Below are 54,320 nucleotides of genomic sequence, written 5' to 3' on the forward strand. Positions count from 1 at the left end.
TTCGTGTGGGGGATCGGACCCGAGCGGGACCGTCGCAGCCGAGTCAAGCGGAGAACGCACGTTCTCGCAACCGGCTCACGGCGAAGACGCAGGCTTCTCGGTTTTGGGCGACAGGTGTCGTGTTCAACGACAGGTGTAGCCTGAATGGCGTTCAAAGGAGACCCACCATGCGCGCCGTCGTGTTCGAGCAGTACCAGACCTTCCCGTCCCTGACGGAGGTCCCGAAGCCCACCCCTGGTCCGGGGGAGGTGCTCCTCAAGGTCGCAGGTGCCGGTGCGTGCCACTCGGACGTCGCGGTGTACCGCGAGTTCGCCGCCGGTGCTCCGGGGTCGCAGCAGCCCCCGTTCGTGCTCGGGCACGAGAACTCCGGCTGGGTCGAGTCCGTCGGTGACGGCGTGACCGGGTTCACCGAGGGCGACGCCTACCTGGTCTACGGGCCGGTCGGCTGCGGGCACTGCTCGTACTGCTCGAAGGGGCAGGACACCTACTGCGAGAACGCCGCGACGAACCCCTACATGGGCATCGGCCTCGGGCGCGACGGCGGCATGGCGGAGTACGTCAGCGTCCCCGCTCGCAACCTCGTGCCGCTCGGCGATGCCGATCCGATCGCTGCCGCACCGCTCAGCGACGCCGCACTCACGCCGTACCACGCGATCAAGAACGCGCTGCCGAACCTGGCAGGCGGGGGCAAGTACGCGCTGGTCGTCGGGCTGGGCGGCCTCGGGCAGATCGCCGTGCAGATCCTCACCGCGCTCACCGGCGCCACGGTGATCGCGACCGACATGAAGCAGGACGCCATGGATCGCGCTGCCGCCCGTGGCGCGATCACGGTGCCCGGCGGGCCGGACCAGGCCGCCGCGATCCGCGAGATCACCGGCGGCCGCGGGGTCGACGCTGCGTTCGACTTCGTCGGTGCCACCCCCACGATCAAGGTCGCGCAGGCCTCGATGGCGGTCGGTGGCCGGTTCACCGTCGTCGGGATCGCCGGCGGTACCACCGAGTGGAACTTCTTCGCGACGCCGTACGAGTCGACGATCACGAACACCTACTGGGGCACGATCGAGGACCTGCACGAGGTCGTCGCGATGTACCGCGCCGGGCAGATCGTCCCCGACGTGGAGCGGTACGCGCTGTCGGACGCGCTCGAGGCCTACCGGAAGCTCGAGGCCGGCGAGCTGTCGGGTCGCGCGGTCGTCGTCCCGACGCTCTGACGCGGGGCGCCTCGCGGCGTAGCTGGTCGAATCGGGCGTACCTGGTCGGAAGTTCTGACCAGGTACGCCCGATTCCGCTTTCCAGCGCGGGTGTTCTGGGAAAGAACGACGGCGGGTCAGCGGCCGGCGGCGTAGCCCTGGGCGCCGCGGGGGTTCGCCGCGGCGCCGAGTACGCCCGTCGCCGGGTCCCGCGTCACGCACGTCAGCCGTCCGAGGCTCCAGTCGCCGGCGCGGGTGACGACGTGACCGCGTGCCTCGAGTTCCGCGATGACGTCGTCGCCGAGCCGGTCCTCGCCCACGAGCCCCGCCGGCTCCCACGTGCGCGGCCAGAACGACCCCGGGAACGACGTCGTGTGCAGCGCCGGGGCGTCGATCGCCTGCTGCGGGGTGTACCCGCCGACGATCCACCGCAGCAGGAACAGCAGCTGCCACTGGTCCTGCTGGTCGCCGCCGGGTGAACCGACCGCGGCCACGGGGACGCCGTCACGCAGCACCAGGGTCGGCGTCAGGGTCGTTCGCGGGCGCTCGCCGGGGCGGAGCGTCGACGCCGTGCCCGGTTCGAGCCAGGTCATCTGCAGCCGGGTGCCCAGGCAGAACCCGAGCTCCGGGATCGTCGGCGACGACTGCAGCCAGCCGCCGGACGGTGTCGCGCTGACGATGTTGCCCCAGCGGTCCACGACGTCGATGTGGCAGGTGTCGCCCCGGGTCTCGCCGTCCGGGGCCACGAACGGCTCGCCGCGGTCCTCGCCCGGAGCGACCGGAGCGACCGGAACGACCGGAGCGACCGGCGCGCGCTCGGTGTCCCGCGCGACCTGCACGGTCGGCTCGCCGAGACCAGCGCCGTCGCCAGCGGAGTACGACGTCCGGGCCGGCGGCATCGCCCGCTCGGTGCCCGCGATCGTGCCCGGTCGCAGCTCGGCCGAGGCCCGCTCGCCGATCAGCGCACGCCGCTCGTCCGTGTACGCGTCGGAGAGCAGCACGTCGAGCGGGGCGTCGCCGTCGCCGTAGAACGCCTCGCGGTCGGCCATGGCGAGCTTCTGCGCCTCGACGATGGTGTGTGCGCCGACCGACGTCGACGGGTCGAGCAGTGCGTCGTCGAGCGGTTCGAGCAGCCGCAGGGTCTGCAGGAGTGCCGGACCCTGGCCCCACGGCCCGGTCTTCGCGATCGTGCAGCCGCGGAACTCCGCCGTCGCCGCGGGCTCGTACGACGCCCGGAACGCCGCCAGGTCCGACGCTCGGACGACCCCGGCGTGGTCGGTGCCCGACGCGTGTCGGTGCGGCTCCCGCACGAAGCGGTCGATGGCCTCGGCGACGAAGCCCTCGGCCCACTCGCTCCGCGCGGCGTCGATGCGGGCGGTCCGGCTGCCGGAGCCGTCACCGGCGTCGAGGAGCCGGTCGAGCACTGCGGCCAGCGCCTCGTTGCGCACCAGGTCCCCGGGGACCGGCACCGTGCCTCCTGGCAGCCACTGCGTGGCGGACGTGGGCCAGTGGTCACGGAACAGGCCCTGCACGGCGGTGATCGTCCGGACCACCCCGGCTGCGACCGGGTGGCCGTCACGGGCGTATCCGATCGCCGGCGCGAGGACGTCCGCGAGCTCCCACGTGCCGTGGTCGCGGAGCAGCAGCAGCCACGCGTCGACGGCACCCGGGACGGTGGCGGCGAGTGCGCCGGAGCCGGGGACGAGGTCGAGTCCCTCGGCGCGGTAGTGCTCGGGTGTCGCACCGGCCGGCGCCGGACCCTGGCCGACGAGCACGACCGGGGTCGGGTTCGATGCCGTCGCGAACACCGCCGTCAGGTCGCCGCCCGGGCCGTTCAGGTGCGGTTCGACCACGTGCAGGACGAACGCGCCCGCGACGGCTGCGTCGAAGGCGTTGCCGCCGCGTTCGAGCACCGACTGCGCGGTGGCGGTCGCGATCCAGTGTGTCGCGGCCGCCATGCCGAACGTGCCCTGCAGGTCCGGGCGCGAGGTCTGCGTGGCGGGCGGGACGAAGGCGGGGTTCGGCGTCGGCATGCACCCATCCTGTCCCCGGGGTTCCCTGCTCAGCCCAGGGCCACGACGATCCCCGCTGCGACGAGCAGTGCGACGTACCCCCAGGCGTGCACGACCTCGGGCAGGTGCGGCGGGCGACGTCGGAGCAGCACGATGACCGGCATCGCGCCGACCAGCAGGGCCACGGCTGCCCGGACGTCGACGGCGCCGACGAGTCCGGCGGCGTGCGGGACGACCGCTGGCAGCAGCATGGTCACCGCGGCTGCGGGCAGCGTGATCGCCAGCGTGAGGGGGTTCGCCAGCGTGGTCGCCGCCGTCATGGTGGCACCGGACCGGCGCAGCATCGGGACCGTCACCACGCTGCCGCCGACGCCGAGGAACGCCGCGACCGCACCGATCGGGAGGCCCGTGGCGGTCGGTACGCCGGTACGGGTCGGTCCGTGGTCGCGTCCACGGCCGCGGGTCGCGACCGCGCGATCCGTCGCCGAGCTGCGCAGGAAGCCCGGGCGCAGGAGCAGGTCGGCGACCGTGACCCCGAGGTAGACGACGAAGCCCCAGCGCAGGAGCGCGTCCGGTGCCTCTCGTGCGGCGAGCACCCCGACCGTGCCGCCGACCCCGAGCAGGACGAACAGCGACGAACGGCCCCGGAGCGGCGCGAGTGCGCCGCGCCGGGCCGAGGCGGTGGCCACGGCGGCGTTCACCAGCATCACGAGGGCCGAGGTCGCCGTGGCCACCCGGACGGCGTCGCCACCGAGGGCTGCGTCGGCGACGGTGATGATCGGCACGGTGACGAACCCACCGCCGAACCCGAACAGGACGGTGGTGACCCCGACCAGGACCCCGATGACCACGAGCACGATGAACGACATGCCTCCATCCCAGCGGGGATCACCACGGCGGACGATCGGGTGTGCGGCAGGTTCCTTCGAGACCTAGCCTCGTCGTGTGCGCAACGTCCCGGTCTCCGAGTTCGACCACCAGCCGTTCGACGTCCTGCCGATCGGCACCGACTACCCGCCGGACCACCTGCTCGCCCGGCACGAGCACCGACGGGCGCAGCTGCTCTACGGAGCGAGCGGCGTCATGCTCGTCGAGACCGACGACGGCTCGTGGACCGTGCCGACCGACCGGGCCGTGCTCATCCCGCCCGGGGTGCCCCACGAGGTCCGGATGCTCGACGTCAGCACCTGGAGCCTGTACGTCGAGCCGGACGCCGTGCCCTGGTGGCCGACACGGTGCACCGTCGTCGAGGTCGGGCCCCTGCTGCGCGAGGTGCTGCGCGCCGCCAACGCGCTCGACGTGCCGTACGACGACGGCGGCCGGGACGGCACCCTCGTCCGGCTCGCCCTGCACGAGCTGCAGCGCGTCGCACCGATCCCGCTGAGCGTCTCGCTGCCGCCACGGGGTGTCCTGCGCGACCTGTGTCGGGCGTACCTGGCCGAGCCCGACGTCCACGTGACGAACGCCGACTGGGCGCGTGCGGCGGCCGTCTCGGAACGCACCCTCGACCGCCACTTCCGTGCGGCCACGGGGGTGGGGTCCGCGAGCTGGCGGGTGCGTGCGCGACTGTTGTCGAGCCTCCCGGCCCTGCGACGCGGCACCGTGACGGAGGTGGCGGGCCGACTCGGCTACGCGACCCCCGCGGCGTTCACCGCCGCCTTCTCGAAGGCGTTCGGGGCCCCGCCGTCCCGGTTCCGGTGAGGCCTTGCGCCCCCGCGGAAGGGCGCGCATACTGAACGCATCGGTTAATTAACCGGTTGGTTCACCGAGGAGGCGACGATGGAACCCGACCACACCGACGTCGTCCTGTCGGCGCTCGCCGACCCGATCCGACGGCGCATCGTCGAACGGCTCGGCAAGGGTGAGGCGACCGTCTCCGAGTTGTCGGAGCCGTTCGACGTCAGCGCCCCGGCGATCTCGCGGCACCTCGGCGTCCTCGAACGCGCCGGCCTCATCACGCGCGAGCGGCACGGCACGTGGCGCACGTGTCGTCTCCGGCCCGAGGCCGTCGACGAGCTCGGCGCCTGGCTGGGCCGGTTGCGTCCCGACTGGGACCGCCGGTTCGACCGCCTGGAGGCCCTGCTCGCCGCCCAGCGCACGCCTGCCCCGGTGGGCAGCCCGTCCACCGCCCCACCCGCCAGTTCCGCCAGTTCCGCCAGTTCCGCCAGTTCCGCCTTCACCGTCGATCCGCAGGAGCAGTCATGACCGAACAGTTCACCGCCCACGCCACCCACCGCTTCGCCCACCCCGTCGCCGACGTCTACCGAGCGTTCGTCGACCCGGCCCTGCTCGCGCTCTGGTTCGGGCCCCTCGGCTTCCACGTCCCCGTCGCCACCGTCGAGGTCGACGCGCGAGTCGGTGGCGCCTGGAACCTCACGATGGTCAGCAACGACAACGCCGAGTGGTCGTCGCCCGTCACCTCGACCCTCGAGCAGATCGAGGAGAACCGGATCATCGTCGGCACCTCCACCGCGCACGGCATCCCGGGGGTCGAGGACGGCACCGCGCTGTCCCTGACGCTCGAGTTCGCCGAGGACGGCGACGGCACGATCGTCACCCTGACGCAGGGACCCTTCCCCGAGTTCATGCGCGACATGAACATCGCCGGCTGGACGCAGTCGTTCCACAAGCTCGAAGCACTGCTGGCGACACCGAAGGAGTTCTTCCAGCAGCCGTAGCCGCACCCCCCTGTCAAGGGGTTGTGCGCCCCGCGCAGAAAAGCGAACATCGTTCGGTGACTCGTACAGGGCGAGCGCCGAACGACCGCGCAGGGGCGTGGTCGGTTCCGAGTCAGGGGATCCATGACCACCACTCCGTCGACCGTCGCACGTGCGCGCCGACTCCCACGCTTCGCCGGCGCGCTCACGGTGCTGGCCCTGGCCGCCGGTGCCCTCGTCGCGACCGCTGAACCCGCCGCAGCATCGGCGGTGTGGGTCGGATCGGCACCCGCCGGCACCAAGATCAACCCCGGCGACCAGGTGACGTCGCCGAACGGCCAGTTCAAGCTCATCATGCAGGGCGACGGCAACCTGGTCGAGTACGGCATCGGGAACCGCGTGCTGTGGGCCTCGAACACCGCCGGTTCCCCCGGTGCGATCGCGGTCGTCGGCAAGAACCGTGCCCTCGACATCACCAAGAACGGCAAGCGACTGGCGCGCTGGGCCTCGGCCGGCACCGTGAACTCGACGGCGCTGAAGATCCGCGCCGACGGCACCATGGCGCTGCTCGCCGGCAAGTCCGTCGTCGTGAACTGGACCACCTACCAGGACCGGGTCGCCTCGGGGAACACGCTCCTCGGCGGCACCGTGCTGCGCTCCGACACCACGAACACACGCATCCTCAACATGCGCACCGACGGCAACCTGGTGCAGAAGGTCAGCGGCCGAGTCGTCTGGCAGTCTCGGACCGGCGGGCACCCTGGCGCCTGGGCCGAACTGCAGTCCAAGGGCAACTTCGTCATCTGGACCCGTGACGCATCGCGCAAGAAGGTCGCGCTCTGGACCTCGCGCACCGGCACGGCCGGCTCCGGCAACCTGCTCGTGCAGGTCGACGGCAACGTCGTGCTCTACGGGGCCAAGGACACCCGCGTCTGGTCGAGCCGACCCGTCACCGGACTGGCATGGCCCGTCAACGGGACGAAGATCACCGGCAAGTACGGCGACGACCGTGGCGCCGGACACGTCCCGCGCTACCACCAGGGCACCGACGCGCCCGTGCCCGTCGGCACCCCGGTGTACGGCTCCGGCACCGGCGAGGTGACCAAGACCGTGGCGAACGACGCCTCGTACGGCAACTACATCGTCGTGACCTACGGCATGACCGCGGTGCTCACCGCCCACCTCAGCAAGATCGAGGTGAAGAAGGGCCAGATCGTGAAGCTCGGTACCGAGATCGCGAAGTCCGGCAACACCGGGCAGTCGACCGGCCCGCACGTGCACGTCGAGACGCGGCGCAACGGCACGCTCGTCGACCCGTTGAAGAACATGCACTTCCGCTGATCCGGGAGCGCTGGCGGCGTACCGCTTCGTGAGCAGGAATGGTCGGGTCGCCTTCGGGCACCCGACCATTGCTGCTCACGAAGTGCGGGCGCCCCGCACCCGGCGAACGCTCACTCCATCGAGTGGAACATCACATGACAGACTGTCCCGATGGGTGTGGAAGAGGTCGGCCGCAAACCGCGGGCTGCTGTGTACATCGACGGCTTCAATCTCTACCGCCGCGCCCTGGAACACCGGCCGGATTGCCGGTGGCTGGACGTCCTCAAGCTGAGCGAGACGCTCCTCCCGGATTTCGAGGTCGTCCTCGTGCGGTACTTCACTGCGCGCGTGCGTTTCGTCGAAGGGGAAGATCCGGCGGCGCCCTCCAGGCAGAGCGCTTACCTGCGCGCCCTCGCGACACTCCCCGCGGTCACCACGCACTTCGGCACGTTCCGTTCCGATCGGCGATGGATGGCGAAGAGTCCGCTCGAACTGGACGACGACGGTTCCCCGCGCACTGTGCGGGTCCGGAAGATCGAGGAGAAGGGGTCGGACGTGAGTCTGGCTGCGCACTTGGTCTGCGATGCGATGGACGGGTTGGTAGACGCGGCCTTCGTCCTGTCGAACGACTCCGACTTCGTCGACGCACTGCGAATCGTCCGCGAAAGGGGTGGCGTCGAGATCGGGCTCATGTGCCCGAGCCCTTCCCCTGCGCGGAGTCTCCTCGCACTGGAGCCCGACCATGTACGTCACGTTCGGGCGGCCGTCATGCGCGACTCGCAGCTGCCCGACAGGATCGCGGACGTTCACGGTGTCATCACGCGACCGAAGAGTTGGCGTGCCAGAAGTACAGAAGCCCCGCCAGAGGCGGGGCTTCGCGCCCGGTAGTCGAGACATCCGGGGGTGTACGGCCAATGTACTGCGTATCACCACGGGGTGCAACCGGGCTGCGCAGGACCTGCTCCCCGCCACGAAACGAGGACCCATGACCACGACGTTCACATCGCACGCGCATCGAGAGGGGAGGTGGTGGGTCGTCCAGAACGATCAGGTGCCAGGAGCGATCTCGCAGGTCAGTCGAATCGAGCTGGCCGCCGGAGCGCAGCGGGAAGCGATCGCCTTCGTCGCCGAGGCCGTCGTCGACGATGTCGCGGTGGTGATCCGGATGGAGCGACCTTCGTGAGCAGGAATGGTCGGGTCGCCTTCGGGCACCCGACCATTGCTGCTCACGAAGTGCGGGCAGGGCGGCGCGGATACCCTTGACCGGATGACATCGCGCGGCGGGACCGGGGCTGGGAACGGGGCCGACGCGGAGGCCGTGCTCGTCGCCTTCGCGCGCACCAGCGGGGACGTGGCGGCGGCACGCCGGGTCGCACGGCGGTTCGAAGGCCTCGACGACGGCGAGCGCTCCGCGCTGCTGTGGAGCGACGACGACGGCGCGAAGCTCATCGCCGTGCTGCTCCTGGTGCAGGCGATGCGCGAGCGCCCCGATCCGGAGCTGACCGACGAGTACCTGTCGGCAGCGAAGGCCGAGCGCTTCGACGACCCGGCGCTGGTCGACCTGGCAGCCGAAGAGCTCGTCGGTGCGCCGCTCGTGGGCGGCTCGACTGGCCCGCTGTTCGCGCTCGTGAAGTCCGACGTGGCGATGGTGCGCCGGATCGCGGTCGTGGCGACCCTGGCGTTCGCGAAGCAGGGCGACGCCGAGGTGCCACTCGGGATCGCTGGACGCCTGGTGCGGGAGCGGAGCGACACCGTGCAGTCGGCGCTGGGGTGGGTCCTGCGCGAGACGGGCAAGCGCGCCTCGGAGGCGGCGCTCGTGGCGTTCCTCGAGAAGAGCGGACGGTTCCTGACGCCTGCGGCGCGCCACACGGCGACCGAGCACCTGCCGCCGGCAGAACGCGACCGCCTGCGGGGCTGAGCGCGAACGACGCTGGCAGCCAACTGTGCAGTCGGCAATACCGACCATGTGGTCGGTTAGAGTCTCCGGGTGACCGAAACCACCCCGAGCACCAGCACCGCCCCGATCCACCGCGCCTCCGTCCGTGAATGGGCGTCGCTCGGCGTCCTCACCCTGGCCGTGGTGCTGCTCGCGATCGACGGCACCGTGCTGGCCCTCGCCGTCCCGTCGCTGACCGCCGACCTCGACCCGACCGCGACGCAGGTGCTCTGGATCGGCGACGTCTACTCGTTCGCGCTCGCTGGGCTGCTCGTGACGATGGGCAACGTCGCCGACCGGATCGGCCGGAAGCGCCTGCTGCTCATCGGCGCGGTCGCGTTCGGCCTGGCCTCGGCCGCCGCAGCGTTCGCGCAGACGCCCGAGCTCCTCATCGCCGCGCGGGCACTGCTCGGCATCGCCGGAGCGACCCTGATGCCGTCGACCCTGTCGCTGGTGCGCACGATCTTCCGCGACGCCCGGCAGCGCACCACCGCGATTGCCGTGTGGTCGGCGGGTGCGACGGGTGGTGCCGCCGCCGGACCGCTCGTCGGCGGTGCGCTGCTCGAGCACTTCTGGTGGGGCTCGGTCTTCCTCATCAACATCCCCGTCATCGTCGTGATCGTCATCGCCGGAGCCATCCTGCTGCCCGAGTCGAAGGGCGGCTCGCGCACCCCGATCGACCTGCTCTCCGCCGTCCTCTCGGTGCTGGCGATCGTGCCGCTCGTGTACGCCGTGAAGCACGTCGCCGGGCACGGGTTCGACTGGACGGTGCCCCTGACGGCACTCCTCGGCATCGGCGCCGGCTGGTGGTTCGTCCGCCGCCAGAAGCGCCTCACAACGCCGCTCATCGACCTGCAGCTCTTCCGGATCCCGGCGTTCTCGGGCGCCGTCGTCGCGAACTCGCTGTCGGTCTTCGCGCTGAGCGGGCTGCTGTTCTTCTTCTCGCAGTACCTGCAGCTGGTCCGTGGGTTCACGCCGCTGCTCGCCGGAGCGGCCGAGCTGCCGGCGACCCTGGCCTCGATCGCGGTGATCGCGATCATCGGGCTGCTGTCCCGGCGGGTCGGACCCGGCCGGTCGATCGGTCTCGGCCTGGCGGTCGCCGCCGTGGGCATGGCCGGTCTCGCGTTCGCCGAGGGGCTGCCGACGTACTGGGGGATCGCGATCGCCCTCGCCGTGGTCGGCCTGGGCGTCGGGGTCTCGATGACCCTGGCCACCGACGCAGTCGTCGCCGCGGCACCGCGGGAGCGTGCTGGTGCGGCCTCGGCCATCTCGGAGACCGGGTACGAACTGGGCGTCGCGCTCGGCATCGCAGTGCTCGGCTCGCTGCAGACCGCCTTCTACCGGTCGAACCTCGACGTCACGAGCGGCGCGGTCAGCGGCGGTGTCGGCGACCGGATCCGCGAGTCCCTGGCGTCGGCGTCCCAGGTCCTGCAGGACGGTGACCCGATCCTCGAGCACGCGCGGCACGCCTTCACCGGCGGCATGCAGCTCGCCTCGATCTGCGCGGCCGTGGCGCTCGCCGTCGCCGCCGCGGTCGCACTCCGGGTGATCCCGAACCGGCAGGATGGACCGCATGAGCACTGAAGGTCGTCATGAGCGCTGAGGGTCGTCATGAGCACTGACGGCACCCGCGATCGTGAGCGCACCCGCCAGGCGGTCCTCGAGGCCGCCGAGCGGCTGCTCGCCGAGCGCGGCACCCGGGTGAGCGTCGCCGAGATCGCGGCGGACGCCGGCGTCTCCAAGAGCGGCCTGCTCCACCACTTCCCGTCGAAGGACGAGCTGCTCCTCGCCGTCGCCGCGCACGGTCTCGCGACGTTCAAGGACGAGGTGCTGCGGCACGTCGACCTGGCCGAGAATCGCCCCGGCAAGGTCCTCCGCGCCTACGTGCGGACCCTGTGCGGCGGCAGCCAACGCGCCATGGAGGTCTTCTCGCCGACGGCGCACTGGACCGGCCTGATGGCGGTGCCGGGGGTCGAGGCGGTCGTCGCCGCGGACGCCGAGGACTGGCGCGCGGTGTTCGCGCGCGACGGCCTGCCCGAGGACCGCACGTTGGTCGTCCGGCACGCGGCCGAGGGGCTCGCAGCAGCTGTCGCCATGCCGCCGTACCTGGACGCACGCGAGCTGGCGGTCACCCGTGACGCGCTGCTCGCCCTGGCAGAACCCGCCTGACGACCCGGCCAGGAGGCCCGGTGCCGGCCCGCCCCGCCGGTCACCAGGGCAGGCGGCCGGCCCGACCCCCGTGGTCCGGTCGGCGGTGTCGGCCTACCCTGGGGCCATGCACACCGAAGTGCCCCGGATCGACGCCGCACTCGTGGAACGACTCGTCGCGACGCAGTTCCCCGAGTGGAACGGCCTGCCCGTGCGCGAGGTCGACCACCAGGGGTGGGACAACCGCACGTACCGACTCGGCGACGCGCTGTCCGTCCGGCTCCCGAGTGCTGCCGGCTACGTGCCCGGGGTCGAGAAGGAGCAGGATGTCCTGCCGTACCTGGCACGCCGGTTGGACGTCGCGGTCCCCGAGCCGGTCGGCCTCGGCGAACCGGGCGAGGGGTACCCGTTCCCGTGGTCGGTCCGGCGGTGGCTCGACGGGACGGTGGCCGCGCGTGCGGTCGACCTCGACCACGAGCGCTTCGCCGCTGACGTCGGCGCGGTGCTCCGGCAGCTCCGGGGCCTCCCCGCCACCGGGGGCCCGACCGCCGGCGTGCACTCGTTCCACCGTGGCGAGCACCCCTCGGTGTACGGCGCCGAGGTCGTCGCGGCGCTCGACACCCTGGGCGCGCAGGTCGACCGTGCCGCGTGCGAACGCATCTGGGACGACGCGGTCGCCTCGACCTGGGACCGTCCGGGGGTCTGGTTCCACGGGGACGTGGCGCCGGGCAACCTGCTCGTGGACGACGCGGGACGCCTCGCCGCCCTGATCGACTTCGGCACGTGCGGGGTCGGCGACCCGGCCTGCGACCTCGTGCTCGCGTGGACGTTCCTCGAGCCGGCGGCGCGCCCGGTGTTCCACGAGGCCGTGGGGCTCGACGCCGATGCGTGGGCGCGGGCGCGTGGCTGGGCGCTGTGGAAGGCGCTCATCATGCTCGCGGGCAGCGCCGGCCCGGGCGACCGCGCGGAGCACGAGCGCGTGCTCGCCACGGTGCTCGAGGATCCGGTCGTCTGACCGGGCGACGGAGCCCCGAACCCAGGCGGGGCTGTGAACGCACCACGGGGCGGGCGCGTACCGAGGAGGGAGAAGCGAGCCGCGCCTCCCGGCCGGCCCGAAGCGACCACGAGAGGAACGCGACGTGCGCGCACTGACCTGGCAGGGCACCGAGAAGGTGTCCGTCGAGACCGTCCCCGACCCGACCATCCAGGAACCGACCGACGCGATCGTGCGGATCACGTCCACGGCGATCTGCGGCTCCGACCTGCACCTGTACCGGGTCCTCGGCCCGTACATCGACAAGGGTGACGTCCTCGGCCACGAGCCCATGGGCGTCGTGGAGGAGGTCGGCAGCGCCGTCACGAACCTCAAGGTCGGCGACCGCGTCGTCGTCCCCTTCAACATCTCGTGCGGCCACTGCTGGATGTGCAAGAACGGCCTGCAGTCGCAGTGCGAGACCACCCAGGTCACCGAGTACGGCTCGGGAGCGGCGCTCTTCGGCTACACGAAGATGTACGGCCAGGTCCCCGGCGGCCAGGCCGAGTACCTCCGAGTCCCGCACGCGGACTACGGGCCCATCGTGATCCCGGACGACGGCACGCCCGACGACCGGTGGCTGTTCCTCAGCGACATTCTGCCCACCGCGTGGCAGGCCGTGCAGTACGCGAACGTGCCCGAGGGCGGCACGCTCGCCGTGCTCGGACTCGGCCCCGTCGGCCAGTTCGCCGCCCGCATCGGCAAGCACCTGGGCTACCGGGTGCTCGCCGTCGACCCCGAACAGGTCCGCCGCGACCTCGGCGCGAAGCACGGCGCCGAGGTGTTCGACCTGACCAAGGACACCGTGCCGGAGCTCGTCGACCTGACCGACGGCCGCGGCCCCGACGGGGTCGTCGACGCCGTCGGCATGGAGGCGCACGGCAACCCCGTCGCCGGCTTCGCGCAGCGTGCGGCCGGGCTGCTCCCCGACGCCCTGGCGCAGAAGGCGATCGAGGTCGCCGGCATCGACCGGCTCGCAGCCGTGCACGCCGCGATCGACCTGGTCCGTCGCGGCGGCACCGTGTCCCTGAGCGGCGTCTACGGCGGCATGGCCGACCCGATGCCGATGATGACGCTCTTCGACAAGCAGATCACCATCCGCGAGGGCCAGTGCAACGTGAAGCACTGGATCGACGACATCATGCCGCTCGTGCAGGACCCGTCGGACCCGCTCGGCACGCTCGACCTGACCACGCACCGGGTGTCGCTCGAGGACGCCCCGCACATGTACGAGGTGTTCCAGAAGAAGCAGGACGGCTGCGTCAAGGTCGTGCTCGACCCCGCCCTGGCCGCCGCCTGATGCGGATCGTCGTCGTCGGCGGGACCGGCAACGTCGGGACGGCGGTGCTCCGTCGGCTCGCGGAGGCGCGGGTCGCCGCGCGGGCGGACGGGGCTTCGCCCGGTGCCTCCGACAGCGACGGGCGCGGCGGCAGCGTCGAGATCGTCGGCGTCGCGCGGCGGCTGCCGGACGTGCACGCGGAGCCGTACGGTTCCGCCGTCTGGCACGCCGTCGACATCGGCGCGTCCGACGCGGTCGGCCAGCTCACCGCGGTCTTCACCGGTGCCGACGCCGTGATCCACCTGGCCTGGGCGCTGCAGCCGACGCACGACATCCCGCTGCAGTACCGGACGAACGTCACCGGCACCGCGAACGTGCTGTCGGCCGTGGCGCGAGCAGGGGTGCCGCAGGTCGTCGTCGCGTCGTCGGTCGGGACCTACCGGGGCGTCGACGCCGCACGCAAGCGGACCCCGGTCGACGAGAGCTGGCCGACCGACGGCATCCCCACCGCGACGTACTCGATCCACAAGGCCGAGAACGAAGCGGCGATGGACGCGTTCGAGGCAGACCATCCGTCCGTGGTCGTCACACGGCTGCGCCCGGGGTTGATCTTCCAGCGGGACGCCGCCGCTGAGATCCGCGGGCTGTTCCTCGGACACCTCGTGCCGATGTCGATCGTGCGGTGGATCCGGTGGCTCGTGCTGCCCCTGCCGTACCCGTTCGTGTTCCAGGCGGTGCACGCCGACGACGTCGCGGACGCCTACTGGCGGACCGTCGACCAGCGGGCCGGCGGAGCGTTCAACATCGCCGCGTCGCCGGTGCTCAACCCGCCGCGGCTGGCCCGGGCTTTCGGCATGCTCGGCGCCGTCCGGATCCCCCTGGGACTGCTGCGCGGGATCGTGACGCTGACGTGGCGGCTGCGGTTGCAGCCGACGGACGCCGGCTGGATCGACATCGCGGCCGGCGTGCCGATCATGCGGACCGACCGTGCCCGGTCGGTGCTCGGATGGGAGGCCCGGCACACCTCCGAAGACGCGTTGCGTGCGCTCGTGGCCGGGTTCGCGGACGGTGCGCACGTGGCCGCGTCGGATCCGCTGCGGGGGTAGCTGGCTGGGCGGGGCGGGGGCTGCCGGGGCGTACCGGGTGCTTTCGGGCGTACCGGGTCGGAAGTTTCGGCCAGGTACGCCCGATTCCGCTTTCCATCGCGGGTGTTCTGGGAAGGAACGGGCGCTCGGGTCGCGCTACGATTCGCTCGTCGTTGTGAGAAGGGGGAGCGCGATGGTGCTCAGTTGGTCGGCGTTCAGCGAACTCGAGGGACCGGGCGGCTCGGGGATGCCCGACCTGTTCGGCGGTTGGTTCGGCATCGCGTTCGGAGTCGTCGCAGCCCTGACGATCCTCACCACCCTGACGATCGTCGTCCTGACGCTCTACCGGGGCAAGCGGATGGCCGATCGCGGTCAGAACCCGCTCACCATGCAGGAGGACATCGCGTACCAGGCGATGCAGAGCCGGACGCTCGCGCCCGAGAAGCCGCTCGAACAGCGGCTCGCCGAACTCGACGACCTGCACGCTCGCGGTGTGATCTCCGACGAGGAGCACCGCAGCGCCCGAGCCGAGGCCCTGCGCGGATGATCGCCTCCGAGGAGCTGCACAACCCGCTCATCCCGCCGCTGTACGACATCGTGTGGAGCGTGGCGATGGGGCTCATCGTGGTCGCCGTCGTCGTCACCGTGTGGATCGCGGTCGTCCGGAGCCGTCGCTCGAACGGTGCGCCCCGGGCGCTCCGCGAGCAGCGGTTGGCGGAACTCGACGACCTGCACGCTCGCGGTGTGATCTCCGACGACGAGCACCGGGCGGCCCGAGCCGAGGCCCTGCGCGGATAGCCTGGGGCGGTGCTGCTGCCGACGGACCTGCTGGGGGAGTGGGTGCTCCGCCGGACCCTGGACGACCGGCGTGCCGGCGTGCAGGGCATCGTCACCGGCACCACGACGCTGACCGCGGTCGGCGCGGACGAGGTGCGCTGGGACGAAGCGGGCGTGATGACCTTCGACGGCCGGACCACCCCGGTGTCCCGGACGCTGACCGTCCGGCGCGACGATGACCACGCGTGGACCGTGCACTTCGCCGACGGCCGGGTGTTCCACGACTGGGTGTGGGGAGCGAGCGTCGCCCACGCCTGCGCACCGGACGACTACACCGGGGCACTGGACGGCGACGAGCAGCGGTGGACCGTGCGCTGGGAAGCCCGGGGCCCGGCGAAGGACTACCGGCTCGACAGCGTGCTGACCCGGTTGCCGGCGTGACCACGACGTCACCGGCACGCGCCAGACTGAGTCCATGGCACGTTCCTCCGGCACCGAAGCCCCGCGCATCACCCTGACCGAGCCCGTCGACCTGCAGGACTGGGTCCCCGGACCCGGCGACGTCCTGACCGGCGACCGCATCGAGGGGAAGCGCATCGGCGTGCTCGACCTGGCCGGTGAGCGGCTGCCCGACCTCGAGATCGAGGAGTGCGTCATCGACACGCTCCGGGGCGACGGCGCCGACTTCCGTGGCCTGCGGGTGCACGACTCGATCATCGACACGCTCGACGCCCCCGTGCTGCGGGCGTCGAGCAGTTCGTGGCGCGAGGTCCGGGTGTCCGGCGGTCGCATCGGCTCGGGTGAGCTGTACGACTCCGGGTTGAACGGCGTCGAGTTCGTCGGGATGAAGTTCGGGTTCGTGAACCTGCGCGGATCGACGCTCACCGACGTGGTGTTCCGCGACTGCGTCATCGACGAGCTCGACATCGCGGACGCGAAGCTGCTCCGGGTGTCGTTCGAGGGCAGCAGCATCCGCGACGCCGAGGGGTCCAACACCCGGATCGACCACGTGGACCTGCGAGGTGCGGACCTCGACCGGGTCGAGCGCCTCGAGGGGTTCCGCGGTGCGACGATCGGCGCCGACCAGCTGTACACGCTCGCCCCGCTGCTGGCGGCGCAGGCGGGCTACCGCGTCGACTGACGGCTGCCCCGAGACTCGGGCCGTCTGCCCCGAGTCTCGGGGTGGACGACACTCCTCGCTGCTCCGAGCGCGAGGACTGTCGCTCAGGCCGAGACTCGCCCAGAGCCCGCCGCCGCGGCCAGCGCCGCCGCCAGGTCCGCCTGCACCAGGTCGCCGTGGGCCGCCGCTCCCGCCTGGACCCCGGCGGCAGCGGACGCGATGACCGTCGCCATCGGGGCCGCCACGTTGCCGGCCGCGTACACACCGCGCACCGAGGTCTGCCCGGCCGGGTCGACCGTCACCGCGCTCGCGTACCGGAAGTCACCCATCATCTGGTCGGTGGCGGCCAGGCCGAGCCCGGACAGGAAGTCCACGCGCGCTTCAGCGGTGCTCGCCGCGGCCAGGGCGTCGAGTTCGACGACCTCGCCGGAGCCGAGCGTGACCCCGGTCAGCGTGCCCTCTGACGACAGGACCTGCGTGACCGTGTCGTCCACGACCTCGATCCCGCGGGCCCGCAAACCGGCCAGGCCGGTGTCGTCGACGAGTGCCGGATCGGTGACGAACGCCGTCACGTGCTCGCTCAACGCCCGGAACATCAGCGCGTGGTGCACGCCGTTCGGTGTCGTCACGAGCACGCCGATGCGCTGGTCGCGGATCTCCCACCCGTGGCAGAACGGGCAGTGCACGACCCCGCGCCCCCACTGTTCGGCCAGGCCGGGTACCTGCGGCAGCACGTCCACGGCGCCGGAGGCGACGACGAGCCTGCGGGCGGTGACGACCGTGCCGGAGTCCAGGGTGACCGAGAAGCCGACCGGGTCGGTGCCGTCGCCCGTCGTCGCGGACGCGGCCACGATCCTCCCGGCCGTCACCTCGACCCCGTAGGCGGCGACCTCGTCGCGACCGATCGCGGACAGCTCGGCGGGGGCGATGCCCTCGCGCCCGAGGTAGTTGTGGGCGCCGGCTGACGGCGCGTTGCGGGGCTCGCCCGCGTCGACGACGAGGACGGAGCGGCGGGAGCGCCCGAGGACGAGGGCGGCGGAGAGGCCGGCGGCTGCTCCGCCGATGACGATGACGTCGTAGTGATCACGCATGCAAGGAGCATGCGGCCGATGGGTCGCGGACAGCAAGGAAGCTTGCTGATGTGGCAACCTGGGCAGCATGTCCCACGGCCCGCAGGAACCAGTCGCCCCCCGCACGACCGCCCAGGTCGTCGACGGCGTGGGTCCCCGGTTGCGCGCGCTCCGTGCCCACCGGGACGTCACGCTCGCCGCCCTGTCGGAGGAGACCGGGGTGTCGGTGAGCACGCTCTCGCGGCTCGAGTCGGGGCAGCGCAAGCCGACCCTCGAACTGCTGCTCCCGCTGGCGCGGGCGTACCAGGTGCCGCTCGACGACCTGGTCGGAGCTCCGCAGACCGGCGACCCCCGGGTGCACATGAAGCCCGAGGTGCACGGCCGTCGGGTCGTCGTGCCGTTGACGAAGCGCACCGGCGGCGTGCGGTCGTTCAAGCAGCTGTTCCCACCGAACACACCGGGTGGCGAACCGTCGCTCAAGACGCACGAGGGGTACGAGTGGCTCTACGTCCTGTCCGGCCGGCTGCGCCTGGTGCTCGGCGAACACGACCTCGACCTCGGGCCGGGGGAGGTCGCCGAGTTCGACACCCACACCCCGCACTGGATGGGCAACGTCACCGACTCGGTGACCGAGGTGCTGTGCCTGTACGGGCCCCAGGGAGAGCGAGCGCACGTGCGGTCGCGACCGACGCGCTGACCCGCTGGCCCGCTGGCCCGCTGGCCCGCTCGGTCTACGCCGTGAAGACGTGGTCCATGACGTCGTCGAGGAGCCCCGAGGTCTCGATGTTCGACTGCTGGATGTGGATGCCGATGTCACCACGCGTGAAGTAGGTGTCCCCGTCGGTGACGGGGTACTGCTCGTTCTTCGACACCTTCTGGCACTGGTAGCCCTCCGCCTCGTTGCCGCAGTCGTAGCCGTCGTCCGGCAGCTTCTGCAGCGCTGCGCTCGCGGTTGCCGAGTCCACGACGTCGACCGCGATCGACAGGTAGGAGATGTCGGCCTGCGGTTCCCGCCACACGCAGTACAGACGCTTGCCGTCGGCCTGCAGGACGGGGGTGAAGGCACTCTTCGGGATCGCGATCGGGTCGCCGACGACCGAGGGGTCGTTCAGCGGAGTGGAGGCGAACGCGTCGTCCCACTTGCCGGGGGTGATGAGATCGGTGCAGCTCGCCGGCACCGCGCCGCCGTCGTAGTCGACCCCGGGGACCTGCGTGATCGTCGATGTCGGCTCCGGAGTGCTGCTCGGGCTGGCGCTCGGTGTGCCGGTGCTCTCCGCCGTCGTCGCGGACGGCGTACCCGGCCCCGCTGGTGCGCTCTGGGCGCAGCCCGACAGGGCGAGTCCGATCGCCAGCGCCGCAGTCAGCGTCGCCGTGATCCCGGATGTCGTCGTGCGCGCTGATCGCCGCATCGTTCCCCCTCGTTCGTCGTGCGGACGTGCCCGCACGATCGAACGTAGGCGGACGTGCTGGTGGCGTCCGCAAGCGTCACCGTTCCGTGACCCCGTCAGCGCGTGCGCCACCCGCGCCGCACCCGCAACCCGGCGCGCACCCGCCGCGCCCACCGACGCACCGGGTTCGCCCGCCGGCCGTTCACGCGGAACGTGTGGAAGGCGCGTCGAGTCCGCAACAGTGCGGACGGGAGGCCCGACAACGGTCGCGCGGACACCTGCACCGTGAGCACGGGGTCGGCCACCACCCGCCAGGCCGGGTCGAGCTGCATGCTCAGGTCGACGTCGTCGTGCACCTCGGGGTCCTCGCGGTGCGCTCGGCTGCGGACCGCGTCCCAGGTCCACCGCCGCATCGCCATCGCGGAACCGAACAGCGGTGGGCGGCCGAGCGCGGTCCACATGAGCGCGAAGTACGGCCGCATGTAGACGGCGTCCCACAGTCGGCCGATCAGCGGTCCGCCGTCGTGCGGGCATCCGGGCCCGGTCACCGCGACCACCGACGGATCGGCCAACAGCCGCACCGCGTCGGCGATCCACCCCGGCGGCGGGACGGAGTCGGCGTCGAGTCGGACGAGGACGTCCCCGGAGGCCCGGTCGTAGCCGCGCGCCGAGGCCCGGGCGATGCCACGGATGCGTTCGGTGAGCACGATCGCCCCCGCTGCCTGGGCGACCTCGGCACTGTCGTCCCGGCTGCCGTTGTCGACCACGACGACCTCGTCGGCGAGCAGCGTCTGGCCTGCGAGGGCGTCGAGGCAGCGTCGCAGGTGCGCAGCGTCGTCGCGCACGGGGATGACGACGGAGACGCGGACCATCCTCCGATCCAACCGGAGGTCCGCTGTGCGACCACGCGGTAGCGTTCCGAGCATGGACCGGACCGACGAACTCGCCGTGGAGCTCCGGCACGCGATCGGTCGCGTCGTGCGCGCTGCGAGACGGGAGGCGGACTCGCTGCCGACCGCCCACGCGACGACCCTCGGGTTCCTCGAGCGCGAGGGCCCGATGCCGATCGCCGAGCTGGCACGTCGCCGTGCGGTGAAGCACCAGGGGCAGTCGCGCACGGTCGGGGAGCTCGCCGACCTCGGGTACGTCGAGCGGACGGCGTCGGACACCGACCGTCGGGTGTCGGTCATCCGCATCTCCGACACCGGCAGCGAGGTCCTCCGACGGGACATGACGGCGCGGGCCGACTGGTTGGCGACGGCGATCCGCGAGGAACTCGACGACGAGGAACGCGCGGCCCTCGAACGCCTGCCCGGCATCTTCGAACGGTTGGCCCGGCGCGCCGACTGAGTGCTCCCTCACCCGGATCGGCCACCAGAAGTACAACACAGTTGTAGTGTTGTCGGCATGGAGCTGACGAAGTACAACCACGCCACCGTCGTCCTCGAGCAGGACGGCACCACCCTCGTCATCGACCCGGGTACCTTCACGCCCGAGGCTGCTGATCTTGCCGGCGCTGCCGCCGCAGTCCTCATCACCCACGAGCACGCCGACCACTTCGACGTCTCCGCCGTCCGTGCCGGGCTCGACGCGAACCCGTCGCTCGTGGTCCGCGGGCCGGCGGTGATCGTCGAGCAGCTGGGTGACCACGACGGCCGCGTCGCTGCGGTCCGTGCCGGTGACGCGTTCGAGGTCGGGCCGTTCTCCGTGCAGGTCTTCGGCGAGGAGCACGCCGTCATCCACCGCGACATCCCGACGATCGCGAACGTCGGCTACCTGGTCAACGGTGCCGTCTTCCACCCGGGCGACGCCTACCTCGTGCCGGGGGTCCCGGTCGGCACGCTGCTCATCCCCACGAGCGGCCCGTGGGCGCACACCGCCGCCGCCGTCGACTACGTCCGCGAGGTCGCGCCGCAGCGCGCGATCCAGATCCACGAGCTCCTGCTGAGCGATGCGGGACAGCAGATGAACGTCCGCATGCTCGGGACCGACGGTCTCGGCGGCGTGCCGACCACGATCCTCCAGGCGGGTGAGCACGTCACCGTCTGACGGACGCGACCGTGCTCCTGGGAGGCGATCCGCGCCTCCCGGGCAGCATGGAGGGATGTCCGACGCTCCCTCGACCGCAGTCCTCTTCGACATCGACGGCACGCTCGTCGACTCGAACTACGCCCACATCGATGCCTGGTGGCGCGCTGCCCGCGCAGCGGGCGAGTCCGTCGACGCTTGGCGGATCCACCGCGCGATCGGCATGGACTCCGCGAAGCTGCTCGAGACGCTGCTGCCGGACGCGTCCGACGAGACGCGCGACACCGTGAAGCAGTTCAACACCGCCTACTTCGCCGAGCACATGCCCCAGCTGCGGCTGCTGCCGGGCGCCCGTGACCTGCTCCGTGCGGTCGCCGAGGCCGGGCACGCCGTCGTCCTGGCGACGAGTGCGCCAGAGCACGAACTGACGCGGCTGCGCGAACTGCTCGACGCCGAGGAGTGGCTCACCGCGGTGACGAGTTCCGAGGACGTCGAACAGGCGAAGCCGGACCCCGGGATCATCCAGGTGGCGCTGGACCGGGCCGGTGTGCGTGCGGACGCTGCCGTCATGGTCGGTGATGCGATGTGGGACGTCGAGTCGGCCGGACGCGTCGGGGTGACGACCGTCGCGGTGATGACCGGCGGCATCGGCGGCGACGAACTCCGCGGAGCCGGCGCCGCCGAGGTCCACGACGACGCCGCTGCCGTGCTCGCCGCGCTGCGGTCCGGGGACGGCGCGATCGCCGCGCTGGGTGGGCGCGCGTGAGCGAGCGTCTGGGTGGGCGCGCGTGAGCATGCACCGCTGCCGACATCCGTGACAGGATCGTCGACCGTGATCACGATCGAACGCGTGTCCTGGGACGACCCCCGATCCGTGGTGCTCCGCGCCCGCATGGACGACGAGATGCACGAACGCTACGGTTCGTCGAACGGCGACGAGGACCCGGCGATCACGGCTGAGCGGAGCCGCGCGCTGTCCGTCGATCCGTCGACCGTCGTCGCCTCGGTCCTGGCGCTCGACGAGTCCGGTGACGCCGTCGGGCACATCGCGATCCGCCGTCTCGGCGACGAGGTCGAGCTGAAGCGACTGATCGTGCTGACGTCGGCTCGCGGCAAGGGCGCCGCCACCGCACTGCTCGACGAGTGCGAGCGCATCGGCCGCGAGCTCGGCGCACCCCGGCTGATCCTGCAGACCGGTGACAAGCAGCCCGACGCGGTCGCCCTGTACGAGAAGACCGGGTGGAGCCCGATCCCGGTCTACGCGCCGTACGCGGCGACGATGCCGTGGTCGTTCTGCTTCGAGAAGGCGCTCTGAGGCTTCCCGTCCGTATTGCACTCTCAGGGAGATAGTGCAATTCTTGCTCGGTGAGCACCACCGAACGCACCCGCGCACTGCGCCGACGCATGATCGTCGAAGCGCGTCGGGCGACCGTCGAGCACGGGTTGAGCGGTTTCACGATCGAGCAGCTCTGCGAGACCGTCGGGGTGTCACGGCGCACGTTCTTCAACCACTTCGCGTCGAAGGACGACGCCGTGCTCGGCATCGAGCTGCACGCCGACGTCGAGGTGATCGAGGCCTACGCCGCCGGCGGGGCCGTGCCTGCTGGCCTCGGTCCGCTCGACTCGATCGTCGCCCTGGCGATCGACCAGGTCCACCGCTACGGCATCGACCGGTCTGACGAGGTCCTGGTGCGCCGGGTCTTCGAGCGGGAGCCGGCACTCGTCGCGCGGTTCCTGTCGGCGACCGACGTGCAGCTCGCCCGGATCACCGCGGCGCTGCGACAGCGGTTCGGCTGGTCGGATCCGTCCGACCGCCGTGCGCGCCTGGTCACCGAAGCGGCCGCGGCGCTGGCGAAGGTCACCGCCGAGACCTACTTCGACGACGCCTTCGACGAGACCACCGGCCCGCCGTTCGACGAGCTGCTCACCCAGAACCTCCGCCTGATGAGGGCGGCCATCACCACCGGACAGGACTCCACACCATGAGCGCAACCGCGCCGGGCACCACCAAGCGTGCCCGCCCCGGCACCGACGGACCGCTGCTGCTGACACAGCGCCGGATCTGGATCATCTTCTCCGCGCTCATCGCGGGGATGCTGCTCTCCAGCCTCGACCAGACCATCGTCTCGACGGCGATGCCCACCATCGTCGGCGAACTCGGCGGCGTCGCGCACCAGGCATGGCTGACGACCGGGTACCTGCTCGCCTCGACCATCGTGATGCCCGTCTACGGCAAGTTCGGTGACGTCCTGGGCCGCCGCAACCTGTTCCTCATCGCGATCGCCCTGTTCACCATCGCGTCGGCCGGGTGCGCCTTCGCCGGCGACTTCACGCAGCTCGTGGTGTTCCGCGCGATGCAGGGGCTCGGCGGCGGCGGTCTGATGATCCTGTCGCAGGCGATCATCGCCGACATCGTGCCCGCCTCGCAGCGTGGCAAGTACCTCGGCCCGCTCGGTGCGATCTTCGGCCTGTCCGCGATCGGCGGCCCGCTGCTCGGTGGCTTCTTCGTCGACCACCTCACCTGGAACTGGGCGTTCTACATCAACATCCCGGTCGGCATCGCGGCGTTCTTCGTGGCGTGGTTCGCGCTGACCCTGCCGAACAAGAAGGCGACGAAGCGCATCGACGTGCTCGGCGTGCTCTTCATGTCCGCCGCGACCACGTGCCTGGTGTTCTTCTCGGAGTTCGGCGGCAGCAAGGACCACGGCTGGGATGCCCCCGAGACCTGGGCCTGGTTCGCCGGGCTCGTCGTCTCCGCCGCGCTCCTCGTGCTCGTCGAGTCGCGTGCGCAGGACCCGGTCCTGCCGCTGTCGTTCTTCAAGAACCGCACCTTCCTGCTCGCGACCGGCATCGGCCTGGTGCTCGGCATCGGCATGTTCGCGGCGATCGGCTTCGTCCCGACGTTCCTGCAGATGGCATCAGGCACCTCGGCCGCGGTGTCGGGTCTGCTGATGCTGCCGATGATGGTCGGTCTGATCGGCACGTCGATCGCGTCCGGCAACCTGATCACCAAGACCGGCCGCTACCGCATGTTCCCGATCATCGGCACGGTCCTGGTCGCCATCGCGATGCTCGCGATGACCCAGCTCGCCGCGGCCACCCCGATCTGGCTGATCTGCGCGTACCTGTTCGTCTTCGGCGCCGGGCTCGGACTGATCATGCAGGTGGTCGTCCTGGTCGCGCAGAACGCCGTGCCGGCCGAGCAGGTGGGCACCGCGACCTCGACGAACAACTACTTCCGCGAGGTCGGCGCCTCCCTCGGGACCGCCGTGTTCGGTGCCCTGTTCACGGCCCGGCTCACGACGTCGCTCACCGACGTGTTCACCGGGGCCGGCGGTTCGGCGACCGATGCGGCGTCGTCGGCGGGCAGCATCGACCCCGCGACCGTGGCGAAGCTGCCCGAGGCGGTGCAGGACGGCATCGTGAACGCGTACGCCGACTCGCTGGCGCCCGTGTTCTGGTACCTGCTGCCCTTCATCGCGGTGGCGTTCCTGCTCGCCCTGTTCCTGCCGCAGATCACGCTCTCCGACACGGCCGGCATGGTTGCCCGTGGCGAGGCCGTCGGTGGCGACGAGGCCGACGAGCTCGAGCGTGCGCAGCGCGAGGGCCGGGCGGAGTCGGTGTCGGCGGAGTCCGTGTCGGCGGAGTCCGGGTCGTCGGGTGGTGAGGCGCCGGACCGCGCGCAGCAGTAGTCCGGTCCCGGCAAAGCGACAGATCTCCGTGGAACATCCGTGGAGATCTGTCGCTTTCGCGGGATGGACGGTGGCGCGTCGGCGCGGTCTGACGCTTTCGCGGGGTGGTCGCGACCGCGTGCTGACGGGAGGCGCGGTGCCAGCTGGTGCCGCGCCTCCCGTCCGTCGTCCGGTCGGGTCCACTGCCGCTGCCCGCATTCGACGCGACCCTGCTCGCGAAAGCGACAGTGTGCCGCCGACCATCGGCGGCACACTGTCGCTTTCGCGGGGGTGAGGGGGCTGCCTCAGCGAGGAATGTCGCTTCCGCGGGAAGGAGCGGCGCTACGCGCCGGTGCTCGCGCGCCGGACCAGGCGGGTGGGGAGCGCTGCCGGCTCGGCCGCGGTGCCGTCGAGCGTCGCGAGCAGCCGTTCTGCGGCCGCGCGCCCGAGGTCGGCGCCGGGCAGGGCGACGCTCGTCAGCGCGGGGGCCGTCACCGACGACGACGGCAGGTCGTCGAAGCCGGCGACCGCGAGCTCCCCGGGAACCGCGATGCCCAGTGACCCGGCGACGCGCAGGACGCCGTAGGCCAGGGTGTCCGCCGCGGCGACGACCGCGGTGACGTCGTCGTCCTGCCAGGCCTCGATGACGTGCTCGGTGGCCGAGGCCGCAGCGTCCACGGTGAGGTCGGCGCGGGCGGTGACCTCGGACACGGTGATGCCGGCGGCGGCGCACTCCTGCTCGAAGAGTTCGCGCCGGACCCCGAACGTCGTCGCGCGGGAGGTCCCGTCGAGGTACCCGACGCGGCGGTGCCCCTGTTCGTGCAGGTGTGCGACGAGGTCGTGGACGCCGGGGGAGAGGTCGTAGTTGACGGCCTCGGTGCCACCAGGGGCGTCGAGGAGCACCACGGGCACGCTCGCCGACATCGACTCGCCCGCGGCCGGGGCGTCGACGAGGATGCCCGCCGGCCGGAGGCGTTCGAAGCGGCGGACGTCGGCTGCCAGGGGCTGCGCACCGCGCTCGGTGACCGACAGCACGAGCTGGAACCGGTCACCGATGGTGTCGCGCACGCCGCGGATGACCTCGGCGAAGAAGGGGTTCGACAGGTCAGGGGCGATGAGGACGACCAGGTCGCCGCTGCCCCGCGCCAGGGAGCTCGCGGCGTGGTCGACGACGTAGCCGAGCTCGTCGACGGCATCACGCACCCGCGTGGCGATGGGGACGGACACCCGGCCGCGGTCCTTGCCGTTGACGACCAGGGAGACCGTGGCGATGCTCGTTCCGGCGCGCTCGGCCACCATGGCAGCGGTCACACGGCGGCCCGGGGCGACGGATGAAGGCACGGGTCGATGCTACCGAGGACGCCTCGACGACTTGACGTCAAACGCTTGACGTGTTTCGATGTCAAACGCTTGACGCGCTGCGCGACGACGCTCTGTCGGACCGCGGACCCCCACCGCGTCGAGCACAGACCCCTCGATTCCCCGAAGAAGTGGAGCGCCCAGCGTGCCCAGTGTGACCCAGACCGCTGCGACCCAGCCCGCGAAGATCATCCTCGACTGCGACCCCGGCCACGACGACGCCGTCGCGATCCTGCTCGCCCACGGCAACCCAGACATCGAGCTCCTGGCCGTCACCACCGTCGTCGGCAACCAGACGCTGCCGAAGGTCACCCGCAACGCCCTCGCCGTCGCGCGCATCGCCGGCATCACCGGGGTGCCGTTCGCCGCGGGTGCCGACCGCCCGCTCCTGCGCCAGATCGAGGTCGCGCCGGACATCCACGGCGAGAGCGGCCTCGACGGGCCGATGCTGCCCGAGCCCTCGTTCGAGCTCGACCCGCGGCACGCCGTCGACCTGATCATCGAGACGGTCATGGCGCACGAGCCCGGCACCGTCACGCTGGTACCGACCGGCGGCCTGACGAACATCGCCCTCGCGGCCCGCAAGGAACCCCGCATCGTCGAGCGCGTCAAGCAGGTCGTGCTCATGGGCGGTGGCGTGCACGTCGGCAACTGGAGCCCCGTCGCCGAGTTCAACATCGTCATCGACCCCGAGGCCGCGTCGATCGTCTTCGACGCCGGCTGGGACGTCGTCATGGTCGGACTCGACCTGACGCACCAGGCTCTCGCCACCCCGGAGGTCGCCGCACGCATCGCCGCCGTCGGCACCGCCCCCGCCGCGTTCGTCGGCGAGCTGCTCGACTTCTTCGGCCAGACCTACAAGGACGCGCAGGGCTTCGACTCCCCGCCGGTGCACGACCCCTGCGCCGTCGCCTACGTCATCGACCCGACCATCGTCCGCGCCGTGAAGGTCCCGATCCACATCGAGACCCAGGGCACGCTGACGCTGGGCATGACCGTCGCCGACTTCCGTGCGCCCGCGCCGGAGGACTGCCGGACGAGCGCGGCCATGGAGCTCGACCACGAACGGTTCTGGGACCTGGTCGTCGACGCCCTCGAGCGCATCGGCGAGACCCCTGACACCGGCTGGACCCCGCGCGCCGCCACGACCACCACCACGACCTCGGAGATCTGAGCACCATGACCACCACATCGACGAAGAAGTCGATCGGCGCCCTCACCGCGGCGCTCCTCGCAGCGTGCATCGCGTTCCAGCTCAACGCGAGCATGCTCAGCCCCGCGCTGGTCACCATGGCGCGCGAGCTCAAGACCGACGACGCCACGATCGGTCTCTCGCAGACCCTGTACTTCACGCTCGCGGCGCTGTTCTCGCTGTTCCTGCCGCGCCTGTCCGACATCGTCGGCCGCAAGCGCGTCCTGATCGGCATGCTCGCCGTGATGCTCGTCGGCAGCATCGTCGCCGCACTCGCCGTGAACGTGCCGATGCTGTTCGCCGGCCGGATCATCCAGGGTGTCACCGGTCCGGTCGTCCCGATCTGCCTGCTCGTCCTGCGCAACGAGATCGCCGACCCGAAGCGCTACGGCGCCGCGCTCGGTCTGCTCACCGCCGTGAACGGCGGCATCGCCGGCGTGGACGCCCTGGCTGGTGGCTGGATCGCCACGAACTTCGGGTTCCGCGGGATCTTCTGGGTCATCGCCGTCGTCACCGTCATCGCGCTGGCGCTCGTCGCCGTGTGGGGTGTGGAGTCGAAGCCGTCCGCCGGTACCCGGATGGACTGGATCGGTGTCGTCCCCCTGGTTGTGAGCGTCGGGGCACTGCTCACCGCGTTCAACGAGGCCGGCAAGCTCGGTGCCGCCAACCCGGCACTGGTGATCGGCGGTGTCGTCGTCGCGCTCGCCGCCTTCGCGGTCTTCTGGGCGGTCGAGTCCCGCGTGAAGGAGCCGCTCGTCGAGACCCGGTTCCTGAAGCGCCGTGCCACGTGGGCGCTCCTCGCGACGACGTTCCTGACCATGACGGGCGTCTTCGCGGTCGTCAACGGTCTCGTCACGTCGCTCGCGCAGAACGGCGACGCCGGCTTCGGCATGGAACCCGACCTCGCCTCGCTCGTGTTCCTCACCCCGTACGCGCTGGTCGGCTGGATCGTCGGTCCGTTCGCCGGACGCCTCGCGCCGACCATCGGCTACCGCGCCGTGCTCCGCTTCGGCCTGATCGGCAGCATCGTCTCGACGGTCCTGATGGCACTGGTGGGCGTGCACTCGCTGCCGGTCCTGGTCACCGCGACCGTCCTGATCGGCATCACGTACGCCGGCATCGCGAACATCATCCTGAACGGCCTGGGCATCGTGCTCTCGCCGGAGTCGAACCCCGGCTTCCTGCCCGGTCTGAACGCCGGTGCGTTCAACCTCGGTGCCGGGGTCAGCTTCGCCGTCCTGCCGGCGCTGCAGATCGCGCTCGGGGTCGGCGGGTCCGCGGGCACCGCCGGGTACTCCGGTGGCATGCTGCTCGGTGCCGTGATCACGACCGCCGCGCTCGCGATCTCGTTCCTCATCCCCCGCCCGGAGAGCGCCGAGACCACGTCCGTCGCGCCGCAGAAGGAGACCGTCCGTTGACCCAGACCATCGTGATCGTCGGATCGCTCAACGCGGACCTGGTGGTCCGGACCGAGCGGTTCCCGAAGCCCGGTGAGACCCTGCACGGGTCCGACCTGGCGATCCTGCCGGGTGGCAAGTCCGCCAACCAGGCGGTGGCTGCCGGGAGGCTCGGGGGCACGGTCCGCATGATCGGTGCGGTCGGCGAAGACGGGAACGGTGCGCTGCTCCGCGACTCCGTCGCGGCTGCGGGTGCGGACACGACGCACGTCGCCGTCCGGGAGGGCGTGGCCACCGGCACCGCCGTCATCACGGTCGACGCCGCGGGGGAGAACACCATCGTGATCTCCGCCGGCGCCAACGGCACGCTGACGCCGGACGACGTGCCCGCCGACGCCTTCGACGACGCCGGCGTGCTCGGCCTCTGCCTCGAGGTCTCGATCGACGTCGTCCTCGCCGCAGCCCGGGCAGCGCACGCCGCCGGGGTCACGGTGCTGACGAACCTGTCGCCCTTCGGCGACGTCCCCGCCGAGTTGCTCGAGCTGACCGACGTCCTGCTCGTCAACGAGCACGAGGCCGAGTCGCTCGGCGAGCACGGTGTCGCGCGCTCGATCGTCACCCGCGGCGGCTCGGGCTGCCTCGTGCACGACGGTGAGGCGGACCCGGTGTCGATCGACGCCGTCCGGGTCGAGCCGGTGGACACGACGGGCTGCGGCGACGCCTTCATGGGTTCGGTGGCCCTGCGGCTGGCGGCGGGGGACTCCCTCGTCGACGCCGCACGGTTCGCGGTGGGGGTCGGGGCGTACGCCGCGACCAAGGCGGGCGCGCAGGCCTCGTACCCGACCACGGCGGAACTCGAGGCGTTCCTGCGGGCTGAGGACGGGCCTCCAGGCAGCTAGCGTTGTGGCATGCGCGTGGGAGTCCTCGACATCGGGTCCAACACCGGCCACCTGCTCGTGGTGGACGCCCACGGCGGTGCCGCGCCGCTGCCGGCGTCCTCGTTCAAGCAGCCGCTCCGACTGGCCGAGCACCTCGACGACGCCGGGGCGGTGACGCCCGAGGGCGTCGACGCGCTGACGCGGTTCGTCGCGGACGCCGTCCGTGTCGCCGAGGAACGCGGCTGCGAGGACATGCTCGCGTTCGCGACCTCGGCCGTGCGCGACGCGGTGAACTCCGACGAGGTGCTCGCCCACGTCGAGGCCTCGACCGGCGTGGAGCTCGCCGTCCTGTCCGGCGGCGACGAGGCGCGACTCACGTTCCTGGCGGTCCGGCGGTGGTTCGGGTGGTCCGCCGGACGGCTCGCGGTGTTCGACATCGGCGGCGGCTCGCTCGAGATCGCCGGGGGCGCCGACGAGGCGCCGGACGTCGCGTGGTCGATGCCGATCGGCGCCGCCCGCCTGGCCCGGTCCTACTTCGCCGCGGGGACCCCCACCGAGGAGGACGTCCGCCGCATCCGGCACGAGATCCGGGTCGAGATCGCCCGCGATGCCGGCAAGTTGCTCCGCGCCGGTCGGCCGGACCGTGCCGTGGCGACCTCGAAGACCTTCCGGTCGATCGCGCGGATCTGCGGGGCGGCGCCCTCTGGTGCCGGTCCGCTCGTGCCGCGGGTGCTCGACGGCGACGTGCTCCGGTCGAAGCTGCCCGCGCTGCTGACGATGTCGGTCGACGAACTCGCGACGCTGCCCGGGGTGTCGGCGAGCAGGGCGCACCAGGTGGTGCCGGGAGCGCTCGTCGCCGAGGCCTGCCTCGACATCTTCGACCTGCCGGCGCTGGAGATCTGCCCGTGGGCGCTCCGCGAGGGCGTGATCCTCGAGCGGCTCGACCAGCTGTCGGTGCTGGGCAACTCCCAGTAGTGACCGTTATGGTCAGTACATGACCAAAACGGACACACCCCGTGCGCTCGTCCCCGGCGCACTCTGGGCGGTCGCGGGAGTCGGATGGCTCGTCGGCGAAGCCGTCTCGGCGTCGGCGTTCCCCGGCTACAGCTACGCGACGAACTACATCTCCGACCTCGGGGTCCCCGACGTCGGCGCGTTCCAGGGGCGGGGGATCGACTCACCGCTGCACGCGCTCATGAACACGACGTTCATCGGGCAGGGCGTCCTGTTCGGGATCGCAGCGGTGCTCGCCGTCGTGGTGTTCCGTGCCGCGTCCCGCCGTGCGCGGGTGGCGACCGCGGTCCTCGCCGTGGTCCACCTGGTCGGGATGGTCCTGGTCGGCTCGTTCCACGGCAGCCAGACGAGCACCGACGGCGGCACCATCGTGTTCCACGTGCTCGGCGCGGCGGCAGCGATCACGACCGGCAACCTCGTGGCGATCACCGCCGGCATCGGGTCCCGGGCGCTGCGGGCACCGGCGGCCTACCGGATCGCGAGCGTCGTGCTCGGGATCCTCGGCCTCGTCTCCCTCGTGATGCTCGTCGTGGACTCGTCGTCGACGGTGATCGACGTGCTTCCCGACGGCGTGTGGGAGCGTGCGTCCGTGTACACGATCGTCGCGTGGGAGCTCCTGACCGGGGTCACCCTGCTGGTCGCGGGGACGCGGCGCCGGCGGGCGGCACGGGCCTCGGCGGTCCGCGCATGATCCGCCCCGCGCGCCGTGCTCGGCCCTCTGCCGAGGAGATCAACGGGGACGTCCTGGACATCACCGCCGGACTCATCGCCCGCCGCGGCATCAAGGACACCGCCGTGCAGGCCGTCGCCGACCAGGCCGGCTACTCGAAGGCGGGCATCCTCGCCCGGTTCACGAGCAAGGAGCTGCTCGTCGAGGCCGCGCTCGCGCAGTGCGCCGTGCAGACCGAGGCGATCCGGGCAGCTGCCTCCGACGCCCCCGCGGGGGAGTCCCGCGACGCCGCGGCGCTCGCGGGGATCGCCGACCTCGCACTCGCCCGGCCGGGGTGGGCGGAACTCGCCCTCGCGGCGTTCACCCTGCGGCGCGGGGACGACGTCGGCGTCCGGCTCGAACCGGTCGCCGCGACGCTCCTCGACGTGTTCGGCATCGACATGGCCGACGCCACGGCCACCCCGCTGGACCGGCGGGCGCGGGTCTCCGGGGCGTTCGGTGCGATCGTGATGCTCGCGCTGACGTACGAGACCGAGGCCTCCGCTGCCGAGGCCCGGCCGCACATGCTGCAGGTCGGGTGGGACGCCCTCGGCCACGGTGGGCCCGTGCCGCTCGGGGTCGTCGGTTAAGCCCGCTCGGACCTCGGTGGAGCCAGCAGCCACGGACGGATCAGCTTCGTCACGAAGGGCAGCACCCAGAACGTCATGATCGGTGTGAGCACGAGCGTCGTGATGAGCACCCGCGGCAGCGCTGCGAGTCCCGCGAACGACGGCACGAGCAGCCCGACGACGATCGTGAACGCCAGGTTCACCGGGAAGAAGCCGAGCCAGATGCTCACCGCCTGCTTCCACCGCGGGGGAGCGCTCGAGGCCGGGGCGTCCTGCGGGACGTCGAACCAGCCCTCGATGCCGGTGCGTTTCTCGACGCGGGACTCCACGACCAGGTCGCGCCCGAGGTCGAGCCAGCGGAGCCTGTCGTCGGAGTTCTCCCACGTGGCCAGTGAATCGTGGTCGGCGAAGCGGTAGAGCATGTGCCACTCGCGGGACTGCGCCCGGGACCGCACCCACCCGGAGCCGAGGAACCCCGGGTACCGGTTGGCGAGGTTCACGCCGGACTGCACCCAGTGGGTGACCTCGGGGATGCGGTCGGGTTCGACCAGGCGGGTGATGGACACGGTGACGGGCGGGCCGGCGGTCTCGGGTGACGACTGCAGGCTCCCAGGCTCTTGTGGAGTCATGGGTCCAGTGTCGCGGACGCGTGTTACCGGCTCGTGTCGTCGAGGAGGTCAGTCCTCTGCTGACAGGCCGTGGAGCTGCATCGCCGCGATCACTGCAGGATCGTGCGTTCGGAGCGGTTCCGCTGTGACCTCGTGGAGCAACCGGCTCCGGTCCCCGTCGTCCGATCGCTCGAACACCGTCCAGAGCTCGAGGTCGGACCCGTGCCGGGAAACAAACCGCACTCCGTCGAACACCGGGTTCACTCCGCGAGCCCCAGCCGCTGCGCGGACTCGAGGAACTCCGGACGGAGCTGTGCCACGGTCGCAGCTGCGCCGACGTCGCAGAACACTCCGGAAAGCGCCGCGCGGGCGAGGAGCCGCTCTCGGAACCACGTCGACGGTACGACACCGGCTTGGCCCGTCGGGTAGAGCGCATCGACTTCGTCTTCGATGATCTCCGCCATTGCGTCGATGACCTGAGGGTCCGGGCGGAACTGTGCGAGTACCTCGACGAGGGACGCGAACGGCGAGGAACCCGCGTAACTCGTCCGGTAGGTTCCGTTCGGCGAATCCCATCGGCCAGGGAATACTCCCCCGTCTGCCCACTTCCAATCGGACCAACCCCACGGCGTCGGCTTCCGACCGACGCGCCACACCGGTCCGTCGGGGCGGCAGGCGACGAGGTCGCCCTCGAGCTTCATCAGCCGTTCGCCACGAACGCTCGGGCCGCGTCCAAGACCCTCGGGCCGACTTCGTCCAGGTCGCCCTCGCGCAGGGTCCGCGCCGGGGAAGCGTCGTCGAGTCGCGGATTGAGTCCCTGGAACCAGGCTTGGGCAACGCGTTCTCCGTCGACCCCGGCGATGAACTCGGCCACGCGGAACGTGAGCTTCAGCCGCTGCTCGACGACGCTTGATGGCCGTCGGCCCCCGGCTTCGGACCATTGCTGCACCGCTCGGGTCTCGTTCACCCCCGCGATGTAGGCGACCAGCTTGGAGCCGAGAACCGAGCGGAGGTCCCCCACGATCTCCGGGAGGTCAGCGCGGATCGAGCGTTCGAATGCCTGGAGCTCTGTGGTGCGCATGCTTGCAACTTACCACTCACACCCCGGATCACACCCGGCATCACACCAAACTGCGCCGCAGTGAAGACGCCTAGCTCGCCTGCTTCTTCTCGGCGGGCGCCTTCTTGGCCGCGGGTTTCTTCGCGGGTGCCTTCTTTGCCGGCGCCTTCTTCTCGGTGGCCTTGGCGGGCGCAGTCTTCTTTGCAGGCGCCTTCGCGGCCGGCGCCTTCTTCGTCGAGCCAGAGGCGCTCGAGTCGGAACCCGACGACGAACGCGAGCTGGACGATGAACGCGACCCCGAGCCTCCCGTCCGCTTCTTGTCCACGGACGCACGCAGGGCGGCCATCAGGTCGAGGACGTCACCGCCCTCGCCCTCGTCGTCCTCGTCCTCCTTCGCGCCGAACGTCTTCTCGGTGTCGATGTCGTCACCGGCGTCGAGTTTGGCGTCGATGAGCTGCTGCAGTTCTTCTTGGTAGGAGTCGGTGTAGCGGTCGGGATCGAAATCGGTCGACATGCTCTCGACGAGCGACGACGACATCTTCAGCTCGTTCGCGCTGACCTTCACCGACGAGTCCAGCGCCGTGAAGTCGGCGGCTCGGACCTCGTCGCCCCACAGCAGCCCCTGCAGCAGGATGACGTCGTCGTGGACGCGCAGCACGCCGAGCCGGGTCTTCTGGCGCAGCGTGAACTGCACGATGGCGAGCCGGTCGGTCTTCGCCAGGGTCTCGCGCAGCAGCACGTAGGCCTTCGGCGAGCGCGAGTCCGGCTCGAGGTAGTACGTCTTCTCGAACATCATCGGGTCGACTTGCTCGACGGGCACGAACTCGAGCACCTCGACCTCGTGCGACTGCTCCTCGGGGAGCTGCTTGAAGTCGTCCGCGGTCAGCACCACGGTCTTGTCGCCGTCGTCGTAGGCACGCTGGATGTCGGCGTACTCGACCTCGTGTCCGAACTCGCAGACGCGCTTGTAGCGGATGCGGCCCTTGTCCTCGTCGTGGACCTGGTGCAGGGACACGTCGTGGGTCTCGGTGGCCGCGTACACCTTGATGGGCACGTTGACGAGCCCGAACGCGATGGAACCCTTCCAGATCGACCTCATGCGCACATGATGCCCGTGTCCGCACGGGAGTGCCCGCAGCCGACGGGTTCTCCACAGATCCGGGTTCGCTGGACCGTCGACCGGTCGACGCGAGCACGATGGGCGCATGAGCCAGCTCGACAAGCAGGACCCGCGCTCGCAGTTCGCCAGACCGCCGTTCCCCGCGCAGACGCAGCAGGGGTCCGGGCTGGCCAGTGCGATGGACCCGCCGCCCGACCACGGCGAGGTCTCCTACCTCGGCACGGGGCGCATGCGGGGGTACCGCGTGCTCGTCACGGGTGCCGACTCCGGCATCGGCCGAGCCGCGGCGATCGCGATGGCGAAGGAAGGGGCCGACGTCGCACTGAACTCCCTGCCCGAGGAGATCGACGACCTGACCGAGGTCCGTGACGTCATCGCCGACCTCGGTCGCAACGCCGTGATGCTGCCCGGTGACCTGACGGACGAGGGCTTCTGCGACGATCTCGTCCGGACGGCGGTGCGCGACCTCGGCGGGCTGGACGCCCTCGTCCTGGTCGCCGGACACCAGCTGGTGCACGAGGACGTCACCGAGCAGTCGACCGAGGACTTCGACCGCACGATGAAGGTCAACCTGTACTCGCTGTTCTGGCTGGTCCGGGCAGCCGTGCCGCACATGGCGCCGGGCAGCGCGATCGTGACGACGAGCTCGGTGTCCGCGTACCAGCCGCAGGACCGCATGATCGACTACGCGGCGACGAAGGCCGCGATCACCACCTACACCAACGGCCTCGCGCGGCAGCTCGCGGCGAAGGGCATCAGAGCGAACTCCGTGGTGCCCGGGCCCGTGTGGACGCCACTGCAGCCGATCAGCTACCCGGGCGACGAGATCGCACGGTACGGCCAGGACACCCCCTTCGGCCGGCCGGCGCAGCCCGTCGAGCTCGGCAGCGCCTACGTGTACCTGGCGGGGCCGGAGTCGTCGTACACCTCGGGCACGACCCTGACGGTGGCGGGAGCGACCGGGGTGGCGCTGTGAGTCCGGCGGCCCGCAAGACCGTCGTCCTGGTCGGCGAACGGCGACTGGCGCTGACGAACACGGACAAGGTGCTCTACCCCGAGACCGGCACGACCAAGGGGCGGGTGATCGAGTACTACGAGCGTGTGGCGCCGTGGATGATCCCGCACGTCAAGGACCGCCCGGTGACCCGGAAGCGGTGGGCGAACGGCGTCGACGGCAAGGTCTTCTTCGAGAAGAACCTGCCGGACTCCGCGCCCGACTGGGTCCGCCACCACACCATCCACCACTCCGAGCACGACAACGAGTACCCGATCGTCGACGACCTGCCGACCCTCGTGTGGATGGCGCAGCAGGCCGCGCTGGAACTCCACGTGCCGCAGTGGCGGTTCGGCCCGCGCGGTGGGCAGCAGAACCCGGACCGGCTCGTGCTCGACCTGGACCCCGGCGAGGGCGTCGGCCTGCCCGAGTGCGTCGAGGTGGCGGTCGCGGCACGCGAGATCCTGCACGGCATGGGGCTCGACCCGTACCCGGTGACCTCCGGTTCGAAGGGGATCCACCTCTACGCCGCCCTCGACGGCCGGTCGACCACGGCGAACGTCTCCGACGTCGCGCACGAACTCGCGAAGGCGCTCGAGCACGACCTGCCCGACCTGGTGCTGTCGTCGATGAGCCGGGCCGAGCGGACGGGCAAGGTGTTCGTCGACTGGTCGCAGAACAACGGCAACAAGACGACGATCGCGCCGTACTCGCTGCGCGGCCGCGAGCGGCCGACGGTCGCAGCACCCCGCACCTGGAAGGAACTCGAGGAACGCGGGCTCGCGCAGCTCACGTTGGACGAGGTCCTCGAACGCCTGCAGGCGCACGGGGACCACCTGCACCCGGTCGCCTCCGCCTCGCTGGCCGTCGGGCGCGACGACCACGGTCACTGGGACAGCGACCGGACCGAGCGTGCGAACGAGGCCGAGCAGCCGGCTCGCGACCGGCTCACCGCCTACCGCGCGAAGCGCGACGCCTCGAAGACGCCGGAACCGGTGCCCGAAGGAGCCCCCACGGTCCGGAAGGACGGCACCCCGACGTTCGTGATCCAGGAGCACCACGCCACCCGCGACCACTACGACTTCCGGCTCGAGCACGACGGCGTGCTCGTGAGCTGGGCATTGCCCAAGGGCGAACCGACCGACCCGGGCAAGAACCACCTGGCCGTGCAGACCGAGGACCACCCACTCGAGTACGGCGCGTTCGAGGGCACGATCCCGAAGGACGAGTACGGCGGCGGCACGGTCACGCTCTGGGACGACGGCACCTACGAGCTCGAGAAGTGGCGCGAGGGCGAAGAGGTCATCGTCACCCTGCACGGTCGGACCGGCTGCGCTCGCCGACTGGCGCTCCTGCACACCCGCGGCCGGGGCGGGGCGGGCGACGAGAAGAACTGGCTCATCCACCGCACGAAGGAGCAACCCGACAAGCTGGCGGACGCCGGCGTCGCGACGGACGCGGGGCGGGCCTCCCGTCCCTCTGCCGCGCACCGAGACGGACAGCGGCGCATCAGCGGAGCCAGCCCCGCGGGCACCGCTCCGGGAGACCGACGGACCATGCAGGCCACCCTGGCGAACGACGCACCCCGGCTGGACCCGGCCGACTGGGCGTTCGAGATGAAGTGGGACGGCGTCCGTGCGCTCGCCACCGTCCGGGACGGCTCGGTCACGCTGCGGAGCCGGAACGACAACGACCTGACGGAGCAGTACCCGGAACTCCAGGAACTCGGCGACCGTGCCGGGGTCGACGGCGTCTTCGACGGCGAGATCGTCGCGTTCGACGACCGGGGGCGCCCGAGCTTCCAGCTCCTGCAGAACCGGATGGGCCTGACGAAGGCGCGTGAGGTGCGGTCGGCGCAGCAGACGACCCCCGTGCGGTTCCTGCTCTTCGACGTGCTCGAGGCCGACGGGCACGAACTCACCCGCCTGGCGTACGACGCCCGGCGGCAAGCGCTCGAGACGGTCGTCGAGCCCGGCGGGGCGATCGACGTGCCGCCAGCCTCGCAGGGTGACCTCGACGGCGTGATGGCGTCGTCGCAGGAGCAGGGCCTCGAAGGGGTCGTCGCGAAGAAGCGCAGCTCGAAGTACGCCGAGGGCAGGCGGTCCGAGGCCTGGCTGAAGCTGAAGCACCACGCCACGCAGGAAGTCGTGGTCGGTGGGTGGAAGCCTGGCAGTGGTCGTCGAGCGGGCGGGATCGGCTCGTTGTTGCTCGGCGTGCCCGGTCCGGACGGTCTCGAGTACGTCGGCAAGGTCGGCACCGGGTTCCGTGACCGCGACCTCGACGAGATCGCCGCAGCGCTGCGACCGCTCGACCGGAAGACCTCGCCGTTCGTCGACGTGCCCCGGATCGACGCACGGGACGCGCACTGGGTGACGCCGAAGCGGGTGGGCGAGGTCGAGTTCGCCGAGTGGACCGGTGACGGACGCCTGCGGCAGCCGTCCTGGCGGGGCTGGCGGCCGGACAAGGACCCCGAGGACGTGGTGCGCGAGCACTGACCTGCTCGCCGGACCGGCCGCCCTGTGCCAGCTCGCGAACGCGCTGATGCGTGCGCATGGGGTCCGCCCGTGGCGAAATTCCGTCCCCCGTCCGGCGCCCGGGCGGGGGACGTTTCCACCCGTCCGGCCGCCGGTCCGCCGCCGACTGTTACGTTCGCCGGGACGAAAGGGCCTGGGGATGAGCTCGAGCAAGTACCTGCCGCCGTACACGGCCGAGGAACGCGTCGCGATCAACGGGGATCGTGCCGCACGGATCCCGGTCGATCCGGGGGCCGTGGTGACCGACACCGAAGCGACCTACGCGGACTTCCTCGCCGACGAGACCGACGAGTAGCCGCCGGGGCGGGGGAGAAGACGGCCCGTGCACCGGATCAGGGAGCGCACGGGCCGCCGTCGAAGCACCGTGACCGACCCTTCAGGGATGGCCGGCCACGGCGCGCTCGCACCAGGCGCGCGGAGGCGTACCTGGTAGGCACGTACTAAGGACGTGACGAACACCCGATTCGTCACACGAGAATCCGAGATCCGCGAAGAGGAGCTGCTCCTGTCCAGCGACGAAGCCCTCGCGGCGTTGTCCGACGCCTCGCTCGTCGAGCGCAGCGCCGACGGCGACACGGCCGCGTTCGGGGTGCTGATCCGTCGGTACGGACCGCACATGTGGGCCTACGCGGCTCGGATCCTCGGGTACGGCGACGGCGAGGCCGACGACGCCGTCCAGGAAGCCGCACTGCAGGCCTGGCAGCGCATCGACCGGGTCGAGGACCCGGAGCGGGTGCGCAACTGGCTCTTCCGGATCGCGGCCAACAAGGCCCTCGACCGGCTCCGCGGGCGGCACCCGCACGCCGACCTCGAAGCGATGGTCGACGCCCCGGACGAACGACCCGTCGACGAGGTGGTCGCCACCCGGATGCAAGTGCGGGAACTCGCGCGTATCGTGCAGGCACTCCCGGATGCACAGCGCGCCGTCTGGGTGATGCGCGAGGTGGGTGGGGCGCCCTACGCCGAGATCGCCGAGGCGACCGGGTTGCCCGCGCCGACCGTCCGCGGGCTGCTCGCACGTGCGCGGCGACACGTGCTCGAACAGATGGAGGGGTGGCGATGACCGACGACGTCGACGACCGTCACGGTGCCTTCACGCTGGACGAACTCTCCGACTACCTCGACGCCGACCGGACTCCTGTCCGGGCGGACATCGAGGGTGACCCCGAAGCCGTCGCCGCACTCGAGCGGCTGCAGGCCCTGCGGGTGGCATCACGGGACCTGCTCGACACCGAGGCATCGGCGGACGGCGACGAGCGCTGGATCAGCTCGGTGCTCGCGTCCATCCGGACGACCGCCCACGCCGGACGGGACATCCCCGTCCCCGACGACGATCCGGCCGCGCACCTGGTCGTGACCGAGGGGGCTCTGCGCGGACTCGTCCGCACCCTCGGTGACGACGTGCCCGGTGTCGTCGTCCGGCGGACCCGGTTCAGCGGGGACGTCGGGGTCCCCGGCGGTGCCGTGGACGTCGACGTCACCATCGTGGCCACGCTCGAGGCATCGGTGTCGGACCGTGCCGAGGCGCTCCGGGCGCACATCACGTCGGTGCTCGGCGCGCACGCACCGTTCCGGATCCGCAGTGTCGTCGTCCGCGTCGCCGACGTCGTGGTCGGGGGCACACCGTGACCGCGGACGTCCGGGTGCTCTCCCGCGAACTCACCTCCGTCGTCCTCGCGGTGCCGGGCGTCCGGTCGGTCCTGCCGCCCGGACCCGGGCTCGCCACGCTCGTCCGCGACGTCCGCTCCGTGCTCGAGATCCCGCGGGACGGTGGGGCCGTGCTCGTGCAGGACCGCCCGGACGGGGCGCGGATCCGCGTGGTCGTCACGACCGACCGGGCCGTGCCGACGATCACGGTCATCCGGGCCGTGCGTGACGCCGTCGTGACCGCAGCGCGCCACTCCCTCGGGGCATCGCCCTCCGACGTCACGGTCCGCGTCGTCGAGATCGACTGAGCGTCAGGCGGCCGGTGCCGGTCCGTCCGACGGCTCGGCGTCGTCCGCGACGGGGAGGTCCTCGTCGACGAGCTCGTCCTCGCCGGGTTCGGACACCTCGGCCGCAGCGGCCTTGGCCTCGTCGATGGACTCCTGCGAGCGGCGGAGGAGGTCGTCGTCGTGTGCAGTCTGGTCGCTCATGCTCCAGGAGGCTACGCGGGCGTGCCTGTGTCGGCGTCCCGGCGTCCGGCCGGGCGGTGCGACCCCCAGTGTGTCCTGCCCCGCGGATCGGTCCGGGGGTGGGGCGGCTCGAAGTCGACCGCCGAGGTCGGAGCCGGTGACGAGGGCATCGCCGGCGCGGCCGGTGCGCCGTACGCGTCGGCCGCGTCGAGCACGGCCCGCGTCGCCGCCGCGGCCGTCCGCAGGGCGTCGCCGATCGGCATCGCCCGGTGGCCGGGGGTCCGGACCTCGACGCCCCACGGCTCGTCGAAACCGAGCTCCCGGACGGTGCGCACGAGCCCCGGCAGGTCCCACGCGCCCGCTCCGGGCAGGTACCGTGCCTCGCGGGCCTCTTCGGACAGGGTCATGCCGGCCGGGGTGTGCAGGAGCCCGTCGCTCAGTTCGACCGCCGCGAGCGTCGCGGGCGCGACCGCCTGGCGGATCGACGCCAACGTGGACCCGCCCCGCAGGGTGTGCATCGCGTCGAGCAGCAGCCCGCCGTTCGGGTGACCCGCCGCCGCGACGAACCGCGAGGCCCGTTCGATCGTCGGCAGGTTCGACCACGGCTCGGGTTCGAGGACGAGCTGCGCGCCGACGGCCGCGGCCTGGTCGGCCAGCACGGTCCAGTCGTCGGCCATCGTGATCGGTGAAGCGCCGGGCAACGTCGTGTCGGCACGAGCGATCACCTGCCAGGCGCGGAGCGCCGCGGCGGCCTCGAGGACCACCCCGCGGTCGGCGGCGTCGTCGTCGGTCCGGCTCGTGCACGTCCACCAGCGGTCGAGCGGCCCCAACTGGACCCAGACGATCCCCGCACCGTCGAGCATGCGGCGGAGTTCGGCGAAGCCCGTCGTCGCACGCACCTCGTGCAGGTCGTCGAGCGACAACGAGAGCCCGGCGAACCCGGCGGCACCGACCGCGTGGACGCGATCTCTGATGGGCTCGTCGCCCGCCCACGTCCACGACGTCGCCAGCAGATCGTGTTCCATCACGGCCGTACCTCCGTCATCCCGGAGCAGCTGCAGACGCCCGTCGCGATGGTCCTGCCCCGTGTGTGCGACGCCGCGATCCCCACCTGGCGTCGCACCAGGGATACCCAGCGTGTCTGCGAGCCCTCCCAGCGGCGCGTCACACTGCGGAAACGCCGGTCAGACGATGCGGGTGCGGACCGTGCCGATGCCGGCGATCGTGCCGACGACGAGTTGTCCGCGTTGCAGGACCCCGACCCCCTCGGGCGTCCCCGTCATGAGCAGGTCCCCTGGGGCGAGCGTCACCGATCGCGACAGCGCCGCGATCGTCTCCGCCACGGACCAGATCTGCTCGGCCAGGTCACCGACCTGCCGTCGTTCGCCGTCGACGACGAGCTCGATCGCACCAGCCGTCGGGTCGATGCCCTGCGCCGGGACGATCGCGCCGATCGGTGCCGAGGCGTCGAACCCCTTCGCCGTGTCCCAGGGCCGACCGAGACGCTTGGCCTCGGCCTGGAGATCGCGTCGGGTGAGGTCGATGCCCACCGCGTAGCCCCAGACGTGGGTGAGCGCGTCGTCGACGCTGATGTCCGCGCCGCCGGTGCCGATCGCGACGACCAGTTCGACCTCGTGCTCGAGCTGCGCCGTCTGCGGCGGGTACGGGGTGTCCGCGTCGTCGACGACGACGGCGTCCGCCGGCTTGGTGAAGAAGAACGGCGGCTCGCGATCTGGGTCGTGACCCATCTCGCGTGCGTGCGCCGCGTAGTTCCGACCGACGCAGAAGACGCGTCGGACGGGGAAGCGTGCGCCCGTGGTCGTGGGGACGGTCGGGAGGCTCGGGGCCGGGATGACGAGGTCGGTCACGGTCTCAGCGTGGCAGGCTCGCAGGGCGTCGGTTCAGCTCTCACCGAAGGACGCCTCGTACTTGAGCTTCCGCGCGCGGGCGCGCTCCTGCCGTTCGCGCCACTCGATCCGCATCTGCGCGAGCTCTTCTTCGGCGCCCTTGGCGCGCATCAGCGGACCGTAGTGGGGGCTCGCGAGGAGCCGTGGTGTCGTCATCTCGCGGTTGTCGAGCCATCGTTTGAACTCTTCATCAGTCAGCGTCGAGATCATCTGCGTGCACTCCTTCCTGTTGTCTCCGGGCTTCCGCTCGTGCTGCCTCGAAGTCAGCGAGCGCCGTGGACGTCCATGTGTCGTCATCAGTCGTCCAGCTCCGGGTCACCAGTGCCGCGGACATCACGGCAGCTGCCGCGCGCCTGTCCTCGTCATCCGAGGTTGCTCGGTCAGCGACCCACGACCAACGCTGCCACCAGAGGTCGCGATGCCCCAAGAACTCCGTATTTCGCCGACCGGCGCGCCCGTCGAGCACCGAGGCGACGAGTGCGCCCACTGCGACGGACGCGCTCGTGACCGACACGAGTGCACTGATCCAGCCGATGTCCATGCCCGCCACCCTGACGCCACAGGGCCGGCCACGCGGCGGGCGTGACCGGTTCTGTGGACGGTGATCCGGGCCTCCCGGCCTGTGCAGGAGGGATCAGGCAGACGGGCCCTGCGGCCACCCCGAGAACTCCCACCCGTCGACGGTCGGGTGGTCCTCGCCCCGTGAGTAGGCGTACTCGCGGGCCGCGTCCCGTGCGGCGGACAGCCGGTCGAGCAACTCGGCGTGTGCACCCGCATCGACCCGCGTCAGGGCGTCGTGCGCCAGCGCGAAGCGGTCCATCTCGTTCCGCATGAGCATGTCGAACGGCGACGTCGTCGTGCCCTGCTCCAGGAACCCGTGCACGTGCAGGTCGTCGTGGCCGTTGCGCCGGTAGGTCAGCTGGTGCACCAGCGACGGGTACCCGTGGAACGCGAACACCGTCGGGGTCCCGGGCAGGAAGAGCTCGTCGTACCGCTCGTCGGGGATCGGGTGCTCGTGCTTCCGGGGATCGCCGAGGGCGAGCAGGTCGACGACGTTGACGACCCGGACGCCGACCCCGGGAGCGTGCTGCCGGATGATGTCCGCGGCGGCGACCGCCTCGACCGTGGGGACGTCCCCGGCGCAGGCGAGGACGACGTCGACGCGACCGACGGACTGCTCGGTACCGGCCCAGTCCCAGACCCCGAGACCTGCGTCCGCGTGGGCGACGGCGTCCTCGAGGGACAGGAAGACGGGCTCGGGGTGCTTCCCGGCGACGATCACCTCGATGCGGTCGGTGGTCTCGAAGGCGTGTGCCGCGACGGCGAGCAGCGTGTTGGCGTCGGCGGGCAGCTTGATCCGGACCAGGTCCTGCTGCTTGGACGCGACGACGTCGAGGAACCCGGGGTCCTGGTGGGAGAACCCGTTGTGGTCCTGCCGCCAGACGTGCGACGACAGCAGGATCGACAGGTTCGACACGGGCGCACGCCAGTCGATGTCGGTCGAGGACTCGAGCCACTTGGCGTACTGCCCGACCATCGAGTCGATGATGTGGGCGAACGCCTCGTAGGTGTTCAGGAGCCCGTGCCGGCCGGAGAGGACGTAGCCCTCGAGCATGCCCTCCAGCAGGTGCTCGGACAGCACCTCGGTCACGCGTCCACGGGCAGCGAGGTGCTCGTCGCCGACCGCGCGTTGTGCCCGCCACACGCGCGAGGTGACGTCGAAGACGGCGTCGAGCTTGTTCGAGATCGTCTCGTCCGGGCCGAAGAGCCGGAACGACGACGGGTTCTTCGTGATCAGCGCTGCGAGCCACGGGCCGAGCGTGCCGGTGGCCGAGGCCGTCGAGCCGGCGGGGACCCCGTACGCGTCGAGCGCGGGCCGGTCGAGGGCCGTCCGGATGCGCCCGCCGTTGGCGTGGGGAGTGGCGCTCATCCGGTCGTCGCCGGTGGGACGGATCGTCGTCATGATCCCGACGGGGTTCCCGTCCGCGTCGAAGAGCTCCTCGGGTCGGTACGACCGCATCCACTCCTCGAGCTGGGCGCGGTGTGCGGAGTTCTCGCGGACCTCGGACAGCGGCACCTGGTGGGCGCGGAACGTCCCCTCGATCTGCTGGCCGTCGACCTCCTTCGGCCCGGTCCACCCCTTCGGACTGCGGAGGATGATCATCGGCCAGCGCGGGCGCAGGTCGGCGGCGCCGGCGGGTTGCCCGGCAGCCGCACGTTCGGCCTGCGCCCGAGCTGCCGCCTGGATGTCGTCGATCGATGCGAGCGCTCGACGCAGAGCACCGTCGAACAGCGCGTGCACGGCGTACGGGTCGTCGTCGACCCGCTTCGAGTCCACCACGATCGGGTCGTAACCGAGGCCACGGAAGTAGGCGGTCAGGTCCTCACCGGGGATCCGGGCGAGGACGGTGGGGTTCGCGATCTTCCACCCGTTGAGGTTGAGGATCGGGAGCACGGCACCGTCGGACACCGGGTCGAGGAAGGTGTGTGCCTGCCACGACCCCGCGAGCGGGCCGGTCTCCGCCTCGCCGTCGCCGACGACGCACGCGACCACCAGGTCGGGGTTGTCCAGGGCCGCTCCGTACGCGTGGGCGAGGGAGTAGCCGAGTTCGCCGCCCTCGTTGATGGACCCGGGTGTCTCCGGTGCCGCGTGTGACGGGATCCCGCCGGGGAACGAGAACTGCCGGAAGAAGCGCTGCAGGTCGTCGTCCGCGTACAGCTCGCCCCACGTGCCGTCGAGCCAGGCGTTCGCGTTCATCGCCGGGCCGCCGTGGCCCGGGCCGCAGACGTAGAGGAACTCCCGTCCGGTCTCGGCGATCAGCGCGTTGCAGTGCGCGTACACGAGGTTGAGGGCGGGCGAGGTGCCCCAGTGTCCGAGCAGCCGGGGCTTGATGTCGTCGGGCTCGATCGGCCGCCCCAACAGCGGGTTGTCCAGCAGGTAGATCTGCCCGACCGTCAGGTAGTTGGCGGCACGCCACCAGGCGTCGACCGCCCGGAGTCGGTCGGTGGTGGAGAGCTGTGCAGAAGCCATGCCCCCACGCTACGAAATGCCGGTCCCGTGAACCTCAGGAAACCCGTTCCAAACCGATCGCGGGGGTGCACCGAATGAGTTGCACAGGGCAAAAGCCCAGGGCGCTCTCCGGTCAGACATGGCCGTTGTTCAGCGTACGCACAGGAGCATACGTCGGCCGTCGGCCGGGGTGCCCACACAGCAAAGGATTGATCACCATGCGCAAGAGCCTGAAGACCTCCATCACCCTCGCCACGACCGGCGCCCTCGTGCTCGGCGGTGCCGCGTTCGGCATCTCCTCCGCCCAGGCCTCGACCCCCCAGGTCCACACGGTCTCGTCGTCGTCGTCGAAGATCCCCGCACCGGTCGCCTCGGTCCCCGAGGTCCTCGGCGGTTCCACCGCCGTGAAGCTCGACTCCGGCTTCACCGACGCCCTCACCGCCCTCAAGCTCACCCCCGGCGTCTCCGGGGACGCGACCCTGGCGGACGGATCGGTGTCGTTCCCGATCACCGCCGGGTCGGTCACGTACTGGTCGCCGGACGGCAACTACAAGCCCTACGTGCAGGGCCTGCTCAACCACGACGACTCCGGCCTGACCCTGAAGGCCGGCGACACCACCGTCACGCTCGAGAACTTCGTCGTGAACCCGGGCTCCTCCAAGCTCTACGGTGACGTCCTGGTCAACGGCAAGGTCGCCGCGTCCAACGCGTTCCTGTTCGAGCTCTGGGGCGGCTCCCTCAAGCCCCTCCAGCTCGAGGGCGACAACGCCATCCTGACCGGCACCACCGTCCACGTCTCCGAAGACGCCGCCGGCCTGCTGAACAAGACCTTCGGCACCGACGCCGTCAAGCGCGGCCTCCTCGTCGGCACCGCCACCATCACCGCACAGATCAAGTAACACCCCGCACCACCGCACCACACGTGAAGGGCCGCCCCGGGCAACCGGGACGGCCCTTCACCACGTTCAGTGACGCCGGCGCCACCACCGGCGGCGACGGTCGTCAGACGCGGCCGTCAGAGCAGCCGCAGCCGCAGCGGCGGACGCGAGTCGGGCCTCCCGGCGGGCATGCCACGCGACCAACTCGTCGTCGACGTCCCGCAGCGGCGTCACGACCGGAGGCCCACCGAGCAGCTGACGTCGGGCTTCCTTCACCCGGGCGTTGAAGTCCACCAGGACATCGCGCACGTCGGCCGCTGTGGACAATGCGTCGAGGGCATCGTCGAGTTCCGCGTCCTCGGTGCGGAGTGCGAGGGCGGGAGGAGCGATGCCGCGGATGTCCTCGCGTTCGATCTTGGAGCGGATCCACCAGTCCGGGTCGTGCTGCCCGTCGTTCCCGGGCAGGGGCTTGCCGTGGTACGGATTGCCCTCGAAGACGCCGCGGCGCTCGGCCTCCTCGATCTGCGCCCGAGCATGCGCGGCGACGTCCGCCGCCTTCAGCAGCCGGCGTTCCTCACGCACCTCGTCCGGATCGAGCGACCCCCGCTCGATCTCACTGTCGACCAACTGCTGGTAGCGGTAGCGAGCGGCCCTGCGGAGCCGGTCCATCCGTGCATCGACGTCGTTCATGACCCCTCCATGATCACTCCGAGCGGTCGTCCTCGCCAGTCAGTTCCTCGATGGTCAGCGCTGCCTGGATGAGCGCCAGGTGCGACAGCCCCTGGGGGAGGTTGCCCATGAACGAGCCGTCCTCGCTGATCATCTCGCTGAACAGCCCGACGTCGTTCGCCTGGCCGACCATCTCGTCCATCAGGGTCCGTGCGTCGTCGATCCGGCCCGTGCAGGCCATCGCGGCTGCGAGCCAGAACGAGCACGCGACGAAGGGCGACTCCTCGTCCTCGATGCCCGAGTAGCGGTACACCAGCGGTCCGCGCTGCAGCTGCTCCTCGATCGCCCGGATGGTCGACGCCATGCGTGGGCCGCGGTCGAAGGAGCTCATCGCGTGCAGCAGGATCGACGTGTCGAGCGCGTCCGAACCCGGGTACATCACGTAGTGACCGCGTTCCTCGTCCCAGCCGTGTTCCGCGACCCACTGCGTGATCAGTTCGCGGTTCTCGACCCACTTGGCGCGCGGCCCGTCGATCATGCCGGCATCGTGGAGGTCCACCGCGGCGTCGAGGGCCTGCCAGCAGCCGATCTTGCTCGTGACGTAGTGCTGGGTGTCCTCGAGCTCCCACATGCCCGAGTCCGGTTCCTCCCACCGGTGGCAGGCGTCGTCGGCGAGTTGCTGCAGGACGGCCGCGGTCTTCCGGTCCAGGACGTTGCCGGCGTTCACGTACTGGCGCAGGATCTCGAAGACGTCACCCCAGACCCCGAGCTGCAGCTGGTCGCCAGCGCGGTTGCCCACCGTGACCGGGCCGATGCCGTTCCACCCGGGGACGTCGCGCTCCTCGACGTCGTCGCTCTTCGTGCCGTCGAGCTCGTAGAAGATCGGCATGTCCTCGTCGTGCTCGGCGATGGTGCGCATCACCCACGACACCGCCGCGTGGGTCTCCTCGCGCAGGCCGAACCGGGTCAGGGCGTGCACGGTGTACGACAGGTCGCGCACCCAGGCGAATCGGTAGTCCCAGTTCTTGCCGCCGGTCCGGTCCTCGGGCAGGCTCGTGGTCGGCGCCGCCGCGATCGCTCCGGTCGGCGAGAAGATGAGCAACTTCAGGGCGAGGGCGCTGCGCTGCACCGCTTCGGCCCAGGGGCCGTCGTAGGAGAACTCCTCCGACCAGGTCGCCCAGTTGTCGATCGTGCGGTCCATCGCGGCGAGTGCACTCTCCGGCCGCGGCATGAAGATCGGCTCGTCGTGCGTGCCCACGATGGTCAGGATGTGCTTCGATCCGTCGCCGGTGGTGAACCGGCCGGAGAAGCGCGGGCGGTCGTCGTCCACCGGGTCGAACCCCTGCTCGACGATCGCGATCGTGATGCCGTCGATGCCGATGACGGCGCCGTTCGCGGTGTCGAGGCGCTTCGGCTCAGCGGTCCCCAGCAGGGTGCCGGGCACGACGGCCCACTCGAACTCCACGGACCCGTTGACCCCCTGGACACAGCGCGCGACCTCGGCCCACGGCAGGCGACCGGCGACCCCGGTGACCATCGCGTCCGTCACCGTCGCCCGCCCGGACGGTGTCGTCCACGTGGTGACGAGCACGTTGGTGCCGGGCAGGTACTCGCGGGTGACCTCGGCCGATCGGTCCACCGGGCGGAGCGCCACGTGGCCGCCGTGTTCGGCGTCGAGGATCTCCGCGAACACGGGCGGTGAGTCCATCGAGGGGATCGGCAGCCAGTCGATCTGTCCGTCGCGGGCGATGAGCGCGACGGTCCGACCGTCGCCGATCGCTCCGTAGGTGCGGAGCGGGGCGTAGCCGTCGGTGCGTGCGTGGGTGTCGACCGCGTCGAGGGTGTCTTCGGTGCGCTCCGTCATGCACCCAGACTGCCCGCGCCCGAGGCGCGACCATCAGGCGGACGTACCCCGCTGTGGAGGACGCCCGCCGTCCTCCCTCGCAGGCGCGGTCCGCGCGGCCCGCGCAACGCTTCGCGTCGCCGCTGAGCGGGCCGCGCCGGCTGTGGACGACCGCGACACGCCCGGGTGAGTTGCGCATCCCGGGCGTGTCGCACTACTGTCGCTCTCCTGCCCGCCGGCAGGAACGCCAGCGGCACCAACGCCGCCGGCAGGAACGCCAGCGGCACCAACGCCGCCGGCAGGAACGCCCGTCCCGGGCACACCGGAAGGACCGCGCATGCGCGCCGTGCAGCACAACGAGGAACGCGTCGAGCTCCAGCTCGACGCGACCGCCGTGCTGCCCGAACCGCAGCGGCAGTGGTCCCTCCGCTATCCCGCGTAGGCACGGAACGTCCCACGACGCCCCGTGCCCACCCGGCCCGGGGCGTTCGTCGTCCTGCTCATCCTCGCCACGTCGCGCTCGACGTCGCCCGGAGCGCAGGCCGGACACCGTCCCGGACCGTCATCGAAGACCGTCCAGACGACCGTCCAGACGACCGTCCTGAAAGCGAGACGAAGCAATGAAGAAGATCAACGACCGACTGCTGAGTTGGGCCTCGATGCTCGAGGACAACACCGAGCAGCAGGCCCGCACGACCGCACGCATGCCGTTCGTGTTCCCGCACCTGGCCCTGATGCCGGACGCCCACCTCGGCCTCGGCGCCACCGTCGGTTCCGTCATCCCGACCCTCGGCGCGGTCATGCCGGCTGCCGTCGGCGTCGACATCGGCTGCGGCATGATCGCGGTCCGGACCCAGTTCACCGAGGCCGACCTGCCCGACGACCTGCAGGAGCTGCGCGAGCAGATCGAGCGCGCGATCCCGCTGTCGGCCGGCGCGTCGAACCGCAAGATCGTCGCGACCGCCGCGCCGCGGATCGCCGAGCTCGAGGCGATGGCCGACGCCGCCGGGTTCGACCCCGCACAGGCGCACGGCGGCTGGCGCAACCAGCTCGGCACGCTCGGCTCCGGGAACCACTTCATCGAGGTCTCCCTCGACGAGCAGGACCGGGTCTGGCTCTTCCTGCACTCCGGATCGCGGGGCGTCGGCAACAAGATCGCGCAGCGGCACATCACGGTCGCCAAGCGGCTGATGGAGCGCTGGTGGATCCAGCTGGCGGACCCCGACCTCGCCTACCTGGTCGAGGGCACGCCGGAGTTCGACCGGTACATCGCCGAGCTGCGGTGGGCACAGCACTTCGCCCTGCTCAACCGCGAGGAGATGATGGACCGCGTCGTGCGGCAGCTGTCCGAGGTCGTCGGTACCCCCGTCGACGAGCAGGAGCGGATCAACTGCCACCACAACTTCACGCAGCGCGAGACGCACTGGGGGAAGTCCGTGTGGGTGTCCCGCAAGGGTGCGATCCAGGCGACGGCAGGTCAGGCCGGCCTGATCCCCGGGTCGATGGGCACGGCGTCGTACGTCGTCGAGGGCCTCGGCAACAAGCCGTCGCTCGAGTCGTCGCCGCACGGAGCCGGCCGGCTGTTCTCGCGGAGCGCGGCACGGCGGACCTTCACCCACGACCAGCTGCGGGAGGCGATGGTCGGCATCGAGTACCGCGACACCGACGCGTTCCTCGACGAGATCCCGGGCGCGTACAAGCCGATCGACCAGGTCATGGCGGATGCGTCGGACCTCGTGTCGATCCGGCACACGCTGCGGCAGGTCGTCAACGTGAAGGGCGACTGACGGGAGGCGCGGGTGCAGCCCGCCCCCGCGCCGCCCGTCCGACGTCGGTCCGCGTCCACTGCCCGGCGCGGCCCGGACAGACCGGCCCGCGTCGGGCACGCTTGACCGGATGAGCGACACAGCAGAGCACGCAGCACGGGAGACCGGACGACAGGTCCGACGAGCGGCGGACAGCCGCTGGTTCGAGCTGACCGCTCGCGCCGGCTTCGTCGGCAGCGGCATCGTCCACCTGCTGATCGGGTACCTCGCGATCCTGCTCGGCATCGGCAACGCGTCCTCCGGCGGTGAGACGGACCAGTCCGGAGCACTGCAGCAGATCGCTGCCGTGCCGGGCGGGGTCTTCCTGCTCTGGCTGATCGCGATCGGCACGGCAGCACTCACCGTGCGGCTGATCGTCGAGGCCGTCGTCGGCGGCCGGTCGGACAGCACGCGTGGGTGGCTCGCCCGGGCGAAGGACGTCGCGAAGGCCGTGGTCTACGGCATCATCGCGTACTCGTCGGCGTCGTACGCCCTCGGCGCCGGGTCGAGTTCCAGCAGCTCGTCGCAGAGTGCCGCAGCGAAGACCCTCGCGACGCCCGGCGGGGTGTTCGTGCTGCTCCTCGCCGGCGCGATCGCGGTCGCGGTCGGCATCGGGCTCGTGGTCATCGGGTGTCGGCGGACGTTCCGGAAGCAGATCACCCGACCGTCCGGGACGCTCGACCGGGTGGTCACGGTGCTCGGGGTCGTCGGGTACGTCGGCAAGGGCATCGCCGTGGTCATCGTCGGTGTGCTCATCGGTGTGGCCGGACTGCGGAGCGACCCGGAGCAGGCGACGGGCCTCGACGCGGCGTTCGACGCCGTGCGCTCGATGCCCGGTGGCGTGTTCGTCCTGGTCGCGATCGGCATCGGGTTCCTCGCCTTCGGCGTCTACAGCTTCTTCCGCGCGCGGTACGCCCGCCTCTGATCGAAGCGGGGCCTGCGGACTTTCGTGCCAGGCGACACTCCACGCGCCCGCGGTCCCGTGAGGTGTCGCCCAGCGCGTGAACTGGTGGGCAGCGCGCCCGGCTGAGGGAGCACGGAGCCGGCGCCGGTAGACCGGTCCGATGAGCACCAGCGCGACGACCGGGCCCGTGACCGTCTTCTCCGACGCCCGGGCGGTCCTCGCCGAGAGCATCGTGTGGGACCCGCCGGCGCAGCTGCTCCGCTGGACCGACATCACCCTCGGCACCCTCGTCACCGCGCAGTCCGACGGCACCGTGGTGTCGACGGTCCCGCTCCCGCCGCCGCTCGCGAGCTTCCAGCCGCGGGCCTCCGGTGGCTTCGTCGCAGCGCTCGGGGACACCGTCGTCGTGACGGACGAGCACGGCGTGGTCGAGCGCGAGCTCACCCGCGTCGAGCACGCCACGGCCGGGCTCCGGTTCAACGAGGGCAAGTGCGACCCGTTCGGCCGGTTCCTGGTCGGCAGCATGAACCTGACGACGGGCGAGCCGGACGGTGCGCTGTACTCGGTCGAGGCGGACGGCACGACGCGACTGCTCCGTGGCGGCTTCGGCGTGACGAACGGCTTCGAGTGGTCGGACGACGGCACCGTGATGTACGTCACCGACACGAGTGTGTCGACGATCTACCGCGGGTCGTACGGCCCGCACGGCGAACTCGGCGAGCTCGAACCGTTCGTCGTCGGCCACGCCCACGACGGCCTGGTCCGCGACGACGAGGGCTGCTCCTGGAGTGCGGTCTACGGCGGCGGCCGGGTGGAGCGGTACGGCCCTGACGGATCGCACCTCGAGACCGTGGAGCTGCCCACCCCGAACGTGACGTCGGTGGCCTTCGGCGGCCCCGACATGTCGACGCTGTTCGTCGCCTCGGCACGGGAGAACCTCACCGAGGAGCAGCTGGAGCAGCACCCGTCCTCGGGAGCGATCCTGGCGGTGCCGACGCGGGTGCACGGGTTCCCCGCGAACACCTTCAGCGGCTGACCGGGCGGGAGCGCACGCTGCGGCGGTGTCCGCGGGTATCGTGGGCGCTCGCCCGACCCGAGGAGACCCACGTGAACGACGAGCGCACGGCAGCCACCCCGGACCCGGCCGGCGAACTCGCGGAGGCCGAGAACGCCGACGTCACCGTGGAGGTGGACCGGGTCGCGGTCGACGGCACGTACGTCCGCGTGAGTTCGATCGGCGAGCCGGGGGAGCGTGCCTTCCTGCTCGTCGCCGGCCTCGGCATCGCGGCCACCTACTACGAGCGGCTCGCCCCGCACCTCAACGAGAACGGCCCGGTGCACGCCCTCGACCTGCCCGGCTTCGCAGGCGTTCCCCGGTTCCGCGGGAAGGTCTCGATCGAGCGGTACGCCGACGCCGTCGAGAAGGTCATCGACGACCTCGGCCTTGTCGACCCGGTCCTGGTCGGCCACTCGATGGGCACCCAGGTCGTGACCGAGGTCGCGGCGCGTCACCCGGAGATCTCGGACCTCGTGCTCATCAGCCCAGTCGTCGACTCGCACGCGCGCACGGTCCGCCAGTCCGCGTTCCGGTTCCTGCGGTCGACCCTGCACGAGCCCTCGGCGGTCCGGTGGCACGGCATCACGGCGTACGCGCTGTGCGGATGGCACTGGTTCTCGAAGGTGCTGCCACGGATGATCGCGTTCCCGATCGAGGAGCGCGCGGCCCACGTGCAGGCGCGCACCCTCATCGTCCGCGGCGAGCACGACGCGATGGTCCCGCGGGACTGGATCCGACGGCTCGCGCGGGTGTTCCCCTACGCAGTGCTGCGCGAGGTCGTCGACGGCGCACACTCCGTGATGCACGCCCAGGCCGACGCGGTCGCGCGGCTTGCGGTCGCACACGTCGACCACCGGCTGCCGGACCGCGGGGTCGGTTCGCTGCAGCGGGTGCGCGACGACTCGACGGCGTCCGACCTGTCGCGTCTGAGCCCGAGCGAGGCGTGGATGCTCGTGAAGTCGCGCTTCGTCGAACTGGTCGGCATGGCGAAGAACGACGACGAGACGCTCGAGGCGGCGAAGTCCGCCCACGCGGTCGCGATGGCCGACGGGGACGACCTGCCGGTCGACCCGGTCGACCGCAAGGCGGTGGTCGACGCCGTCGCACCCGAGGCCGACCCGAACCGCTGACACCGGGCACTGCAGGCGACGTACAGGAGGCCCGGTGCCGGTTCTCGGAACCGGCACCGGGCCTCCCGTCGGTCGCGTCCAGGGCGACCCGTGCGCCGGTCAGGCCGTGATGCGGCCCGGCAGCATGTCCGACGTCAGGGAATTCGCCTCGGCGAGGACCTTGCGGGCCTCGTCGGTCTTGTCCCACACGTTCCAGAGCAGCACGCCGCGCACCGTGTCGTCGTCGTCCAGGTAGTAGACGACACCGGTGACGGTCGGGTCCTGCCAGTCCTCGACGGTCCGGAGCTTCGTGGAGACCTGCCCCACCGCCTCGTACCCCATGTCGAAGACGTCGGAGTAGAACATCGGCGTGTGGTCGTAGGTCTCGTCGGCATCGGCGAGGTTCCGGCCGGCCTGCCGACCCTGCTGCTGCGCGTTGTCGACGTGCTCGACCCGGCGGGTCCCGAGGATCCGGTCCGGGTACTCGGCGACGTCGCCGGCCGCGAAGACCGAGTCGTCGTCGGTGAGCAGCGTCGACGAGACCACGATGCCGTCACGCACCGTCAGGCCGGCGTCAACGGCGAGCTGGGTGGCGGGCTCGATGCCGAGTCCGGCGACCACGGCGTCGGCATCGAGGACCGTGCCGTCGTCGAGGGTGAGGGTGACGCCATCGGCCGTCTGCGTGCCGGACTCGACCCGGCGTCCGAGCCGGAGGTCCACGCCGGCGTCGACGAAGCGCTGTTGGAACGCGCGCGCGAGGTCGTCCGGGAACATCCGCCCGCCCACGATGTCGTCGGGGTCGACCAGGGTGACGCGGGCGCCGTTCTGCACGACCCCCGCGGTGATCTCCTGGCCGATGTAGCCGCCGCCGACGAC

Annotated in this window: 60 protein-coding genes (1 of these 60 running past the window's edge); 41 read left to right on the plus strand and 19 right to left on the minus strand. The window is 71.4% G+C overall.

What is annotated here, in order from left to right:
• Positions 1–167: 167 nt before the first annotated feature.
• A complete protein-coding gene (locus EDF33_RS04400; protein ID WP_131844832.1) occupies positions 168–1,211 on the plus strand; it encodes an NAD(P)-dependent alcohol dehydrogenase in 1,044 nt (347 codons plus the stop codon).
• Positions 1,212–1,327: 116 nt separating this feature from the next.
• Here EDF33_RS04400 and EDF33_RS04405 read toward each other — a convergent pair whose 3' ends face one another.
• Positions 1,328–3,148 (minus strand): gamma-glutamyltransferase, encoded by a 1,821-nt coding sequence (locus tag EDF33_RS04405; protein WP_207906652.1) that lies wholly within the window; start codon positions 3,146–3,148, stop codon positions 1,328–1,330.
• Between the two features lie 104 nt (positions 3,149–3,252).
• On the minus strand, positions 3,253–4,071 hold the full coding sequence (locus EDF33_RS04410; protein ID WP_131844830.1) for a sulfite exporter TauE/SafE family protein: 819 nt from the start codon (positions 4,069–4,071) through the stop codon (positions 3,253–3,255).
• Between the two features lie 76 nt (positions 4,072–4,147).
• Here EDF33_RS04410 and EDF33_RS04415 point away from each other — a divergent pair, with 76 nt between their 5' ends.
• The 16 genes from EDF33_RS04415 (at position 4,148) to EDF33_RS04490 (ending at position 16,578) form a co-directional block, all read left to right on the plus strand.
• Positions 4,148–4,903 carry a helix-turn-helix transcriptional regulator gene (locus tag EDF33_RS04415; protein ID WP_132099377.1) on the plus strand — a complete coding sequence of 252 codons (756 nt, stop codon included), beginning with the start codon at positions 4,148–4,150 and terminating at the stop codon, positions 4,901–4,903.
• A gap of 78 nt (positions 4,904–4,981) precedes the next feature.
• A complete protein-coding gene (locus EDF33_RS04420; RefSeq protein ID WP_132099378.1) occupies positions 4,982–5,407 on the plus strand; it encodes a metalloregulator ArsR/SmtB family transcription factor in 426 nt (141 codons plus the stop codon).
• Positions 5,404–5,880: an SRPBCC domain-containing protein gene (locus EDF33_RS04425; protein ID WP_111085859.1), complete on the plus strand. Its 477-nt coding sequence runs from the start codon at positions 5,404–5,406 to the stop codon at positions 5,878–5,880. The genes EDF33_RS04420 and EDF33_RS04425 overlap by 4 nt, the downstream gene beginning before the upstream one ends.
• 123 nt (positions 5,881–6,003) lie before the next feature.
• A complete protein-coding gene (locus EDF33_RS20675) occupies positions 6,004–7,200 on the plus strand; it encodes a peptidoglycan DD-metalloendopeptidase family protein (protein ID WP_131922762.1) in 1,197 nt (398 codons plus the stop codon).
• A gap of 150 nt (positions 7,201–7,350) precedes the next feature.
• Entirely contained in the window at positions 7,351–8,067 is a 717-nt protein-coding gene (locus EDF33_RS04435; protein ID WP_132099379.1) for an NYN domain-containing protein, read from the plus strand.
• A 97-nt stretch (positions 8,068–8,164) separates the two neighbouring features.
• Positions 8,165–8,362, plus strand: coding sequence for a hypothetical protein (locus EDF33_RS04440; protein WP_131844824.1), 198 nt, complete (start codon positions 8,165–8,167; stop codon positions 8,360–8,362).
• 84 nt (positions 8,363–8,446) lie between these two features.
• Positions 8,447–9,097, plus strand: coding sequence for a DNA alkylation repair protein (locus EDF33_RS04445; RefSeq protein WP_165918711.1), 651 nt, complete (start codon positions 8,447–8,449; stop codon positions 9,095–9,097).
• Between the two features lie 69 nt (positions 9,098–9,166).
• A complete protein-coding gene (locus EDF33_RS04450; RefSeq protein WP_243648991.1) occupies positions 9,167–10,699 on the plus strand; it encodes an MFS transporter in 1,533 nt (510 codons plus the stop codon).
• A gap of 27 nt (positions 10,700–10,726) precedes the next feature.
• Positions 10,727–11,284 carry a TetR/AcrR family transcriptional regulator gene (locus tag EDF33_RS04455; protein WP_123294868.1) on the plus strand — a complete coding sequence of 186 codons (558 nt, stop codon included), beginning with the start codon at positions 10,727–10,729 and terminating at the stop codon, positions 11,282–11,284.
• Positions 11,285–11,390: 106 nt separating this feature from the next.
• Positions 11,391–12,278: an aminoglycoside phosphotransferase family protein gene (locus tag EDF33_RS04460; RefSeq protein ID WP_132099381.1), complete on the plus strand. Its 888-nt coding sequence runs from the start codon at positions 11,391–11,393 to the stop codon at positions 12,276–12,278.
• Positions 12,279–12,402: 124 nt separating this feature from the next.
• Complete coding sequence (locus tag EDF33_RS04465; RefSeq protein ID WP_132099382.1) at positions 12,403–13,596, plus strand: zinc-dependent alcohol dehydrogenase; 1,194 nt, start codon at positions 12,403–12,405, stop codon at positions 13,594–13,596.
• The gene (locus EDF33_RS04470) at positions 13,596–14,681 is read left to right on the plus strand and encodes an NAD-dependent epimerase/dehydratase family protein (protein ID WP_132099383.1); all 1,086 of its coding nucleotides are present in this window, start codon (positions 13,596–13,598) and stop codon (positions 14,679–14,681) included. The genes EDF33_RS04465 and EDF33_RS04470 overlap by 1 nt, the downstream gene beginning before the upstream one ends.
• A gap of 172 nt (positions 14,682–14,853) precedes the next feature.
• Positions 14,854–15,207: an SHOCT domain-containing protein gene (locus EDF33_RS04475; RefSeq protein WP_132099384.1), complete on the plus strand. Its 354-nt coding sequence runs from the start codon at positions 14,854–14,856 to the stop codon at positions 15,205–15,207.
• Positions 15,204–15,458, plus strand: a complete 255-nt coding sequence (ccmI, locus tag EDF33_RS04480) for a c-type cytochrome biogenesis protein CcmI (RefSeq protein WP_132099385.1) — start codon at positions 15,204–15,206, stop codon at positions 15,456–15,458. Before EDF33_RS04475 ends, ccmI begins: the two co-directional genes overlap by 4 nt.
• Before the next feature lie 9 nt (positions 15,459–15,467).
• On the plus strand, positions 15,468–15,878 hold the full coding sequence (locus tag EDF33_RS04485) for a DUF6314 family protein (protein ID WP_132099386.1): 411 nt from the start codon (positions 15,468–15,470) through the stop codon (positions 15,876–15,878).
• Between the two features lie 34 nt (positions 15,879–15,912).
• Entirely contained in the window at positions 15,913–16,578 is a 666-nt protein-coding gene (locus EDF33_RS04490) for a pentapeptide repeat-containing protein (RefSeq protein ID WP_123937311.1), read from the plus strand.
• Between the two features lie 83 nt (positions 16,579–16,661).
• Here EDF33_RS04490 and EDF33_RS04495 read toward each other — a convergent pair whose 3' ends face one another.
• Positions 16,662–17,648 carry an NAD(P)/FAD-dependent oxidoreductase gene (locus EDF33_RS04495; RefSeq protein ID WP_132099387.1) on the minus strand — a complete coding sequence of 329 codons (987 nt, stop codon included), beginning with the start codon at positions 17,646–17,648 and terminating at the stop codon, positions 16,662–16,664.
• 67 nt (positions 17,649–17,715) lie between these two features.
• Here EDF33_RS04495 and EDF33_RS04500 point away from each other — a divergent pair, with 67 nt between their 5' ends.
• Entirely contained in the window at positions 17,716–18,324 is a 609-nt protein-coding gene (locus tag EDF33_RS04500) for an XRE family transcriptional regulator (protein ID WP_132099388.1), read from the plus strand.
• A gap of 34 nt (positions 18,325–18,358) precedes the next feature.
• Here EDF33_RS04500 and EDF33_RS04505 read toward each other — a convergent pair whose 3' ends face one another.
• Positions 18,359–19,036, minus strand: coding sequence for a hypothetical protein (locus EDF33_RS04505; RefSeq protein WP_132099389.1), 678 nt, complete (start codon positions 19,034–19,036; stop codon positions 18,359–18,361).
• Between the two features lie 95 nt (positions 19,037–19,131).
• Positions 19,132–19,887 (minus strand): glycosyltransferase family 2 protein, encoded by a 756-nt coding sequence (locus EDF33_RS04510; protein ID WP_132099390.1) that lies wholly within the window; start codon positions 19,885–19,887, stop codon positions 19,132–19,134.
• Between the two features lie 52 nt (positions 19,888–19,939).
• Here EDF33_RS04510 and EDF33_RS04515 point away from each other — a divergent pair, with 52 nt between their 5' ends.
• From EDF33_RS04515 to EDF33_RS04540, 6 genes are all read left to right on the plus strand, one after another.
• Positions 19,940–20,365 carry a MarR family transcriptional regulator gene (locus EDF33_RS04515; protein ID WP_123294880.1) on the plus strand — a complete coding sequence of 142 codons (426 nt, stop codon included), beginning with the start codon at positions 19,940–19,942 and terminating at the stop codon, positions 20,363–20,365.
• Positions 20,366–20,422: 57 nt separating this feature from the next.
• Entirely contained in the window at positions 20,423–21,064 is a 642-nt protein-coding gene (locus EDF33_RS04520) for an MBL fold metallo-hydrolase (RefSeq protein ID WP_132099391.1), read from the plus strand.
• Between the two features lie 55 nt (positions 21,065–21,119).
• A complete protein-coding gene (locus EDF33_RS04525; RefSeq protein ID WP_132099392.1) occupies positions 21,120–21,809 on the plus strand; it encodes an HAD family hydrolase in 690 nt (229 codons plus the stop codon).
• Between the two features lie 66 nt (positions 21,810–21,875).
• Positions 21,876–22,358 (plus strand): GNAT family N-acetyltransferase, encoded by a 483-nt coding sequence (locus tag EDF33_RS04530; protein WP_243649783.1) that lies wholly within the window; start codon positions 21,876–21,878, stop codon positions 22,356–22,358.
• A 50-nt stretch (positions 22,359–22,408) separates the two neighbouring features.
• The gene (locus EDF33_RS04535; RefSeq protein WP_243692350.1) at positions 22,409–23,029 is read left to right on the plus strand and encodes a TetR/AcrR family transcriptional regulator; all 621 of its coding nucleotides are present in this window, start codon (positions 22,409–22,411) and stop codon (positions 23,027–23,029) included.
• The gene (locus EDF33_RS04540) at positions 23,026–24,735 is read left to right on the plus strand and encodes an MDR family MFS transporter (RefSeq protein WP_132099393.1); all 1,710 of its coding nucleotides are present in this window, start codon (positions 23,026–23,028) and stop codon (positions 24,733–24,735) included. Before EDF33_RS04535 ends, EDF33_RS04540 begins: the two co-directional genes overlap by 4 nt.
• 321 nt (positions 24,736–25,056) lie before the next feature.
• On the opposite strand, the gene EDF33_RS04545 is transcribed toward EDF33_RS04540, so the two are convergent.
• The gene (locus tag EDF33_RS04545) at positions 25,057–26,055 is read right to left on the minus strand and encodes a LacI family DNA-binding transcriptional regulator (protein WP_243692351.1); all 999 of its coding nucleotides are present in this window, start codon (positions 26,053–26,055) and stop codon (positions 25,057–25,059) included.
• A gap of 163 nt (positions 26,056–26,218) precedes the next feature.
• On the opposite strand from EDF33_RS04545, the gene EDF33_RS04550 reads away from it, so the two are divergent.
• From EDF33_RS04550 to EDF33_RS04575, 6 genes are read left to right on the plus strand one after another with little or no spacing between them, the layout of a single operon-like run.
• Positions 26,219–27,247 (plus strand): nucleoside hydrolase, encoded by a 1,029-nt coding sequence (locus EDF33_RS04550; RefSeq protein ID WP_243692352.1) that lies wholly within the window; start codon positions 26,219–26,221, stop codon positions 27,245–27,247.
• Between the two features lie 5 nt (positions 27,248–27,252).
• Positions 27,253–28,683 (plus strand): MFS transporter, encoded by a 1,431-nt coding sequence (locus EDF33_RS04555; protein ID WP_123294886.1) that lies wholly within the window; start codon positions 27,253–27,255, stop codon positions 28,681–28,683.
• Positions 28,680–29,561: a ribokinase gene (locus tag EDF33_RS04560; RefSeq protein ID WP_132099395.1), complete on the plus strand. Its 882-nt coding sequence runs from the start codon at positions 28,680–28,682 to the stop codon at positions 29,559–29,561. The genes EDF33_RS04555 and EDF33_RS04560 overlap by 4 nt, the downstream gene beginning before the upstream one ends.
• A 9-nt stretch (positions 29,562–29,570) precedes the next feature.
• Positions 29,571–30,515, plus strand: coding sequence for a Ppx/GppA phosphatase family protein (locus tag EDF33_RS04565; protein ID WP_123937321.1), 945 nt, complete (start codon positions 29,571–29,573; stop codon positions 30,513–30,515).
• Between the two features lie 19 nt (positions 30,516–30,534).
• Positions 30,535–31,245, plus strand: coding sequence for a DUF998 domain-containing protein (locus EDF33_RS04570; protein WP_132099396.1), 711 nt, complete (start codon positions 30,535–30,537; stop codon positions 31,243–31,245).
• Positions 31,242–31,853 (plus strand): helix-turn-helix domain-containing protein, encoded by a 612-nt coding sequence (locus EDF33_RS04575; protein WP_132099397.1) that lies wholly within the window; start codon positions 31,242–31,244, stop codon positions 31,851–31,853. The genes EDF33_RS04570 and EDF33_RS04575 overlap by 4 nt, the downstream gene beginning before the upstream one ends.
• Here the strand turns inward: EDF33_RS04575 and EDF33_RS04580 are convergent.
• The 4 genes from EDF33_RS04580 to EDF33_RS04595 all read right to left on the minus strand — a co-directional run bounded on the left by EDF33_RS04580 (position 31,850) and on the right by EDF33_RS04595 (position 34,599).
• Positions 31,850–32,461, minus strand: a complete 612-nt coding sequence (locus EDF33_RS04580) for an antibiotic biosynthesis monooxygenase (protein WP_123294891.1) — start codon at positions 32,459–32,461, stop codon at positions 31,850–31,852. The genes EDF33_RS04575 and EDF33_RS04580 overlap by 4 nt on opposite strands.
• A gap of 239 nt (positions 32,462–32,700) precedes the next feature.
• Entirely contained in the window at positions 32,701–33,141 is a 441-nt protein-coding gene (locus EDF33_RS04585) for a hypothetical protein (protein ID WP_132099398.1), read from the minus strand.
• On the minus strand, positions 33,141–33,521 hold the full coding sequence (locus EDF33_RS04590) for a hypothetical protein (protein ID WP_123937326.1): 381 nt from the start codon (positions 33,519–33,521) through the stop codon (positions 33,141–33,143). The genes EDF33_RS04585 and EDF33_RS04590 overlap by 1 nt, the downstream gene beginning before the upstream one ends.
• 70 nt (positions 33,522–33,591) lie before the next feature.
• The gene (locus tag EDF33_RS04595) at positions 33,592–34,599 is read right to left on the minus strand and encodes a Ku protein (RefSeq protein WP_132099399.1); all 1,008 of its coding nucleotides are present in this window, start codon (positions 34,597–34,599) and stop codon (positions 33,592–33,594) included.
• 106 nt (positions 34,600–34,705) lie between these two features.
• Here EDF33_RS04595 and EDF33_RS04600 point away from each other — a divergent pair, with 106 nt between their 5' ends.
• From EDF33_RS04600 to EDF33_RS04620, 6 genes are all read left to right on the plus strand, one after another.
• On the plus strand, positions 34,706–35,596 hold the full coding sequence (locus EDF33_RS04600; protein WP_132099400.1) for an SDR family oxidoreductase: 891 nt from the start codon (positions 34,706–34,708) through the stop codon (positions 35,594–35,596).
• On the plus strand, positions 35,593–38,109 hold the full coding sequence (locus EDF33_RS04605) for an ATP-dependent DNA ligase (protein ID WP_132099401.1): 2,517 nt from the start codon (positions 35,593–35,595) through the stop codon (positions 38,107–38,109). Before EDF33_RS04600 ends, EDF33_RS04605 begins: the two co-directional genes overlap by 4 nt.
• 178 nt (positions 38,110–38,287) lie before the next feature.
• Positions 38,288–38,443, plus strand: a complete 156-nt coding sequence (locus tag EDF33_RS20055) for a hypothetical protein (RefSeq protein WP_159570798.1) — start codon at positions 38,288–38,290, stop codon at positions 38,441–38,443.
• A gap of 153 nt (positions 38,444–38,596) precedes the next feature.
• A complete protein-coding gene (locus EDF33_RS04610) occupies positions 38,597–39,211 on the plus strand; it encodes an RNA polymerase sigma factor (protein WP_243692353.1) in 615 nt (204 codons plus the stop codon).
• Complete coding sequence (locus EDF33_RS04615) at positions 39,208–39,777, plus strand: hypothetical protein (protein WP_123937329.1); 570 nt, start codon at positions 39,208–39,210, stop codon at positions 39,775–39,777. The genes EDF33_RS04610 and EDF33_RS04615 overlap by 4 nt, the downstream gene beginning before the upstream one ends.
• Entirely contained in the window at positions 39,774–40,103 is a 330-nt protein-coding gene (locus tag EDF33_RS04620; RefSeq protein ID WP_123937330.1) for a hypothetical protein, read from the plus strand. Before EDF33_RS04615 ends, EDF33_RS04620 begins: the two co-directional genes overlap by 4 nt.
• Positions 40,104–40,106: 3 nt before the next feature.
• Here the strand turns inward: EDF33_RS04620 and EDF33_RS20060 are convergent, their stop codons facing one another.
• The 6 genes from EDF33_RS20060 to EDF33_RS04645 form a co-directional block, all read right to left on the minus strand.
• Positions 40,107–40,283 carry a hypothetical protein gene (locus EDF33_RS20060; RefSeq protein WP_165901280.1) on the minus strand — a complete coding sequence of 59 codons (177 nt, stop codon included), beginning with the start codon at positions 40,281–40,283 and terminating at the stop codon, positions 40,107–40,109.
• An 11-nt stretch (positions 40,284–40,294) separates the two neighbouring features.
• Positions 40,295–41,287: a TIM barrel protein gene (locus EDF33_RS04625; protein WP_132099402.1), complete on the minus strand. Its 993-nt coding sequence runs from the start codon at positions 41,285–41,287 to the stop codon at positions 40,295–40,297.
• Positions 41,288–41,446: 159 nt separating this feature from the next.
• Positions 41,447–42,130, minus strand: coding sequence for a fumarylacetoacetate hydrolase family protein (locus EDF33_RS04630; protein ID WP_131881839.1), 684 nt, complete (start codon positions 42,128–42,130; stop codon positions 41,447–41,449).
• 33 nt (positions 42,131–42,163) lie between these two features.
• A complete protein-coding gene (locus tag EDF33_RS04635) occupies positions 42,164–42,379 on the minus strand; it encodes a hypothetical protein (protein WP_123339076.1) in 216 nt (71 codons plus the stop codon).
• Positions 42,360–42,710: a hypothetical protein gene (locus EDF33_RS04640; protein ID WP_123937334.1), complete on the minus strand. Its 351-nt coding sequence runs from the start codon at positions 42,708–42,710 to the stop codon at positions 42,360–42,362. The genes EDF33_RS04635 and EDF33_RS04640 overlap by 20 nt, the downstream gene beginning before the upstream one ends.
• Before the next feature lie 93 nt (positions 42,711–42,803).
• Positions 42,804–45,200 (minus strand): phosphoketolase family protein, encoded by a 2,397-nt coding sequence (locus EDF33_RS04645; RefSeq protein WP_132099403.1) that lies wholly within the window; start codon positions 45,198–45,200, stop codon positions 42,804–42,806.
• Between the two features lie 197 nt (positions 45,201–45,397).
• Here EDF33_RS04645 and EDF33_RS04650 point away from each other — a divergent pair, with 197 nt between their 5' ends.
• Positions 45,398–46,078 carry a hypothetical protein gene (locus tag EDF33_RS04650; RefSeq protein WP_132099404.1) on the plus strand — a complete coding sequence of 227 codons (681 nt, stop codon included), beginning with the start codon at positions 45,398–45,400 and terminating at the stop codon, positions 46,076–46,078.
• A gap of 66 nt (positions 46,079–46,144) precedes the next feature.
• Here EDF33_RS04650 and EDF33_RS04655 read toward each other — a convergent pair whose 3' ends face one another.
• Together EDF33_RS04655 and EDF33_RS04660 are read right to left on the minus strand one after the other, a co-directional pair.
• On the minus strand, positions 46,145–46,747 hold the full coding sequence (locus EDF33_RS04655; protein WP_132099405.1) for a DUF1992 domain-containing protein: 603 nt from the start codon (positions 46,745–46,747) through the stop codon (positions 46,145–46,147).
• Between the two features lie 13 nt (positions 46,748–46,760).
• Positions 46,761–48,590: a glycoside hydrolase family 15 protein gene (locus EDF33_RS04660; protein ID WP_132099406.1), complete on the minus strand. Its 1,830-nt coding sequence runs from the start codon at positions 48,588–48,590 to the stop codon at positions 46,761–46,763.
• 599 nt (positions 48,591–49,189) lie between these two features.
• Here EDF33_RS04660 and EDF33_RS04670 point away from each other — a divergent pair.
• The 4 genes from EDF33_RS04670 to EDF33_RS04685 all read left to right on the plus strand — a co-directional run bounded on the left by EDF33_RS04670 (position 49,190) and on the right by EDF33_RS04685 (position 53,465).
• Complete coding sequence (locus EDF33_RS04670) at positions 49,190–50,356, plus strand: RtcB family protein (RefSeq protein ID WP_131881909.1); 1,167 nt, start codon at positions 49,190–49,192, stop codon at positions 50,354–50,356.
• Positions 50,357–50,465: 109 nt separating this feature from the next.
• Positions 50,466–51,299, plus strand: a complete 834-nt coding sequence (locus tag EDF33_RS04675; RefSeq protein WP_123293429.1) for a DUF1206 domain-containing protein — start codon at positions 50,466–50,468, stop codon at positions 51,297–51,299.
• Positions 51,300–51,438: 139 nt separating this feature from the next.
• Entirely contained in the window at positions 51,439–52,314 is an 876-nt protein-coding gene (locus EDF33_RS04680) for an SMP-30/gluconolactonase/LRE family protein (RefSeq protein WP_132099408.1), read from the plus strand.
• Positions 52,315–52,385: 71 nt separating this feature from the next.
• Positions 52,386–53,465 (plus strand): alpha/beta fold hydrolase, encoded by a 1,080-nt coding sequence (locus EDF33_RS04685; protein WP_165918712.1) that lies wholly within the window; start codon positions 52,386–52,388, stop codon positions 53,463–53,465.
• A gap of 99 nt (positions 53,466–53,564) precedes the next feature.
• Here EDF33_RS04685 and EDF33_RS04690 read toward each other — a convergent pair whose 3' ends face one another.
• Positions 53,565–54,320: the 3' portion of an FAD-dependent oxidoreductase gene (locus EDF33_RS04690; RefSeq protein WP_132099410.1), read on the minus strand. The gene runs 438 nt beyond the window's last position; the window shows 756 of its 1,194 coding nt (coding positions 439–1,194); its start codon lies beyond the right edge, outside the window; its stop codon occupies positions 53,565–53,567.

This window comes from Curtobacterium sp. PhB146, from assembly GCF_004342995.1.
Taxonomy (GTDB): Bacteria; Actinomycetota; Actinomycetes; order Actinomycetales; family Microbacteriaceae; genus Curtobacterium.

Excerpts from the sequence above, each read along its gene's own strand:
- EDF33_RS04575 (WP_132099397.1), top strand. The coding sequence starts at position 31,242 with ATGATCCGCCCCGCGCGCCGTGCTCGGCCCTCTGCCGAGGAGATCAAC.
- EDF33_RS04405 (WP_207906652.1), bottom strand. The coding sequence starts at position 3,148 with ATGGCGGCCGCGACACACTGGATCGCGACCGCCACCGCGCAGTCGGTG.
- EDF33_RS04500 (WP_132099388.1), top strand. The coding sequence starts at position 17,716 with ATGTCCCACGGCCCGCAGGAACCAGTCGCCCCCCGCACGACCGCCCAG.
- EDF33_RS04455 (WP_123294868.1), top strand. The coding sequence starts at position 10,727 with ATGAGCACTGACGGCACCCGCGATCGTGAGCGCACCCGCCAGGCGGTC.
- EDF33_RS04595 (WP_132099399.1), bottom strand. The coding sequence starts at position 34,599 with ATGAGGTCGATCTGGAAGGGTTCCATCGCGTTCGGGCTCGTCAACGTG.
- EDF33_RS04505 (WP_132099389.1), bottom strand. The coding sequence starts at position 19,036 with ATGCGGCGATCAGCGCGCACGACGACATCCGGGATCACGGCGACGCTG.
- EDF33_RS04490 (WP_123937311.1), top strand. The coding sequence starts at position 15,913 with ATGGCACGTTCCTCCGGCACCGAAGCCCCGCGCATCACCCTGACCGAG.
- EDF33_RS04425 (WP_111085859.1), top strand. The coding sequence starts at position 5,404 with ATGACCGAACAGTTCACCGCCCACGCCACCCACCGCTTCGCCCACCCC.
- EDF33_RS04590 (WP_123937326.1), bottom strand. The coding sequence starts at position 33,521 with ATGCGCACCACAGAGCTCCAGGCATTCGAACGCTCGATCCGCGCTGAC.
- EDF33_RS04600 (WP_132099400.1), top strand. The coding sequence starts at position 34,706 with ATGAGCCAGCTCGACAAGCAGGACCCGCGCTCGCAGTTCGCCAGACCG.
- EDF33_RS04420 (WP_132099378.1), top strand. The coding sequence starts at position 4,982 with ATGGAACCCGACCACACCGACGTCGTCCTGTCGGCGCTCGCCGACCCG.
- EDF33_RS04635 (WP_123339076.1), bottom strand. The coding sequence starts at position 42,379 with ATGATCTCGACGCTGACTGATGAAGAGTTCAAACGATGGCTCGACAAC.
- EDF33_RS04555 (WP_123294886.1), top strand. The coding sequence starts at position 27,253 with ATGACCACCACATCGACGAAGAAGTCGATCGGCGCCCTCACCGCGGCG.
- EDF33_RS20055 (WP_159570798.1), top strand. The coding sequence starts at position 38,288 with ATGAGCTCGAGCAAGTACCTGCCGCCGTACACGGCCGAGGAACGCGTC.
- ccmI (WP_132099385.1), top strand. The coding sequence starts at position 15,204 with ATGATCGCCTCCGAGGAGCTGCACAACCCGCTCATCCCGCCGCTGTAC.
- EDF33_RS04515 (WP_123294880.1), top strand. The coding sequence starts at position 19,940 with ATGGACCGGACCGACGAACTCGCCGTGGAGCTCCGGCACGCGATCGGT.
- EDF33_RS04540 (WP_132099393.1), top strand. The coding sequence starts at position 23,026 with ATGAGCGCAACCGCGCCGGGCACCACCAAGCGTGCCCGCCCCGGCACC.
- EDF33_RS04680 (WP_132099408.1), top strand. The coding sequence starts at position 51,439 with ATGAGCACCAGCGCGACGACCGGGCCCGTGACCGTCTTCTCCGACGCC.
- EDF33_RS04585 (WP_132099398.1), bottom strand. The coding sequence starts at position 33,141 with ATGAAGCTCGAGGGCGACCTCGTCGCCTGCCGCCCCGACGGACCGGTG.
- EDF33_RS04520 (WP_132099391.1), top strand. The coding sequence starts at position 20,423 with ATGGAGCTGACGAAGTACAACCACGCCACCGTCGTCCTCGAGCAGGAC.
- EDF33_RS04445 (WP_165918711.1), top strand. The coding sequence starts at position 8,447 with ATGACATCGCGCGGCGGGACCGGGGCTGGGAACGGGGCCGACGCGGAG.
- EDF33_RS04650 (WP_132099404.1), top strand. The coding sequence starts at position 45,398 with ATGCGCAAGAGCCTGAAGACCTCCATCACCCTCGCCACGACCGGCGCC.
- EDF33_RS04400 (WP_131844832.1), top strand. The coding sequence starts at position 168 with ATGCGCGCCGTCGTGTTCGAGCAGTACCAGACCTTCCCGTCCCTGACG.
- EDF33_RS04475 (WP_132099384.1), top strand. The coding sequence starts at position 14,854 with ATGGTGCTCAGTTGGTCGGCGTTCAGCGAACTCGAGGGACCGGGCGGC.
- EDF33_RS04615 (WP_123937329.1), top strand. The coding sequence starts at position 39,208 with ATGACCGACGACGTCGACGACCGTCACGGTGCCTTCACGCTGGACGAA.
- EDF33_RS04660 (WP_132099406.1), bottom strand. The coding sequence starts at position 48,590 with ATGACGGAGCGCACCGAAGACACCCTCGACGCGGTCGACACCCACGCA.
- EDF33_RS20060 (WP_165901280.1), bottom strand. The coding sequence starts at position 40,283 with ATGAGCGACCAGACTGCACACGACGACGACCTCCTCCGCCGCTCGCAG.
- EDF33_RS04625 (WP_132099402.1), bottom strand. The coding sequence starts at position 41,287 with ATGGAACACGATCTGCTGGCGACGTCGTGGACGTGGGCGGGCGACGAG.
- EDF33_RS04565 (WP_123937321.1), top strand. The coding sequence starts at position 29,571 with ATGCGCGTGGGAGTCCTCGACATCGGGTCCAACACCGGCCACCTGCTC.
- EDF33_RS04670 (WP_131881909.1), top strand. The coding sequence starts at position 49,190 with ATGAAGAAGATCAACGACCGACTGCTGAGTTGGGCCTCGATGCTCGAG.
- EDF33_RS04580 (WP_123294891.1), bottom strand. The coding sequence starts at position 32,461 with ATGACTCCACAAGAGCCTGGGAGCCTGCAGTCGTCACCCGAGACCGCC.
- EDF33_RS04435 (WP_132099379.1), top strand. The coding sequence starts at position 7,351 with ATGGGTGTGGAAGAGGTCGGCCGCAAACCGCGGGCTGCTGTGTACATC.
- EDF33_RS04460 (WP_132099381.1), top strand. The coding sequence starts at position 11,391 with ATGCACACCGAAGTGCCCCGGATCGACGCCGCACTCGTGGAACGACTC.
- EDF33_RS04675 (WP_123293429.1), top strand. The coding sequence starts at position 50,466 with ATGAGCGACACAGCAGAGCACGCAGCACGGGAGACCGGACGACAGGTC.
- EDF33_RS04570 (WP_132099396.1), top strand. The coding sequence starts at position 30,535 with ATGACCAAAACGGACACACCCCGTGCGCTCGTCCCCGGCGCACTCTGG.
- EDF33_RS04640 (WP_123937334.1), bottom strand. The coding sequence starts at position 42,710 with ATGGACATCGGCTGGATCAGTGCACTCGTGTCGGTCACGAGCGCGTCC.
- EDF33_RS04525 (WP_132099392.1), top strand. The coding sequence starts at position 21,120 with ATGTCCGACGCTCCCTCGACCGCAGTCCTCTTCGACATCGACGGCACG.
- EDF33_RS20675 (WP_131922762.1), top strand. The coding sequence starts at position 6,004 with ATGACCACCACTCCGTCGACCGTCGCACGTGCGCGCCGACTCCCACGC.
- EDF33_RS04645 (WP_132099403.1), bottom strand. The coding sequence starts at position 45,200 with ATGGCTTCTGCACAGCTCTCCACCACCGACCGACTCCGGGCGGTCGAC.
- EDF33_RS04655 (WP_132099405.1), bottom strand. The coding sequence starts at position 46,747 with ATGAACGACGTCGATGCACGGATGGACCGGCTCCGCAGGGCCGCTCGC.
- EDF33_RS04470 (WP_132099383.1), top strand. The coding sequence starts at position 13,596 with ATGCGGATCGTCGTCGTCGGCGGGACCGGCAACGTCGGGACGGCGGTG.
- EDF33_RS04510 (WP_132099390.1), bottom strand. The coding sequence starts at position 19,887 with ATGGTCCGCGTCTCCGTCGTCATCCCCGTGCGCGACGACGCTGCGCAC.
- EDF33_RS04495 (WP_132099387.1), bottom strand. The coding sequence starts at position 17,648 with ATGCGTGATCACTACGACGTCATCGTCATCGGCGGAGCAGCCGCCGGC.
- EDF33_RS04410 (WP_131844830.1), bottom strand. The coding sequence starts at position 4,071 with ATGTCGTTCATCGTGCTCGTGGTCATCGGGGTCCTGGTCGGGGTCACC.
- EDF33_RS04440 (WP_131844824.1), top strand. The coding sequence starts at position 8,165 with ATGACCACGACGTTCACATCGCACGCGCATCGAGAGGGGAGGTGGTGG.